At 59.2% G+C, this 57,671-nt stretch carries 53 protein-coding genes and 2 tRNA genes (1 of these 55 running past the window's edge); 21 read left to right on the top strand and 34 right to left on the bottom strand.

Annotation, left to right across the window (positions count from 1 at the left end; translation table 11 throughout):
• Nucleotides 1-313, top strand: partial view of a hypothetical protein gene (locus ACWNRM_RS04715; RefSeq protein WP_485169818.1) — the final stretch only. It extends 467 nt beyond the left edge of the window; only the last 313 of its 780 coding nucleotides appear in the window; the start codon falls outside the window, past its left edge; the stop codon is at nt 311-313.
• 120 nt (nt 314-433) lie between these two features.
• Here ACWNRM_RS04715 and ACWNRM_RS04710 read toward each other — a convergent pair whose 3' ends face one another.
• Genes ACWNRM_RS04710 through ACWNRM_RS04675 form a run of 8 tightly spaced genes read right to left on the bottom strand, consistent with a single transcriptional unit; the run spans nt 434 to nt 5,201 of the window.
• The gene (locus ACWNRM_RS04710; protein WP_485169869.1) at nt 434-829 is read right to left on the bottom strand and encodes a fosfomycin resistance glutathione transferase; all 396 of its coding nucleotides are present in this window, start codon (nt 827-829) and stop codon (nt 434-436) included.
• 37 nt (nt 830-866) lie between these two features.
• Complete coding sequence (locus ACWNRM_RS04705; RefSeq protein WP_485169819.1) at nt 867-1,796, bottom strand: bifunctional riboflavin kinase/FAD synthetase; 930 nt, start codon at nt 1,794-1,796, stop codon at nt 867-869.
• Nucleotides 1,793-2,485: an acireductone synthase gene (gene mtnC, locus ACWNRM_RS04700; protein ID WP_485169820.1), complete on the bottom strand. Its 693-nt coding sequence runs from the start codon at nt 2,483-2,485 to the stop codon at nt 1,793-1,795. The genes ACWNRM_RS04705 and mtnC overlap by 4 nt, the downstream gene beginning before the upstream one ends.
• A complete protein-coding gene (locus ACWNRM_RS04695) occupies nt 2,482-3,039 on the bottom strand; it encodes a 1,2-dihydroxy-3-keto-5-methylthiopentene dioxygenase (RefSeq protein WP_485169821.1) in 558 nt (185 codons plus the stop codon). Before ACWNRM_RS04695 ends, mtnC begins: the two co-directional genes overlap by 4 nt.
• The gene (locus ACWNRM_RS04690; protein ID WP_485169822.1) at nt 3,036-3,653 is read right to left on the bottom strand and encodes a methylthioribulose 1-phosphate dehydratase; all 618 of its coding nucleotides are present in this window, start codon (nt 3,651-3,653) and stop codon (nt 3,036-3,038) included. Before ACWNRM_RS04690 ends, ACWNRM_RS04695 begins: the two co-directional genes overlap by 4 nt.
• Before the next feature lie 7 nt (nt 3,654-3,660).
• Entirely contained in the window at nt 3,661-3,963 is a 303-nt protein-coding gene (locus ACWNRM_RS04685) for a twin-arginine translocase TatA/TatE family subunit (RefSeq protein ID WP_023979341.1), read from the bottom strand.
• Nucleotides 3,964-4,014: 51 nt separating this feature from the next.
• Nucleotides 4,015-4,521: a CHAP domain-containing protein gene (locus ACWNRM_RS04680; protein ID WP_309683310.1), complete on the bottom strand. Its 507-nt coding sequence runs from the start codon at nt 4,519-4,521 to the stop codon at nt 4,015-4,017.
• A gap of 47 nt (nt 4,522-4,568) precedes the next feature.
• Nucleotides 4,569-5,201 (bottom strand): regulatory protein RecX, encoded by a 633-nt coding sequence (locus ACWNRM_RS04675; RefSeq protein WP_485169823.1) that lies wholly within the window; start codon nt 5,199-5,201, stop codon nt 4,569-4,571.
• Between the two features lie 60 nt (nt 5,202-5,261).
• On the opposite strand from ACWNRM_RS04675, the gene ACWNRM_RS04670 reads away from it, so the two are divergent.
• The 9 genes from ACWNRM_RS04670 (at nt 5,262) to ACWNRM_RS04630 (ending at nt 16,034) form a co-directional block, all read left to right on the top strand.
• On the top strand, nt 5,262-6,848 hold the full coding sequence (locus ACWNRM_RS04670) for a D-aminopeptidase (RefSeq protein WP_485169824.1): 1,587 nt from the start codon (nt 5,262-5,264) through the stop codon (nt 6,846-6,848).
• A 129-nt stretch (nt 6,849-6,977) separates the two neighbouring features.
• Nucleotides 6,978-8,204: an acetylornithine transaminase gene (locus tag ACWNRM_RS04665; RefSeq protein WP_485169825.1), complete on the top strand. Its 1,227-nt coding sequence runs from the start codon at nt 6,978-6,980 to the stop codon at nt 8,202-8,204.
• Nucleotides 8,201-9,184: an ornithine carbamoyltransferase gene (gene argF, locus ACWNRM_RS04660; protein ID WP_485169826.1), complete on the top strand. Its 984-nt coding sequence runs from the start codon at nt 8,201-8,203 to the stop codon at nt 9,182-9,184. Before ACWNRM_RS04665 ends, argF begins: the two co-directional genes overlap by 4 nt.
• 52 nt (nt 9,185-9,236) lie before the next feature.
• Nucleotides 9,237-10,154 (top strand): Hsp33 family molecular chaperone HslO, encoded by a 918-nt coding sequence (hslO, locus tag ACWNRM_RS04655; RefSeq protein ID WP_485169827.1) that lies wholly within the window; start codon nt 9,237-9,239, stop codon nt 10,152-10,154.
• Complete coding sequence (locus ACWNRM_RS04650; RefSeq protein ID WP_485169828.1) at nt 10,151-11,161, top strand: hypothetical protein; 1,011 nt, start codon at nt 10,151-10,153, stop codon at nt 11,159-11,161. The genes hslO and ACWNRM_RS04650 overlap by 4 nt, the downstream gene beginning before the upstream one ends.
• Nucleotides 11,162-11,189: 28 nt before the next feature.
• Nucleotides 11,190-12,050 carry a hypothetical protein gene (locus ACWNRM_RS04645; protein ID WP_485169829.1) on the top strand — a complete coding sequence of 287 codons (861 nt, stop codon included), beginning with the start codon at nt 11,190-11,192 and terminating at the stop codon, nt 12,048-12,050.
• A gap of 151 nt (nt 12,051-12,201) precedes the next feature.
• Nucleotides 12,202-12,897 (top strand): gluconate 2-dehydrogenase subunit 3 family protein, encoded by a 696-nt coding sequence (locus ACWNRM_RS04640; RefSeq protein ID WP_485169830.1) that lies wholly within the window; start codon nt 12,202-12,204, stop codon nt 12,895-12,897.
• Between the two features lie 27 nt (nt 12,898-12,924).
• Nucleotides 12,925-14,703: a GMC family oxidoreductase gene (locus ACWNRM_RS04635; protein WP_485169831.1), complete on the top strand. Its 1,779-nt coding sequence runs from the start codon at nt 12,925-12,927 to the stop codon at nt 14,701-14,703.
• Nucleotides 14,700-16,034 (top strand): c-type cytochrome, encoded by a 1,335-nt coding sequence (locus ACWNRM_RS04630; protein WP_485169832.1) that lies wholly within the window; start codon nt 14,700-14,702, stop codon nt 16,032-16,034. The genes ACWNRM_RS04635 and ACWNRM_RS04630 overlap by 4 nt, the downstream gene beginning before the upstream one ends.
• Before the next feature lie 42 nt (nt 16,035-16,076).
• Here the strand turns inward: ACWNRM_RS04630 and ACWNRM_RS04625 are convergent, their stop codons facing one another.
• The 21 genes from ACWNRM_RS04625 to ACWNRM_RS04525 form a co-directional block, all read right to left on the bottom strand.
• Nucleotides 16,077-17,333 carry a glycine-rich domain-containing protein gene (locus ACWNRM_RS04625; protein ID WP_485169833.1) on the bottom strand — a complete coding sequence of 419 codons (1,257 nt, stop codon included), beginning with the start codon at nt 17,331-17,333 and terminating at the stop codon, nt 16,077-16,079.
• The gene (locus ACWNRM_RS04620) at nt 17,333-17,992 is read right to left on the bottom strand and encodes a hypothetical protein (RefSeq protein ID WP_485169834.1); all 660 of its coding nucleotides are present in this window, start codon (nt 17,990-17,992) and stop codon (nt 17,333-17,335) included. Before ACWNRM_RS04620 ends, ACWNRM_RS04625 begins: the two co-directional genes overlap by 1 nt.
• Nucleotides 17,992-19,227: a hypothetical protein gene (locus ACWNRM_RS04615; protein ID WP_485169835.1), complete on the bottom strand. Its 1,236-nt coding sequence runs from the start codon at nt 19,225-19,227 to the stop codon at nt 17,992-17,994. The genes ACWNRM_RS04620 and ACWNRM_RS04615 overlap by 1 nt, the downstream gene beginning before the upstream one ends.
• On the bottom strand, nt 19,227-20,369 hold the full coding sequence (locus ACWNRM_RS04610) for a baseplate J/gp47 family protein (RefSeq protein WP_485169836.1): 1,143 nt from the start codon (nt 20,367-20,369) through the stop codon (nt 19,227-19,229). The genes ACWNRM_RS04615 and ACWNRM_RS04610 overlap by 1 nt, the downstream gene beginning before the upstream one ends.
• A gap of 39 nt (nt 20,370-20,408) precedes the next feature.
• Complete coding sequence (locus tag ACWNRM_RS04605) at nt 20,409-20,783, bottom strand: phage tail protein (RefSeq protein WP_485169837.1); 375 nt, start codon at nt 20,781-20,783, stop codon at nt 20,409-20,411.
• Entirely contained in the window at nt 20,780-21,433 is a 654-nt protein-coding gene (locus ACWNRM_RS04600) for a baseplate assembly protein (protein ID WP_485169838.1), read from the bottom strand. The genes ACWNRM_RS04605 and ACWNRM_RS04600 overlap by 4 nt, the downstream gene beginning before the upstream one ends.
• 7 nt (nt 21,434-21,440) lie before the next feature.
• Nucleotides 21,441-22,508, bottom strand: coding sequence for a hypothetical protein (locus ACWNRM_RS04595; RefSeq protein WP_485169839.1), 1,068 nt, complete (start codon nt 22,506-22,508; stop codon nt 21,441-21,443).
• A complete protein-coding gene (locus tag ACWNRM_RS04590; protein WP_485169840.1) occupies nt 22,505-22,705 on the bottom strand; it encodes a hypothetical protein in 201 nt (66 codons plus the stop codon). The genes ACWNRM_RS04595 and ACWNRM_RS04590 overlap by 4 nt, the downstream gene beginning before the upstream one ends.
• A 52-nt stretch (nt 22,706-22,757) precedes the next feature.
• Nucleotides 22,758-23,627, bottom strand: a complete 870-nt coding sequence (locus tag ACWNRM_RS04585) for a hypothetical protein (RefSeq protein ID WP_485169841.1) — start codon at nt 23,625-23,627, stop codon at nt 22,758-22,760.
• Between the two features lie 1,201 nt (nt 23,628-24,828).
• On the bottom strand, nt 24,829-25,146 hold the full coding sequence (locus tag ACWNRM_RS04580; protein ID WP_485169870.1) for a hypothetical protein: 318 nt from the start codon (nt 25,144-25,146) through the stop codon (nt 24,829-24,831).
• A gap of 2 nt (nt 25,147-25,148) precedes the next feature.
• Complete coding sequence (locus tag ACWNRM_RS04575; protein ID WP_023979321.1) at nt 25,149-25,574, bottom strand: hypothetical protein; 426 nt, start codon at nt 25,572-25,574, stop codon at nt 25,149-25,151.
• 3 nt (nt 25,575-25,577) lie between these two features.
• Nucleotides 25,578-27,068 carry a phage tail protein gene (locus ACWNRM_RS04570; protein ID WP_485169842.1) on the bottom strand — a complete coding sequence of 497 codons (1,491 nt, stop codon included), beginning with the start codon at nt 27,066-27,068 and terminating at the stop codon, nt 25,578-25,580.
• Nucleotides 27,069-27,185: 117 nt separating this feature from the next.
• Nucleotides 27,186-28,172 carry a hypothetical protein gene (locus ACWNRM_RS04565; protein WP_485169843.1) on the bottom strand — a complete coding sequence of 329 codons (987 nt, stop codon included), beginning with the start codon at nt 28,170-28,172 and terminating at the stop codon, nt 27,186-27,188.
• A 2-nt stretch (nt 28,173-28,174) separates the two neighbouring features.
• Entirely contained in the window at nt 28,175-28,765 is a 591-nt protein-coding gene (locus tag ACWNRM_RS04560) for a hypothetical protein (RefSeq protein WP_485169844.1), read from the bottom strand.
• Between the two features lie 52 nt (nt 28,766-28,817).
• A complete protein-coding gene (locus ACWNRM_RS04555) occupies nt 28,818-29,282 on the bottom strand; it encodes a hypothetical protein (protein WP_485169845.1) in 465 nt (154 codons plus the stop codon).
• A 20-nt stretch (nt 29,283-29,302) separates the two neighbouring features.
• Nucleotides 29,303-30,658 carry a DUF4043 domain-containing protein gene (locus ACWNRM_RS04550; protein WP_485169846.1) on the bottom strand — a complete coding sequence of 452 codons (1,356 nt, stop codon included), beginning with the start codon at nt 30,656-30,658 and terminating at the stop codon, nt 29,303-29,305.
• 24 nt (nt 30,659-30,682) lie between these two features.
• Complete coding sequence (locus ACWNRM_RS04545; RefSeq protein WP_485169847.1) at nt 30,683-31,120, bottom strand: phage scaffolding protein; 438 nt, start codon at nt 31,118-31,120, stop codon at nt 30,683-30,685.
• Complete coding sequence (locus ACWNRM_RS04540) at nt 31,110-32,552, bottom strand: phage portal protein (protein WP_485169848.1); 1,443 nt, start codon at nt 32,550-32,552, stop codon at nt 31,110-31,112. The genes ACWNRM_RS04545 and ACWNRM_RS04540 overlap by 11 nt, the downstream gene beginning before the upstream one ends.
• A 10-nt stretch (nt 32,553-32,562) precedes the next feature.
• Nucleotides 32,563-33,888, bottom strand: coding sequence for a phage terminase large subunit (locus ACWNRM_RS04535; RefSeq protein WP_485169849.1), 1,326 nt, complete (start codon nt 33,886-33,888; stop codon nt 32,563-32,565).
• Nucleotides 33,875-34,312: a hypothetical protein gene (locus tag ACWNRM_RS04530; RefSeq protein WP_485169850.1), complete on the bottom strand. Its 438-nt coding sequence runs from the start codon at nt 34,310-34,312 to the stop codon at nt 33,875-33,877. Before ACWNRM_RS04530 ends, ACWNRM_RS04535 begins: the two co-directional genes overlap by 14 nt.
• A 573-nt stretch (nt 34,313-34,885) precedes the next feature.
• Nucleotides 34,886-35,428 (bottom strand): hypothetical protein, encoded by a 543-nt coding sequence (locus ACWNRM_RS04525; protein WP_485172156.1) that lies wholly within the window; start codon nt 35,426-35,428, stop codon nt 34,886-34,888.
• Between the two features lie 487 nt (nt 35,429-35,915).
• Here ACWNRM_RS04525 and ACWNRM_RS04520 point away from each other — a divergent pair, with 487 nt between their 5' ends.
• The 4 genes from ACWNRM_RS04520 (at nt 35,916) to ACWNRM_RS04505 (ending at nt 42,730) form a co-directional block, all read left to right on the top strand.
• Nucleotides 35,916-36,308, top strand: a complete 393-nt coding sequence (locus ACWNRM_RS04520; protein WP_485169852.1) for a helix-turn-helix domain-containing protein — start codon at nt 35,916-35,918, stop codon at nt 36,306-36,308.
• A 469-nt stretch (nt 36,309-36,777) separates the two neighbouring features.
• A complete protein-coding gene (locus ACWNRM_RS04515) occupies nt 36,778-39,942 on the top strand; it encodes an efflux RND transporter permease subunit (protein WP_485169853.1) in 3,165 nt (1,054 codons plus the stop codon).
• Entirely contained in the window at nt 39,942-41,123 is a 1,182-nt protein-coding gene (locus tag ACWNRM_RS04510) for an efflux RND transporter periplasmic adaptor subunit (protein ID WP_485169854.1), read from the top strand. The genes ACWNRM_RS04515 and ACWNRM_RS04510 overlap by 1 nt, the downstream gene beginning before the upstream one ends.
• Complete coding sequence (locus tag ACWNRM_RS04505) at nt 41,120-42,730, top strand: efflux transporter outer membrane subunit (protein WP_485169855.1); 1,611 nt, start codon at nt 41,120-41,122, stop codon at nt 42,728-42,730. The genes ACWNRM_RS04510 and ACWNRM_RS04505 overlap by 4 nt, the downstream gene beginning before the upstream one ends.
• Before the next feature lie 356 nt (nt 42,731-43,086).
• On the opposite strand, the gene ACWNRM_RS04500 is transcribed toward ACWNRM_RS04505, so the two are convergent.
• On the bottom strand, nt 43,087-44,031 hold the full coding sequence (locus tag ACWNRM_RS04500) for a 2-hydroxyacid dehydrogenase (RefSeq protein WP_485169856.1): 945 nt from the start codon (nt 44,029-44,031) through the stop codon (nt 43,087-43,089).
• Nucleotides 44,028-46,961: an excinuclease ABC subunit UvrA gene (gene uvrA, locus ACWNRM_RS04495; protein WP_485169857.1), complete on the bottom strand. Its 2,934-nt coding sequence runs from the start codon at nt 46,959-46,961 to the stop codon at nt 44,028-44,030. The genes ACWNRM_RS04500 and uvrA overlap by 4 nt, the downstream gene beginning before the upstream one ends.
• 167 nt (nt 46,962-47,128) lie before the next feature.
• Here uvrA and ssb point away from each other — a divergent pair, with 167 nt between their 5' ends.
• The 6 genes from ssb (at nt 47,129) to ACWNRM_RS04465 (ending at nt 52,310) form a co-directional block, all read left to right on the top strand.
• Nucleotides 47,129-47,674, top strand: a complete 546-nt coding sequence (gene ssb, locus ACWNRM_RS04490) for a single-stranded DNA-binding protein (RefSeq protein WP_485169858.1) — start codon at nt 47,129-47,131, stop codon at nt 47,672-47,674.
• 119 nt (nt 47,675-47,793) lie between these two features.
• Entirely contained in the window at nt 47,794-50,598 is a 2,805-nt protein-coding gene (gene gyrA / locus ACWNRM_RS04485; RefSeq protein ID WP_485169871.1) for a DNA gyrase subunit A, read from the top strand.
• The gene (gene coaD / locus ACWNRM_RS04480; protein ID WP_485172155.1) at nt 50,588-51,109 is read left to right on the top strand and encodes a pantetheine-phosphate adenylyltransferase; all 522 of its coding nucleotides are present in this window, start codon (nt 50,588-50,590) and stop codon (nt 51,107-51,109) included. Before gyrA ends, coaD begins: the two co-directional genes overlap by 11 nt.
• A gap of 45 nt (nt 51,110-51,154) precedes the next feature.
• Nucleotides 51,155-51,628: a peptidylprolyl isomerase gene (locus ACWNRM_RS04475; RefSeq protein ID WP_062165407.1), complete on the top strand. Its 474-nt coding sequence runs from the start codon at nt 51,155-51,157 to the stop codon at nt 51,626-51,628.
• 99 nt (nt 51,629-51,727) lie between these two features.
• Nucleotides 51,728-51,803, top strand: a tRNA-Lys gene (locus tag ACWNRM_RS04470).
• Nucleotides 51,804-52,154: 351 nt separating this feature from the next.
• Nucleotides 52,155-52,310: a hypothetical protein gene (locus ACWNRM_RS04465; RefSeq protein WP_485169859.1), complete on the top strand. Its 156-nt coding sequence runs from the start codon at nt 52,155-52,157 to the stop codon at nt 52,308-52,310.
• Nucleotides 52,311-52,320: 10 nt separating this feature from the next.
• Here ACWNRM_RS04465 and ACWNRM_RS04460 read toward each other — a convergent pair whose 3' ends face one another.
• Nucleotides 52,321-52,779, bottom strand: coding sequence for an Lrp/AsnC ligand binding domain-containing protein (locus ACWNRM_RS04460; RefSeq protein WP_485169860.1), 459 nt, complete (start codon nt 52,777-52,779; stop codon nt 52,321-52,323).
• Between the two features lie 134 nt (nt 52,780-52,913).
• On the opposite strand from ACWNRM_RS04460, the gene putA reads away from it, so the two are divergent.
• Nucleotides 52,914-56,480, top strand: coding sequence for a bifunctional proline dehydrogenase/L-glutamate gamma-semialdehyde dehydrogenase PutA (gene putA, locus ACWNRM_RS04455; protein WP_485169872.1), 3,567 nt, complete (start codon nt 52,914-52,916; stop codon nt 56,478-56,480).
• Between the two features lie 41 nt (nt 56,481-56,521).
• Here putA and ACWNRM_RS04450 read toward each other — a convergent pair whose 3' ends face one another.
• On the bottom strand, nt 56,522-57,262 hold the full coding sequence (locus ACWNRM_RS04450) for an alpha/beta fold hydrolase (protein WP_485169861.1): 741 nt from the start codon (nt 57,260-57,262) through the stop codon (nt 56,522-56,524).
• A gap of 288 nt (nt 57,263-57,550) precedes the next feature.
• Nucleotides 57,551-57,627 (bottom strand) — tRNA-Met (locus tag ACWNRM_RS04445).
• Between the last annotated feature and the right edge of the window lie 44 nt (nt 57,628-57,671).

Raw genomic sequence — 57,671 nt, 5'->3', positions numbered from 1 at the left:
AAGGAGTTCTATCGCGTTCTCCAGACCCCGTTTTCATGCACGATCGTCAACTGACCAGGCGCACCCCGATCACAACCGCAGCACGCTCTCTATCGGCCTTACAAGCGGCGAATTCTCGTCGTCGGAAGGCCGGGCCCGGAACAGACGGCATCGAGTGTCGTGTCGATCTGCTCACCAAGTGAAGCGAGGTCCTGCCGCAGGAAATCGCGCAGGCGTATCAAGCGTGAAACGCTCTCACGGCGGCGGTTCTCTTTCTGGGCAATATGCTGTTCCATTGCCTGCATCTGATACATTTGCATCGCACCGAACATGACAGCCTCCCACGCCTCATTAACCGTGGGTAATCTATAACATCATGTCATGTGAGATAAAACATAAAAAACTTCACAAAACAGGCAAGTCCTCCTCAGGCCCTTCCTGTCAGGGTCATTATTCAATGATCCTCGCCTGATGCGGCATGTAGCGATCGCAAACGGGTCGACAGTGATCCCACGTGGATTTCGAGCTTGTGACCATCAGGATCGAGAAAATAGAGCGAATCGCCTTCGCTTCTGTTCTGCTTCCACAGCGTCACCCTGCCGAGGAGTTTCTCACACATCGTGGCAAATCCTGCGGGCTCGACAGTGAAAGCCAGATGGGAGTCATCACGCCGGGTGATGGCTTGAGAGTCAGGCAGCAACTCAAGACAAAGCCAAAGGGAGCCGGCCTCGAGATACGCTCCCTTCTCCCATCTCTCACGAAGGGCGCAGCCAAGAAAATCGCGGTAAAACGGAATTGACCGATCAAGATCGCGAACACAGAGCGTGACGTGATTGATGCCCTTGATCAGACTTCTGTCAGACAAAACCAGGGTCTCGCGTGTTCAATCAAGGAAGAGCGGAAAGCACGAGACGTGCACTTGCAGCATCCTCGGCAATCTGTGCTTTCAGTTCGTCAAGGCCGTTGAACCGACGCTCATCACGCAGAAGCTTGTGCAGGCTGACCTCAAGCGTCTGACCGTAGAGATCCTCATTCAGGTCGAAAAGATGCGCTTCGAGCCGACTTTCCTGCCCGTCATTGATTGTCGGACGGCGGCCAATATTCGCGACACCCGGACTGATCCGTCCGTCAGGATGGTGCACTGTCACGGCATAAACACCACGTGCGGGCTCAACATGTCGTCCGAGGGGAATATTGGCCGTAGGAAAACCAAGAAGGCGCCCGCGTTTATCGCCATGGGCGACCTCGCCCCGGATGAACCATGACCGGCCCAGTTCCTCAGCGGCGCGCTCGGGGTAACCTTCCTGAAGCAGACGCCGGATTCGTGAGGACGAAAAAGGACCGCTGATATCGGTCAGGGGCGGCACCACAGTCAGCCCGATACCGAGCGTTTCGAGCTTGCGCGCGAGGTAGTCGATATTGCCCGCTCTGCGATGGCCGAAAGCGAAGTCAGGCCCGCACGCCACATGTTGCACGCCCAGCGCGTTGTGAAGCACATCCTCGACGAACTGGTCCGGGTTCAGATGACTGAAATCGGCATCGAACGGTAGCTGGAAGATGGAGCGTACGCCCTGCTCATGCAGAAAGAAGGCTCTTGTCTCGGGCAGCATGAGACGCAGGGGTGGGTCCTGAGGACGAAAATACTCGCGCGGATGCGGCTCGAAGGTGACTGCCCCAAGCGCCAGATCGGGCCGCGCACCATGGAGGGATCTGAGAAGATGGACATGCCCGAGATGCACACCATCGAAATTACCGAGAGCTACGGCGGCACCACGGGCTTTTGCGGGTATCGCCGTCCAGTTCTCGTACAGGGTCATGAAACCGGCAGCTCGAACTGTCGGCTGACACCTGCCAGGTCGATAGCCTGACGAACACCTGCATGAGGCTGGGTGCCATCCTCGGCACGAACAAGCTGGCAGACCTTGAGCCCGGCCTCAAGAGCGGCGTCGAGCTCGGCCCCTATATCGGAAAGGAACAGGATCTCTTCGGGGGCAACACCTGCACGGGTAGCAATCTCGCGATAGCTTTCGGCAATTTTCTTGCCGCCAATATCGAGGTCGTAAAATGCCTCAAACAGATCTGTCAGATCACCCGCATCAGAATAGCCATAGAGCAGGCGCTGTGCGCTGGCGGAGCCCGAAGAGTACACCGCAAGGCGTAACCCCGCCTTGTGCCACGCCTTCAGGGCGGGAGCTACGTCTGGATAAAGACGGGCCTTGAGTTCCCCGCTTTCGAAACCCGTTTTCCAGGCAAGGCCTTGCAGGGACTTCAGAGGGGCCACCTTCTCGTCGCGTACCGTCCAGTCATGGAGCTGCGCCACAGGATCACATCCTGGATTGGCCGCCTCGATATCGGCCAGCGCGACCTTGACCAGCGGATCGCTGGCCTTTTCGCGCAGCAGATCGGGCATGACCTTGTCCGAATACGGAAACAGCACATCCTTGACGAAGGAAATCGGCAGGGTTGTTCCCTCGATATCGAGCAGAACCAGACGAATAGCGCTCATGCGGCAATATCCGGAATCGTGACGGGAAAACGACGGGCAATCTCGTCACCGGTATAATCGGCAACCCAGCCTGTCGTATCTGTGAAAACGCGCAGCGCGACGACGTCGGGCGACAGACCTGCATCGAACCAGTGAGGCGTTCCCGCCGGGACGGAAATCAGATCACCCTGAATACAGAGCACAAAATAGACCTTGTCGCCCACATGGAGCACGAAGGCCCCCTGCCCATGCACGAAGAAACGAACCTCATCTTCACTATGGGTATGCTCAGACAGGTATTTTTCGCGCATGGCGGCAATCTGGGGTGTATGGCGATCAAACCGCACGACGTCGGCACTGCCTGCGCCGGTCTCACCCATCAGTCCGTCGAGATAGGGACGATAAGCCTCCAGAATTTCTTCCGGGGGCGCGTCCTTCGTCGGCGTCACGGGGGACTGCCAACGCTCGAAACGCACATTCAGGGGGCGCAGCGTCTCTGCGATTTCACGTCCATCCTGCGTATCGAGCAGAATGGTCTCAGGCGCGTCATCGCGATAGATCGTCAGTCGGCTCATGCTTTCCGCCTTTCGAGTTCGCAGGCCAGCAGGAATTCCAGCCCTTCGAGACGGGCCAGCGCCATCGCCATGTCCCGCCCCCAGACATAAACACCATGCCCCCGGATAATATAGCCCGCAGGCATTTTCCCGAGTGAGGGCGCGACGACGCCTGCCAGCCTTGCGATATCTTGGTCGTTATCAAAGACAGGCACGTCAATGGACGTTTCGTGGGTTGATTGACCCTCGAAAACCTTCAGCAATTCGTAACCTGCCAGAGTAAGGGACGCCCCCGGCATCACCATGGAAAGCACGGTTGCCGCAACAGAATGACCATGCAGCACCGCCCCGATTGAAGGATCGAAAGCGTAAAGCTGCGTGTGCAACAATGTCTCGGCACTGGCCTTTTGCGTCGCATCAAGCGGATACCCGTGCGGGTCGATCTCGATAACATCCAGCTCGGTCAGGAAGCCCTTGTGCCCACCAGAGCGCGTAATCGCGATGCGCCCGTCAGACAGACGTCGGCTCAGATTGCCGGCCGTGGCGGGAACCCAGCCGCGCTGGTCCATTCGCTGTCCGGCCCGGATCACATCCTGCACAGCACCCGACCAGAGCCGGTCAGAAACCTCGGTCATGAACAGCTCAGTGATTGGTGTTGTTCACACTGCCACCGGAAACCGGAGGCGTGTACTGGGGTGCCTGGAAATTCCCGTGGGGAACACCTTGAGGCGCGCCCTGGGCATTGCCATGCGGCGGGGGGGCAATCTGCCCGTTGGGCTGGGCCGGATGGGTGTCCATGGATTCGTCTTCGGCCATGTTCTTCTTGAAGGATTTGATGCCCTTCGCAAAGTCGCCCATCAGCCCGCTGATCTTGCTGCCACCACCGAACAGGATGAGCACAACGGCAAGCACTATCAGCCAGTGCAGGGGACTCATGCTACCCATAATCTCTCTCCTTGTGTGACGGGACCATCCAGCCGTCTTTTTTCTCGCTTCTCACATGGCGTGATCACGCGCCACTTGCAAGCGCGCAATATCGTCCAGATCACGCGGTACGATAAAGCCGTAAGTGGGATAGGCACGCGCACCGAGGCTCCTGATGGGGGCCCAGTAAACGCGCACGAGAGACCAGTCATTCCCCGGAGAGACATCAATGACCGGCACGGATCGATCGATCCGGCCCGGCTCCCAATTGGCATGTTCCACGAGGATCTTGCGCGACGAGACCGTACTGCGCACGACAGAAACATGACCTGAAGGCAGGCGCCCGGTCGACCGAAACACAAGGATCTCGCCCTGCGCCGGCGTCTGCGTTCGCCGGTATTTGCCTGAGGCACCACGCCACCATGATGATGCAGCCCCATAAAGTGCCACGCCCGTCTTGGCTCGTGCATAAGGTGCGCACTGGAGCGGGCCATTGAAACTGGCGCGACTGTATTCCCGCGGGCCACCCCCACAGGCAGCGAGCCCCAGACACAGGCCCAGCCCCAACCCACGCCCCAGAAACGGGCTCAATTTGCGCAAGGTCTTTCTTTCCAACCCAGTATCTCTCATGACGATTTAAGCGCCATGACGCGATCCTCCGCTTCTGTCAGATCCAGAGCCAGCGCCTGTTCGGCCACGTCTCGACCAAATCCGGCGCGGGCAAAAATCGCCAGAGCCCGCTGATGGGCTTCCCCTGCATCACTGCGGGCCATGTCACCCTCACCCCGGGCAAAGGGCCCAAGCCGACGCTTGCGGGCCAGGACAAGGGCTGCCGCCAGTTCACGCTCCTTTGCCTCGTCGTCGTGCCGATGGCCAAGAGCCTCTTCCATCGCCTCGCCCAACGTCTCGGCCCCGATCCCTTTCTGAGTGAGACTGGCCGCCACGGCACGGCGGGACCGCCCGGACCGGGTCAGGCTGAGCGAGCGGGAACGCGCGAAGGCGGCATCATCCAGTGCGCCGATGCGACGCATATCGCTGACGATCCCGGCAATAACCGCGCGGCTTTTCTCGCGCTCTGAGTCGATCTGGTCTGTCTCGCCTCCCTGGGTGGCGAATTTACGCGCCCAGCGCATCACGGCACGGTCAAGCACCTGCGCAAGCCCCTGTTCGGTCGCGGCAAAGCGCGCCAGATGACGCAGGGCCGCCTCACGCAGTGTTTCCGCTGTCGGCGGGGGAGTCTGATCCGGAATCGCTGACATGAGAGGAGTGTGCCATAATTTCATGGCAGCAACATGGTAAAAACCCGCCGGAGATTCTCCATGCCCCATTCTATGCTTGATCGTGTTCTGACGGCCCTGCCCTCTGCCTATCCAGGGCCCGGCGGGGCGGCAGCGGTGATCCACAAGGGCGAGATCATTGCGCGACATAGCTGGGGGTTTGCCAATGCCGAAACCCGTACGGCGTTCACGCCGCAGACACTTTTTCGCATGTGCTCGATCACGAAGCAGTTCACCTGCGCCCTGCTCGACGCCGTAGCGGACAAGGCCCGGCTGGATGCCGTCATCGCCTCTCGCCTGCCCTTGCTACAGGAGCCACCGCCGGACATTTTTCACCTCGCTCACAACCAGTCAGGTCTGCGTGATTACTGGGCGGTGGCCATGCTGCATGGCGCTCCCACGGAATCGGTTTTTGGTCTGGCAGAGGCACGACGGGTGATTGGCGGCACCAGATCCCTGCATTTCAGGCCCGGCACCAGCTACTCCTACGTCAACCAGAATTTTCATCTGATCTCCGAAGCGCTTGAGGCCTGCACAGGACAGAGCTTTGCTGAATTGCTGCGCGCACGGATTTTCGAACGCTATGGCATGAAAAGCGCCTTTCTTGCGGCAAACACGCAATCCATGCCGGACGGAACGCAAGGCTATGAGGGCAGTGAAGCCACCGGCTATCGTCAGGCGGTCAACAACATCTTCTGGACGGGCGATGCCGGGCTGGGGGCCAGCCTGGACGATATGATTGCCTGGGAATGTGCGATCGACGCCCAGCGCGATGATCCCCAAGGGTTCTATAACCGGCTCAGCGCGTCCGTAACCTTCAGCGATGGCACCCCTGCCCGCTACGGCTTCGGGTTGCAGCGCGGACGCCTGTTTGGCCATGCCATGACCGGACACGGCGGCGCCCTGCGCGGCTGGCGTAGCCACAGGTTGCACCTGGCAGAAGAACGGCTGTCGGTTGTGGTCATGTTCAACCACATGTCAGAGGCACATTCGGCGGCGGCAGAACTGGCGGGAGCCGCGCTTGGCATCCCCCCATCCCCGCCTGCCAAGGCGTCCGGCAACCCGGCCATAATCGGGCATTATCTTGACGCGCAGACCGGTCTTTCGGCCACGATCACATCGTCAGATCAGAATGGCGCGTCAGGCAGCGCTCTGGCACTTCGTTATGCCTATCCGCCCGAGCGCCTGGATAACTGGACCCAGAGCGGTGCCGGTCGCGACGGCACCACCCTGACATTTCAGGATGACAGGCACCCCGAGCACGGACTGATCATGGACCGTCCACAGGAAAATACCCGGCGTATCCTGTCGCGTCTGGCCATGACACAATCGCATCAGGATCTGGCAGGGAGGTATATGTGCGAAGAACTCGACAGCATCCTGACCCTGTCCGATGCAGGCGGCGCGCTCTATGGCGCCTTCTCGGGCATGCTGGGGCAAGGGCGCATGGAGAGGCTTCTGCCGCTTGGAGATGATGTCTGGCTTATCCCGTGTCTGCGTGCGCTCGATCATTCGCCGCCGGGGTACTGGACCCTCTCCTTCCAGCGGGATGCGGCTCAGGCCCTGCGCGGCATACGTGTCGGATGCTGGCTGGCGCGCGACCTGTTTTATCACATCATAACAGACTGAATTTGACGAACCGGGGGGATTAACCCCATCATGGTAAGGCAGCAGCCCGTGCCCTGCCCTGATTCCTCAGGTGCGGGGCTCTTGTTGTTGCATCTTTCCAATCCATTTCAACCGGGCTCTCATATCGCCATGATTTCCGCTCTGATGCCAACATTCAAACGAGTCGACCTTGCTTTCGAGCATGGTCAGGGCGCTTGCTTGTACACGGCTGACGGGCGACGATTTCTCGATTTCGGGGCGGGTATTGCCGTCTCGTCGCTCGGGCATGGTCATGAGGGGCTGGTCAAGGCGATCGCCGAACAGGCCGCACGCGTCATGCACGTGTCCAACCTGTATCGCATCCCGCAGGCCGAGAAACTGGCCGACAGGCTGGTGGCTCATTCCTTTGCCGACAGCGTCTTCTTCTGCAATTCCGGCGCAGAAGCCAATGAAGGCATGGTCAAGATGATCCGCAAGACCCAGGCAGGTCGCGGTCATCCCGAGCGCACGCGCATCATCTGCTGCAACGGCGCCTTTCACGGGCGCACGCTTGCCATGATCGCCGCCACGGGCAACCCGGCCTATCTCGAAGGTTTCGGTGCCCCTGTCGAGGGCTTCGATCACGTCCCCTTCAACAACATGAATGCGCTGCGTGCCGCCATCACACCCGAGACAGCCGGCATCATGATCGAGCCCATCCAGGGCGAGACAGGCATCAAGCAGGCTGATCCGCAGTTCATGACCGGGCTGCGCCAGGTTTGCGACGAGTTTGGCCTGATCCTTGCGCTGGACGAGGTTCAGACCGGCATGGGCCGAACCGGCAAACTCTTTGCCCATGAGTGGTATGGCGTCACACCCGATGTCATCTCGGTTGCCAAGGGCATTGCGGGCGGTTTCCCCATGGGGGCCATTCTTGCCAGTGAGGAAGTTGCCGCATCGATGGGTGCAGGTTCGCATGGCACGACTTTTGGCGGCAATCCGCTGGCCTGTGCTGCTGGCAACGCCGTGCTGGATGTGATTCTTGCCGATGGCTTCCTCGATGAGGTCGCGCAAAAGGGCACCATGCTCGGCAATGAACTGGCGGCTCTGGTGCATGATCATCCGCGCGTATTCGAGCTTGCCCGTGGCCGCGGTCTGATGTGGGGTCTGAAATGCAGGATGCCTGTTGCCCAGGTTCAGGCTCAGGTCATGGCTGAAGGCCTCCTCACCGTGACAGCAGGTGAGAATGTGCTGCGGCTCCTGCCGCCGCTGGTTGTGACCCAGGAGGACTGCCGCGAAGCCTGCGCCATTCTCTCCCAAGCGGCCCAAGCACTGGAAGCGCAGGAAGACGCGACATCAGACAACAAGACGAACAGCCGGACGGAGAGCCAGGCATGACCATTCAGACGAACGCCAGCGCTCATACACCGATCCGCCACTTCCTCGACCTGCGCGACCTCGACAGCGCCACGCTGCGCGACATCATCGATGTCGGTCGTGCGGTCAAGGCGATGCAGAATAAACGCCGCGCTCCGATGCATCCCGCTCACCCGCTAGCCGGGCGTACGCTGGGGCTGATGCTGTCCAAGCCTTCCACACGCACGCGCCTCTCTTTCGAGGTGGGCATGCGTCAGCTGGGCGGCGATGTCTCTGTGCTGTCGCCGTCAGACATGCAGATCGGCAGAGGCGAAAGCCTCGCCGATACGGCGCGTGTTCTCTCGCGCTTTCTGGACGTTCTCGTTGTCCGCACCGGCGAGACGGATATGCTGGGCGAACTGGTCCGCTGGAGCTCCATCCCCGTCGTCAACGGGCTTACACCGGACTCGCATCCCGTGCAGATCCTGGCGGATATCATGACCTATGAAGAGCATCGCGGTCCTGTCGCGGGCTCGCACTGGGCATGGATCGGTGATGGCAACAACGTGGCTGCATCCCTGATCGAAGGCGCCGTCCGCTTCGGGTTCTCTCTCACCCTTGCAACGCCCGAATCCATGAAGCCTCGTCAGGATGTTCTGGACTGGGCGCGCGCCGAAGGGGGGCAAATCCGCCTTGTTCATGACCCCATCGAGGCCGTCAGGGAGGCGGGCTGCATCGTAACCGATACATGGACCAGTATGTCCGATGAGGAATCGGCGGTGCGTCTGAACACCCTGCGCCCTTTCCAGGTCAATACGACCCTGATGCAGAAAGCGCCCGAAGGGGCCCTGTTCATGCACTGCCTGCCTGCCCATATCGGTGAGGAAGTGACCGAAGACGTGTTTGAAAGCCCGGCCTCCGTTGTGTTTGACGAGGCCGAAAATCGTCTCCATGCCCAGAAGGGTCTTCTGCTCTGGGTTCTTGGGGGCGAGAACTGGCGCGACTTCGGTAGCCCGGCCTGACCCGGTCGGGTGATGGTTTCACCCTGAGTATGAAGTAATTGTTGAAGCACAGATGATCGAGACACCTGCCTTTCTTGATACGCAACGCCCGGAGGAAGTGCCTGATCTCGTGATCTCGCATGGCATCACGCCATTTCATCTGGCGAAGCGACCGGTGCGTGGGCGACTGGTACGGCTTGGCAAGCTGGCTGACATCATGCTGACGCGTCACGATATTCCGGATGACGGCCGCATCCTTGCCGGTGAAGCGCTCTCGCTTGTTGCCGGCCTGAGTGCCGGTCTGAAGTTCAAGGGATCATTCTCGCTACAGATCAAGGGCGATGGTCCGGTCTCCATGCTGGTGACCGATTGCACCGACGCCGGTGAATTGCGGTTTTACCTGCGGGCGCCTGACACGCTCGAAACCGGATCGGCCCGCTCGCTTCTCGGCGAGGGATATTTCGCGTTCACGATCGACCAAGGGGCCCACACCGAGCGTCATCAAGGCATTGTAGCGCTCGAAGGCGAAACCCTCGCTGACATGGCTATGCATTATTTCACCACCAGTGAGCAGCATCAGTGCTGGATGCGCCTTTATTGCGAAAAGACCCCGGATGGCTGGCAGGCCGGAGCCCTGCTTCTGGAAAAGATAGCCGAAGAGGGCGGAATTTCATCAGGGGCCGACAGCGATGAGGACGCCTGGGAGACGGCGAGCGTTCTGGGCAATACCCTGACCTCCGCCGAGCTTTTCGACCCCAGGCTGAGTGCCACCACCCTTATCGAACGCCTGTTCGGTACACAGGATGTTATCGTGGATCGCCCGCGGGCGGTCAGTCTCGGCTGCCGGTGCAATCGTGCGCGTCTGGCAAGTGTGCTCTCCACTTTTCCGGAAGATGATCTCGACCATATGGCTGAAGAGGGTCAGATCACCATGAACTGCGAGTTTTGCAATGTCGGATTTCGCTTCGATCGGACCGAGATTGCGCGATGAACGACGCAGAGATCTTTCTGGAATCAGCCTGGGTCAATGGCGAGAAAATCAACTCGCTCTATGATCAATGGCTTCCCCAGAAAGTCATTGCGCTTGCCGATGACGTCACCTGCGTGACATTCAGCGATGCGTTGAGCGACCGAAAGGCTGTCTGGTATTTCAACGCGAACCGGGAATATTGCGGATCACATATTGAAGTCGTGCAACGGTTGCAGCCTGCCGATATCCTGTCCTCCGTTTCACCATCGTTCGACACGTTATCACGTACGTCCCTGAGTTCCACGCCTTCGGTCATTGGCGATGTGCCTCCGCCGCCACTTTTTCTGGCGACCCAACTCGCGGCCGCATGGGCGGTACGCATGATGGCCGACCTGCAACAAATCCAGTCCGCTTTGATCGAACAGGAACGGGACATTGCGCGAATTGACGACAGACCTCTGTCCAATCGCGGCGTAAGACGCCTGCTCGGCACACGTATCGGCCTTGAAACCCTGGTCGTTTTGTCCCCTTTCTCGGGGACGCCACTGCGCTCACAAATTTCATTCGTTGTTGAGCATCGGCTGATCCATCGTTTTCATGACGCTGAGCTCGATTGCGCCTTCTACCTCGCGTGGTGGGAAAAACAGATCGACGCACCGCCGACCTTCTATTGCCCGAAGGCGAATATCATCGTCAGCGACGAGAGCATGGCTGCCATGCTGCCATCCCATATTCTCGGCTGGTATCTGAGCACCCCCGATCACGCGAGCATAATTGCCGGAGCGCAGGCTTTTGAAGCCCGCGATTACGGTCTGGGCAAGGCATCGAACCTCATGGCCGAACCTCACGAACCTGCCACGACATTGCCTGCAACACCGCAGGCAGCTTCGGCGGACATGATCTCTGAATCCTGGGCGTATCTCCACCAGCATCAGCCCTCAGGCGAGGCAATACCTGGGACGCGGCAGGACTCCGGACAATCAGCCGGGCTCATGAATCGGCTGCGTTCCCTCATCAAGAAAAAATAACGATCGTCAGCATTTTCAGGAGCAGATCATGTCGCGAAACCCGTCCCGCATTCAGTCTTTCCTTCGTTTTGGTTCGGTCTGTCTCCTGCTGGGCAGCGTGTCGCCCCTGCTGACGGCCTGCGGTGACAGCGAGCCGCAAAGCTTTGCTCCGCTGGATTACAGTTATCTCAGCAAGATGCACCTCAACGTGGCGCATATCGAAGTCGTGGATTCCGCCCCTCCCGGCAGCACACCTGGAGATATTTCCGCCAAGGCCCCTACGCCTCCCCAGCAGGCGCTGGAACAAATGGCACGTGACCGCCTGATTGCCAGTGGTTCAGAGGGTAACGGCACGTTCACCATTACAAAAGCCAGCATCCTGCATGCACCCGGCGGTACTCTGCTCGGCGAACTCGAAGCTCACGTCGATCTGTCTGCCCCTTCCGGCGGCCGGGCTGGATATGCCCTCGCTCATATCACCCGCAGTCTCAACCCGGGTGACAAGGATCCGGAATCACGCGCGGTCTTGTACGATCTGACGACACAGATGATGCAGGACATGAATGTGGAGCTGGAGTTCCAGATCAGGAAATCACTGCATGACTGGCTGGTCGATGCCAGCGGCGCCCCGCTTCCGGGTGCCATTACACAACAGGATATCGGCCCGAGCTCCTCCTTGCCTGCGCCAGCGGCCCCGGGTGCCGTCTCGCCTGCCAACACACCTGCTGCCACTCCCGCTCAGAATGAGACAGGTACGCCCACAGTCACTTCGTCCAAGCCCGCAACCCCGCAGGAGCCCGATGCCATTTTCCCCTTGGGAGACGATGCCTCAACGGCCGCACCTGCTACAGCGCCCGGGGTCAAATCACCCAAGCCCGGTGTCCTGTCACTCCCGTCTCAACACTCCTGAGCCAGCGCTCTCGGGCCAACCGGTATACGCCTGACCCGTCTCACCGGTTGGTTCTTCAGAAAGCGGCTTGCATTTCCCCCGGCAATCGCGAAGAAGGAAGCTGCGCCCATAATGTGGGAATCACGCAGCATTGTTCTGTCAGGAGAACAGATTGAGCGCCCATTCATCCTCACGCCGACGCTTTGTCAGAAACGCAGCCGGCACGACGGCCTTCTTTCTGCTCGCCGGACAGGAATTTCAGGTACCAGCCTTTGCGGCCTCCGCCAGCGAGAATGAAGGCAAGCGCTTCTTCTCCCCTGCTGAACATCGCTTTCTCAGTGCCGCCTGCGATTGCATCTACCCCGATGACGCCTTCGGCCCTGGCGCGACCGCATTGGGCGTGCCGACATTCATCGACAGGCAGATGCAAACCCCCTACGGCCGCGGCGAACTCTGGTACATGCAGGGTCCATTTCAGGATGGCCCCGCCAATCTTGGGTATCAGCTTCCTCTGGCGCCGTGCGATCTCTACCGACAAGGAATCGAGGCAGCCAATCACTACGCTAATGTGGAACGTGGCAAGGATTTTGCCAACCTGCCGCAGAATATCCAGATTGAGCTTCTGACCGCGTTCGAAGGTGGCGCGGTCCATTTCCCCGCCTTCAATGCCCGTCTGTTTTTCGAGCAGCTGCGCCGCAACACGCTCGAAGGCGCTTTTGCCGACCCGATCCATGGTGGCAATCGTCATATGCGGGGCTGGATGTTGCTCGGCTTTCCCGGCTCACGCGCCGATTTCATGGACTGGATCAATCAGGAAGGGGCACCCTACCCCTTCGGCCCCGTATCGATCGACGGCCAGAAGGCCTGACCCCGCTTATTACCGAGTAGCAGACGCATGACTTTAAAACGGACCGACGTTGTCATTATTGGGGCTGGCTGGGCAGGCGCCATCCTTGCCAAGGAAATGCGCGAGGCCGGGCGAAACGTCGTCATGCTTGAGCGCGGGCCCGAGCGTAAAACAGCCGATGAGGGAACATATCCCGGCTCCATCGACGAATTGCGCGGGGCCATTCGTCATCGCCTTTTCCAGAACCCGGCCAAAACGACCGTCACCATCCGCAACACCATCAACCAGACAGCCCTGCCGTACAGGCAGCTGGCCGCGTTCCTTCCGGGAGAAGGCGTTGGAGGTGCCGGTCTGCACTGGTCCGGCGTACATTTTCGCGCTGCCCCGGATGACCTTCGACTCAAAAGCCACGTCATCGAACGCTATGGCGCAAAATTCATTCCTGAAACAATGAATCTGCAGGATTACGGCGTCACCTACGAGGAACTGGAACCATTCTTCGACAAGGCGGAAAAGGTTTTCGGCACTTCTGGTGAAGCTTACAAAATCAACGGGCAGATTGTCGGAAAGGGGAACGTTTTCGCCCCGTCACGCAGCGACAACTTCCCACTGCCTGCAATGCAGGATGTCTACACCGCCAGTCTGTTCAGAAAGGCAAGTGCCGAGGCGGGCTATCATCCTTATGCCCTGCCAGCCGCAAATGCCTCGAAACAATATACGAATACCTATGGCCTTCAGATGGGGCCATGCAATTTCTGCGGTTACTGTAGCGGTTATGACTGCTACATGTATTCCAAGGCATCACCCAACATCAATATTCTGCCTGCCCTGCGTAACGACCCGGAATTCACCCTGATTACCGATGCTCACGTGCTAAGGGTCAATCTGGACAGCGATCGCCGCAAGGCCACAGGCGTGACCTATCTCGACCAACGTGAAAACCGCGAAAAGACCATTGAGGCAGAACTGGTCATTCTTGCTGCCTTCCAGTTCCACAATGTCCATCTCATGCTTCTTTCCGGTATCGGCAGACCCTATGACCCGGTCAGTAATACCGGCGTTGTGGGACGTAATTTCGTCTATCAGACCATCACAACGTCCCGCGCATGGCTCTCTGAAAACCAGTACACCAACCAGTTTGTCGGGGCAGGCGGCGCAGGCGTCGCCATAGACGATTTCAACAGCGATAATTTCGATCACGGCCCGCTGGGCTTCATCGGCGGGTCACCGATCTGGGTCAACCAGGCCGGTGTCAAACCGATCGCCGCCGCCATGACAGGCGGCGGGAAGTCAGCCCCGCGCTGGGGAGCTGGCTACAAGGCGGGCCTTGTCGACACCTACAAGCATTCGATGGCCATGGACGCGCATGGCAGCAACATGGCCTATCGCGACGTCTATCTTGATCTGGATCCGACCTGGAAAGACAGCTACGGCCAGCCACTTCTGCGCATGACCTTCACGTGGAAGGAAAACGACATTCGCATGAACCAGTACGTCGTAGGCAAGATCGAACCGATCATGAAAGCCCTCGGGGCCAGACGCTACGAGTTGGGCAGGCTCGAACATGGCGAGGCCTTCGATACACGACGCTATCAGACTACCCATCTGGGCGGAGGAGCGGTTATGGGTACAAGCCCACAGGATAGCGCTCTGAACCGCTATCTGCAGAGCTGGGACGTCTCGAACGTTTTTGTCATCGGCTCCAACGCTTTTCCCCAGGGCATGGGTTACAACCCGACAGGCACCGTCGCGGCCCTGGCTTACTGGGCGGCGTATCATATCCGTACCCAGTATCTGTCACAGCCCGGCCCACTGGTCTCACTATGATGAAGCGACTGTCTCTCCTGCTCGCCACGGGCTTTACCGTCATCGGCGCGCTCGCGGTCACCCCGATGGGTTACGCCCAGACGGCCGATCATCGGAGCCTGATCGATCAGGGACGTTACGTGGCTGAGACAGCCGATTGTTCGGCCTGCCACACCCACGACCCTTCCGCCCCCTATGCGGGTGGCAATCCTTTCGTTCTGCCCATCGGCACGATCTATGCACCCAACATCACCCCTGACGTGCAGCATGGCATCGGCACCTATACGGAAGCCGACTTTACCAGAGCTCTCCGTCAGGGCATCGGCAGAAACGGTAAGCCCCTTTATCCGGCCATGCCGTTCCCGTCCTACGCACGCATGACCGATGCCGATATCCATGCGCTCTGGATCTATTTCCGCGAGGGCGTCGCCCCACTTGCCAAAGCCCCGCCAGCAAACACCATACCTTGGCCCCTCTCGATGCGCTGGCCCATGACGCTATGGCGCTGGGCCTTTGCGCCCACACCCAAGGCTGCCATGGCCAATGCCGAACGCCCCTTCGCCTCCGCTGAGATCGCACGCGGGGCCTATCTGGTGGAGGGTCCCGGCCATTGCGGGGCATGCCACACGCCCCGTGCCCTGACCATGCAGGAAAAATCACTCTCAAGTGACCAGGGTGCCACGTATCTGGCAGGTGGCAGCGCTGTCGATGGCTGGACACCGGTCAATCTCCGGCAGGACAACAGAACAGGTCTGGGGCGATGGAGCGAGGATGACATTGTCGCCTTTCTTGCCACCGGTCGCAACCAGCATGGATCGTCTTTCGGCGGCATGAGCGAGGCCATCGTACACGGCACACAATATCTGAGCGATGCCGATCTCCACGCCATTGCGCGCTATCTCAAGACTGAGCTCCCGGCGCGCAAGAAAGAAACACCATGGCAAGCCAACATGACCGTTGCCAATGCGTTGCATCAGGGGCGTCTCCCAGATCATGGGGCACAGGTCTATGTCGACCGGTGCGCCGCCTGCCATCGGACTGACGGTCATGGCTACGCACCAGCCTTTCCGCCCCTGGCAGGCAACCCCACTCTCATGGACAAGGATCCCGGATCACTCATTCTGATCGTGCTGCGTGGCGCAAGCGTACCCGCAACAACCAAGGCACAATCATCGCTGACCATGCCGGGTTTTGGTCACGTTCTGACCGATCAGGATATTGCCGATGTTGTAACATTCATACGCCACAGCTGGGGCAACACGGGTAGCGCTGTCTCGACAGACGACGTCCGGTCTTTCCAAGCGCACAACGCGGAGTGGATCAGGAACACGGCGTCCAATCCACTGAACTGATATTCCGGCACTGAAGATACGCGCCAAACATCTTCAGCGGCGTCAATAAAGAAAACGATAGATCAGGCACCCCTGAAAGCCCCGCCCGCCAGCCGTCACCTCTCCTGCCTGGCGGGCCATATAGGCGCCTCCACCACCTGCCCCGTATTTGGTGGCAGTCAGCCCGAGCAACGCCCCCGCCTTGCCGCCGCCGCCCCAAGGGCCATCGGCGCCATTCCCGGCGAAAACCAGATTGCCGAACTGCCCGTCACTGCCAGCGCCTCCATACTGATTCCATAGAATGCCTCCTGCGGCACCCCCGCCGCTGCCGCCGCAGGAATTCCGTGCGGCCGAAAAATATCCAGCTTCTCCCCCATCGGCAGAAATAAGAGGCTGGCCGCCATAGGTTACGTAACTCGGCCCACCTTTCTGATCCGGACCGCCACCCAGACCGATCGTGACCGACAATGTGCGATCGCGCGCCGGATCGAGTGCATAGATCCCCCATGCATCGCCCCCGGCACCACCACCCGCTCCCGAGAAAGCCCCAGCATCAGGAGAGATAACATTGCAAGATGCACCGCCGCCGCCCGCGCCAATAAGCCGCAGCTCGACCTGTTTCGCCCAGCCCGGAATGGTCAAAAGACCGCTCGTCGCGCAAACAGCGTGAGGCTGACTCACCTGCTGGGCAAAATCCATCGTCGCGAACTGGGTCAAATGCGGCATGAACGCTGCCCCCGGCTGTGCCACAATCCCCGACAGGGTTTGTACGCCAGCAGGAATTGTCACCTCATAAAGGGGCACAACCACAGCACCGGCGACGGCTGGCGGATCGGAAGCCATGACAAACGCGATGCGTCCCGTCCTGCGCGTAGGCAGAGCCTTCCCGCGATTATCCGGTCCTGCCATGGTCTGGTCCGGCTGATCGGCATTGTAGAAAGGCAGAACATCCGGGCTGTCATCCTGCTCGCTACAGAGTGCAAAAAGCGTTAATGTCGCACCAGTCTGAGGCGCAGGAATCTGCTGGACTTCGTCGTTATAAAACAGGCTCGGAACAATCGCGGGCGCCGCTGCGAGCCCCGCAGACACACTGCCGATATGAGAACTATCCAGCGCGTAGGGCGCAATGATCGTTCCCGGCCCGACAGAGACCGACAGATCTGATGACGAGACCACACAAGCAAGACCCGATGCCATAACCGTCTGGCTACCTAGAAGGATTTCCGCAAGTCGTCCCACGCCTTCCTTCGCGTAGCGGCCAAGGCGCAGGAGGTCCGTATCGAAGGGCACGGCGCCTGAATAGATGATTGGACGATCCATTAAGCTTCCATCCTTACCCATGCGATTACGCCGCACGCCTTCACCGCCTTGATGGCGGCGTATAGTTCGAATTGCTGGACCGGCAGTTTCGGAAAAACCTCAATGGCAAACTGCCCGCCATGTCGCGCCCCATACCGGCTGCGCGCAGCGCCATAACCACCCAGATGACACCAGGCGCCACAATCGCGCACTGTCCCCGTTTCAATAATCCGAGGGGCGGCACCAGAGATTTGACGCACAGCGTCTGACACAGCCTGTCGCGTATTGCGCGGCGCTACCAGATCTGCAGCAATGCGCCGACGCAGATGGCTGTCTTTTTCCAGGGGCAGGCGCGCCGTTTTTCCGGATCCGAAATAATCAATAAGTGCCATATCCAGAAAGGCACCACTCGTCGTCCCAAGGCGCGTCTGAGCGCGCACAACCCCCATCAGCCGCCATATATAGGCCAGTACCGCCCCGAACCCGGTCAAGAGCGCCTGCAACACTGGCGCGTCTTCCAACTCATCGCCCCGATAGGCTGGAAACCATCCCTGTGGTAGCAGAAGGCGCATACGGCGAGCGAAATCGCGCGCCGTACCAGGCGCTATGCCCGTGTCATACAAAAGCTTCCGGTCAGTTGCCTGAAGCCCATCCATATCCCGGTCTCGCAGAAGTGCCATCAGCCACCCACCTGCTCAACAGTGAATAGCGGGACGCGATAATCCGTGCCGTTCACGTTCAGATGCAGAAAACCACCTTCTGCCTTCGCAGGTACCGCAGCGCCCGGGCCGGCAACGGGCGATGACATCTGTATTTCTCCGCCCGCAGCAGGATAGAGGCCGAGATTAGGCGACCCGCCATCCCCCTTCTGCACATAGAGTCCCGCAGCAGCGAGACCACTGCCGGCCTGTATATTGAGCGTATTGGTGGGCGACGGATTGGGTGACACAGAAAAGAGCAGCTGCCCCGCCATATTGGTCACAAGCACACCATCATCGGAAAACTGCACACGCTGGCCGTTTGCGGTGCGCGTTACAGTCGAAAAGAGCATGGCCCCGGCATCCAGCCCCTGCACATGTTCCCGCGTTTCTGGTGTGCGCCACTCAATGCCCTGGTTACACGCCATCGAAACCGCGTTTCCATAGCCCCCGTCGTTACCATTCGTTCCGGCAAGCGACGTATTGCTGAACAGAATACCGGTTTTCCAGGAATCAGGATTGTTGACGAAAACAATCCCGGCTTCACAGTCAGACGTGCCTTCGGTCTGCCCTCCACCAGCACCAATCTGTATGGCGTAAGTGCCGCCACCACAATTCGGATGATAGGGGGTCGATACACCATAAGCTGGTCCGCCCAGATTGACGGCCTCAAGCTCCATGACAAAGCTCGGCTGGTAATTGACGCCCGGCATACGCCAGGCCTCACCGTAATAAGCATAGGCTGTAGTCTGGGTCGGGCTCGTCGTATCATCAGCGATCCCCCAGGCTGCCATCCCGATCGAACTGGGAACATGACCCAGCTTGTCGCGTGACTTGAGCGCATCGGACGTACGCGATCCTGCAACAAAGGCACTGTTTCCAAACCGGGCGAGGCATGCCGCCTGGGCATTTTCCAGCGCCCAGGGCCCGATGGACGTCGTCGCCATCAACGCTGAAAGCCAGTCCTGTCGGTCTACGTCCCGCGTATTGAGCGCCGGATAATCGGCGGCAGCGCCAATAAAGAACCGGTCGCCATAGCGACTGACCTTGGCACCTTCCTCGGCGAAGAATTCACCGCTGGCCGGTGAGTCGGCTGGTGCGCCGGCAATCTGGCTTGCTGTGGCATTGAGCGTCTCGACACCATCTGATGTCGCAACGACAAGAACTTCCGCGCCCCCTATCGAGGGGATCGGAAAATAATTATTGAATTTCGGCATTACCCCTCCTGAACGATCTGTACGGAGATCGTGCCTGGGAAAAGCGATTGACTGGCTTCCCCCACAATATCTTCCTGCGCGTTATTCAGACGTATCTGCGCAATCGACAGCACCGCATCACCTGCTGCGGCATAAGCCACGTAGCCAAGCCGACTATAGGCGTAGCCGCCCCCGATACGTGACGCCCGGATATCGGCACTGATGGCCTCGACCAGATTACGCTGCACCGTATCGGCGTCAGCGCCGAGAGTAATTCTCACGACCATTGAAACCGAGACAGGAAATATGACGGGTCGCTGGACGGCAAAGCCGACACCAAGGGCCTTGCAGGCATCAACCTGAGCATACACACGGCGCAGCACCTGATCAGGCACTGCATCGCTCCCATCGTCGACAACAACCGTGAAATACCCCTGACGCGTCGTTCCGTCCGGCGCCGCACCATCAAAGATTGCGTAATCCAGATTATTCTGAGTCTCGGCGATGGCGCTCTCCACCGCAGCACGTGAGGCGCTCGCCTTGGCGGCAAGCCAGAGCGGGAAACGCTGTCGCAGCTGGGCGTCACTCTCCTGATCTGCCCCATTGGCAAAAGCGGCGTCATTGGTGACGATATCAATTCCGGCAACCGACGTGCCCATAAGCGATATAGCACCTGTCGCAACGTTACCCTGAACACCCTCCAGAAGGGCCTCCACAGGCAAGGTAAGCGAGGCCACGCCAGTCGGGCGGACATATCCCCGCGTAACACTCGACCAACGTTCATGGGTCGTATCGGCAATAACCTGAAACGTTACAGCCGCCGCTGTCCTTACCGTGACACCCGGCCGTACCACAGCCGAGATATCCTGATAGGAAAAACAGGTCATTGTGACGGATCCCAGCGCCTTCACGCCGGGCAGTCGTGTCATGCCGAAATCCCCGACAAAACTGTCGCAATCAGCGCCACTCGATGTCGCAAGCCGCGTCCGACACAGCACCTGCATCAGCAGGTATTGAAGCCAGAGCCCAAGCCCCGAAACGCTCTCGACAAGCGCACGCCCTGGCGTTCCGATATCGAGTGTCAGTTTTCCTGCACAGCTCGCCTGCGCCGTAACAATCGCCGTCTGCACAAGGGATGAGAAAGAACGCAGAGAAAACGCCATGAGCTTTCCGATTCTGTACCGGCGCGAGCCGAGCCAGGCTCAGATCGTGCCATCCTGATTGAGTGTGAATGTCTGCCGGTCTGATCCATCGAGCCCGCTATAGGTGATCGTGCACAGATAAGTACCCGGCGCTTTCGCCTGCAATTCGACTGTCACGGGCTGGCTCTGATCGATACCGGCCTCAAGGCCGAGCTGGCTGGTAATCAGCCCATGGGTTTCAACCGCGGCAATAGGCATACCGATACGGGCAGGCAGACCAGCCCCATAATCGACGTGCCAGAGATAAGCACCGGGGTTTGTACACAGTCGGCGCAAGATGGATTGTCGTGTCAGCAGATCTCCCGACGCCTCGCGCAGGCTGCCAGCAGGATCACAAAACAGATCCTCGCCAAACACGTGATAAAAATCGCTCATCCAACAGGCTTTCCCGTCATCCCGTTGGCATAGGGGTGCACATGGGCGTCGAGACTATGCAGATCCGTACGCACATCACCGCCTGAGACAGAGAGATTACCCCCCGAAACCCGTACACCCGCACCGGATATCTCCAGTCCACCTTCCCCCAGACTCATCTGCACTGTCCCGGCACGCAACACGATGGATGATTGCCCGACGACACAGCGCAAGTTCCCTGCCCCGAAAGAGACACCCTCGCGCTGAATATGAAACCAGCCACCCTCCCCGGACTGTCCCTGCCCCTCTTCAGAAGGGGCCCCGCACCCTGTACGCACAAGCAATTCCCCGGGCTGCGCCACCTTGCCCGTCTGGGGTGAAATCGCGGGACCAGCCACCACATCGAAGAGTACCGACGTGATAACAAAATTTTCGCCATCCCCCTCAATCGGCATCAGCAGAACATGAGTGCCGATCGCGCAGGGACATGACAAACGCAGGTCGCCAACCTGCGTCAGCGCCGCATCGGGCAACCAGCCTGTTTCAGTATCATCGGGCTGCAGATGCACCTTCACCGCATGATTGGAGGGGTCTACCGCGCAAACAATCCCATGCACTGCATGAGCAACACGCATCTGGTGGGCTGCTGCCCATACCGGATTATCCATCATACCCCCCTCAGAAAATGCGGTTCCGAAGCGTGACTTCCTGCCGATATCCCTGGGAGAGATCGAAAAAATGATCGACCGCATCCACCGCCAGTATTCTTGGTCGATCTATCACCTCTCCTCCCAGCTTCATGAAATGACGCGGCTCAAGCCCCGCAATTGCTGGCAATGAGAGCCTGGCTTCGCAGGCATGAGAGACGATCCGACGGTGCTTCCCCTGCGCCAATCGCTTGATATCGTCCATGCGCAGGCCAGGCCCCCGAAACGTATAAAGCGCTGCACCCGATGCAGGGGGCTCTGTGGAAAATTCCTGCCCATCGTAAAAGATTTCGCTTCTCGCCCGCTGACGCGAATCCCATGAGCGCACACCAACCGATACGGCCCCACTCAGGCCGAAATCATACCGAAAATGCTGCATCGTCATGCCCTCCGGTTCAAAAACCTGACCACTATCGGCATTAAATGGACGGTTGATGATAATTGCTCGTCCACGGGCCTGACATTCATAGCCGTGATCACGCGCCAACGAAAAAGCCAGATCGAAAGCCGTTTGATAGCGATGCTGCGCACTGGCCGACAAAAGTCTGTGCTCCAGCTGCCAGAACTGCCCGCAATAATAGTCGCCAGCGATATCATTTCCGTTCAGGTCGCTCTGAAACTCCAGCCCGGCAGCCTGTGCAGCCTGCTGCACAATCTCGATAGCTGTCTGATTGCTCCATGAGCGTGTGAGACGCGTATCCAGCAGAAAACAGAGATAGTTCCGACACTCCAGACGAAACGATACCGGATCATTCTCTCGTGTTATGGCATCCAGTGCCCCGTGAAATACGCTGCGCCATTCAGGCTCGCCCGCAAGGCGATCAATTACCTGTAATTCAATATCCGGCCTGTCAAAGCCACTTCGCCCAGTAAGGAGGGAAAACAGGGTAGATCCATCCTGCGCGGCGATAACGATATGCGCCGTGTCGCACCGTTCATATCGCGTGCATTGCAGTCGAAAGCCGCAAACATGCACGCCCTCAGGGCTCGTTCCATCGACAAGAAGCCGAACCTGCCAACTTCGGATCCTGCTCGTCATACCTCTGGTAACCCTCCCGTCTGCCCGACTGACGCCTCATCCGGCAGCAGGATCTGCACCGGCACCTCAATGCCGGACAGATCCGGGTCACTCATCCCGTTGCATGCGGCAATCCGCCACCATTGCAAGGCATCACCAAAATAGCGGACCGCCAGATGGAAAAGCGACACATCGTCACACGTCACCTGTATCTTCATCGCAATTCTCCCGATTCATATTCATGACAGGCCGAAACCCAACGCCATGATTTCAACCGGCCAGAGTGCGCAGTGCCCGGTTCGCATAACTGCCGGCCTCGACACCCAAAACAGACGCCCCGGCATTTTGTGAAAGCAGGGACAGAGCGCCTGCGCCATTCACCGCGCCGGCTTCCATTGCCGCTCCAGCGTCCTGCGTGACTTGTCCTAGTTCACGAGCGGCAACGGAAAGAGGCGCCGTCACCGAAATTGCCGCCGTTGGCACCCGCGATACAGACATGGCCGTCTGCCAAAGCGCGCTTGTCTTACCCAGAGCAGCCTGCGCACGCGCTACCCCACCACCTGCGCTCAGAACCTGCGCAACCGGCATGATTTGACCCGTCAGTGAGGTCAGCATGGTCGTACCAACCCATCCCGCCTCCGACATCTCCCCCAGCAGGCCCGCTATCGTGCTCAAACCGCTACCCAGATCAGCCCCCGCTATTCCCCCCATGCTCAGGGAAATGGCGGGGGGCAAAGCCTCGCGCTCCAGCACAAGCCTGTAGGGACAAATCGTGCCCCGCGCCTGATACGACCAGGTAAATTCGGCAATCCAGACCCTGGCCGATAAATCCGCAACCGAGAAGGAAAGCGCTCGCGAAGCCTCACGCATGGCCTCGACCCGTCTCGCCCGCAGCGTCGCAAGCGGACCGATGAAGCGACCGGTCAAAACCAGTCGCGCGGGATCATTCCCGACAGCATCGATAACACGGCCGCCACCGAGAAGCCGATGGATCACCAGCAGTTGCCGGCCGCCCATCACAAGCTCGTCCGGGACTTCCGCCCCACTGAGGATCAGATCACCCAGCACGACCGGTGCTGACCTGTCGATCAGGCCTATCGCCCCAAGGGCATTTTCCATCTCGAGAAGCGACACACCCATGCGTAACCCTCCTACATCAGCCCGATGCTCATATTCGGATATTGAGGCGTGGCGATCTCATCAATCATTGCGCCGTAACTCCGCATGGATAGCGCGCGGGACATACTGGTCAGTATCGGCAGATATTGCCCATCACTCTGAGACGATCGCTCGGCGGCGCCCCCCCCCTCCTCATGCTGCAAATTCCCGGTTCGTCCAGCCCCATTGCCAACCGAACTCCCCTTCTCACCCGGCAAGGAAAAAGGCGGCAACACTGCCAGATCCCTGTCTCTAGCAACCGGTAGTCGCATTGCGGAAATACCGCGCTCCCGCGGCCCTGAAGCCACGCGAATGACAGAATGGGTCGGTTGCCGTGCCACAGCATCTAGGACCGGGCCTTTCGGCCCAGTCCCTGATGCCGGAGATAACGACATAACGCCGACAAATCTCTTGGCATGTGCCCGCAGGTCTACCCCGGCATGTCCTGTCGAACCGCCCTTGTCTGTCGGCACAGAGAGCGTTTGCCGCGCACCCATACGCTGCAAATGCCCATACGATATCGAGCCAGATCGGCGTCGCAACGTAGTATCAGAAAACGCGACAGGCTTCGTCGCCGCATCTGAATACCTGACGGAGAAAATATCAGAACGGACCGGCATAACAGATGAAAGAACAATACCCCTTCCAGCTTCCGACGTGGCCGGGCGACCAATCAAGGGTTTGAAAGGACCCAACAAATGAGCCCCTGCAATGGCGGAAACGCCTAGCCCTCGCGATCTTCGCGCATCCGATACCTGCGATACCTGCGATACCACCGTGTTTCTCGCTCTGGTGGATAAGGACAGCACAGAACGCGACACTGTTCCCGCAGGAAAAAAAGCCGGAGCGCGGCTATCGCGTAATTGGCTCGCCCGGGCCGAGAGGGCCCTGCGCCGCAGCGGCACAAACGAGAGGCTTCCCCCCGAACGTCTCAGCACCGAGAGCCATACATCCCCGACCTTGCTCCTGAATCCAGGCATATGAAACTGCATGATTTTCCCTCAGCGTGATCAGGCTTGGTCTTGCCGGTAACAGCACGCCTCCCAGTCAAACTGGAATCCGTCCATTTCTGCCATGACAATGCAGGCGGCCACACGTCTGGCCCGTGTCCACCCCATGACGACCGACCACGGCACCCCGTTTTTCACGAGATAAAGCGCCTCACGAAAAACAGGGTGCCGCGTCAGTTTTTTGCTGGCACCATAACGGCGTCATTTTCTTGCACCGCCCCGTCATAAACAGACTGCAATGCTGCAAGCCCGTCATTGCCAATCCTGCGCGCCAGATCCTTGATCTCGTCCTTGGTCTGGGGCATCTGCACCGGCACACCATCAATGGCGCGAACCGAGCAGATCATCTGTGCATAGGCCAACCAGGGTGATGCCGAAGGTCCGGACACAGCGCTCCCCGCCGCCTCGATCAGATCCAGCATGTCTCCCGGATCGAGTTCGCACAGGCTGATCTTGCGCCCCGAACCAAATTCCAGCGTCTCAGGCAACATACTCAAGATATCTTGCTCCTCAGCGAGGCATAGAATTGCACATGCTGGTGAATCATTCCTTCCGCCTGCCAGCGATCCGTCTTCAAGGACAGTGATACACCGCTATATTCCCAGGTGCTGGTCGTGCCATCTGGCTCACGGATATACTGGTAAAGCGTTCCGCTCCCGATACTGCCAGCATTCCAGAAGGCGGCCTCGATCGCTGCGACCAGACTGTCGAGATTGGCATTGGCTCTGGCAATCGTGAAAATCCCGCGCCAGCCGCTGGGGGTATTGAATTCAACAGGCAGTCCATTCAGCGGCGTGGCTCGCTGAATGATCGTATGTTGCTCCGACTGGAACCCGGTCACATCACGCAAATCAATACGTGAACCGTTCCAAAGCAGCGTGATCCTGCAATCCCGCCCGATACTATAGGGGTTCGCCATCAATCACACACTCCCGCTGGCAGTGCTGACGCTCACCGAAGCGCCTCCCTGCAGGTTGATGATGAATTTCTCATTGATGCCCTGGTACTGTACCTGCACATCAGCCTGCACATATCCCGTCGCAATGCGCTCAGTAGGATTATTCGTCGCATCGCAGATCACCGCGTAAGGCAATCTGCCCCCTGTGACACCGAGGATGTTCTGCGACAGCAGGCTCGAGAGAAAACCGAGAAGCGAGGCACGGATATTACCAAACAGTGTATCGTTGATCACACTGCCAACATACTGCCCCATCGTCCCCTGAAGCGCGCGCGCCAGGTAGTTTGTCAGACGGGTATAGGCATCGCTCTGGATCGCCACATTCTGCGACGTGTTATGGCCTGCCCGTATCGACCAGTATTGCCCACCCGGTGACGGATTGCAGATGACGTCAATGCCGTTCTCGATCAGCAGCCCAAGCTCGGCCAGCGTATAACCAAAGCGTGTCGCCTCAAGACCGTTTTTCTGGCTTCCCACAATCCCTGTCAGGGGCTTGTTCAGTCCCGACTGCTCCGGCGAGAGCGCCGCCAGCTTTGCCGCTGCAAAAAGCGCAGGGCTGACAAGCTGCAACCCAAGCGTGTCGTCATTCCACCACAGCCAGTCGCCATGCATGTATTTCAGTGCGTGAGACGATAGCCCCAGTGCCATTCTCGTCTGGACGGCCTGCGCTAACGTCTCGCTTTTCGGGCCCGATACAACAGCGTAAAGCCCTTGATCCTGGCCAAAGCCCAACATCGGCACCATGATCGTGGTGTCCCCGACACCCGCACAGGTGACAACCGAACATCCCTGACTGGTCAGGGCATAAAGCCCGGTTCGGGTATCCGACGCGCCAACAAAACGTCCCGGACCCGGCTCTGCACCGTCACCGCCACCACCAAGCTGCACAACGCCCGGATCGCCAATCGCCGTCTCGGCCGACAGGTCGATCTGCACGAGCGCACGGGTATCGGCAGCAAGCGCCGTCTGCAGAGCCGTCCAGTCCGCGCCTGTATAGGATGAAACCCCCAGTTCCTCATGAGCCACCGTCAGGACAAACATCCCGTCACGATAGCTCTGCTTTGTCAGGGTAACTGAAATCCCGTTGCCCGCCGACCCCGTATAACATGCCGTGATACGCGCATTGCCAAGGGTGCCGCGGGCCGGCGTATCTGTTCCATCAGTTACACGCACCAGGCAAAACTGGTTCGCACCCTGATGCACGGCAATATCTACCGCGACATTGAGGTTGGACGCCCAACCCCGTTTACCCGCGAAGATCTCGCGACATTGCGCAACACTTCCGACAATCGTCGGTACGTCTTTCGGCCCCCATGACGCGCTCCCCACGAGGCCAAGCAACCCGGATGAGATTCCCGCGATAACAAGCGTCTCGGGCTGGGCTATCTGGATATAGAGATCAGGCACAGAGAGCGCAGCCGTATTGAGCGTGCCACTCTGTATGAGTTGTGGCATGAACATTCCTTCCTGTTTTTTTTGAATACCGTCTTGCGGGAGGCGAACGATCCGACGCAGTCCTGGCCGCAAGGCAGAAACTGCAAAGCCGAAAGTCCGGGAAAAATTATCCTCGGGTCAGCCACATCCATCAAAAGACGACGTCTCGCTCACTGTCCCATCCGGCCTCAACTGCCAGCCACGATAGGCAATCGGCATCTCTTCCAACGCGGCCAGCGCCTCAAGGCTGCCCACAGGCGTTTCACCACGCAGAAGATCGGGCGGCACATCGAAGGGGAATTTTGTCCTCCCTGCCTGCATCCATCCCCCGCCTGCAAGCATCCGGGGTGACCAGACAGACACATGATCATCCCAGATGGCTCTCAGCAGCACATCCCGACGAAACAGGTTCTGGGTCTGCATCGCATCCCGGTCTTCTTCACCCTCGAAAACCAGCTGCGCAGCCGTCCCATCAGGCAAAGTCACCCAGTCATCAGGCAGGAGACGTTCTGTAAGAAGCCTGCCCAATACCTCACATGTGCACTCGTTGTCCGTCCAGATCGACACCCGGAAAAGCTGGCTCTGCCGCCGCGTCAAACGCGTGGAACGGGCATACCCGCTCACCCCACCTTCAAGAACCCCCGAAGAGATACGCAGTGTGCCTGCCTCGACGTCACATCCAGTCATTAATGCGGCGAGCGCCTGCACAATATCCTGCGCTGAATCCCGATCCTGAACGACATATCGGGCAGAAATATCCGAGCCGTCATCCCTGGACCACCGCAGCGATACCACCCCCGGTGCGGCACGCCCGGCAATACGTGCAATCGTCGCGACACGGCCTTGCACGTTCAGGTTCACGTCAGGTGGTAGATAGAAACTTTCGGCCCAGACGTCACCCAGAGGACCTGGCAGGCGTTCATAGCGCCCCGAAACCAGGGTTACTGTAACGTAGCTGACCGCCTCCCTGAGTGAAGGTGACGCAAACAGATCCGAGGGCATCAAAGCCCCGGCCCTGAATATCACCCGCCCCTGAGCCAGGCCGGTCGAAGGCTCTGCCACAAGCGCGAAACGCGCGGCACAGCATAGCGCAAGCCCCCGCGCGACAAGAAAAGCACCTGCCATGATCAGACCTGCTGCATGGATAAAAGCGCGCGGGTTCCGTTCTGCGACAGCTCGACGGTATCGACCAGATAACGCGCGCCTTTCTCGTCCATGACCTGCATATAGGGCTTCAGACAAAAACCCGGCATGACCGGCAAATGCAGCATATAGCTCCCTGACCGCAAGGCACCCGGCATACCGCTACGCCGATCCTCGCCCTTGCCAGTCATCCACAGACTGGCCGGACAATGATCGGCCAGCAGACCCTCTGCTCCACGCATCCCCATGACCGATATTTCGCGGTTGCACGCGACAAATAGCGCTGGCCTGAACGGTTCCATTTCAGAAACAAAATAAAACCGCTCGCCCAGCGCGATATAATCACCAATAGCCAGATCCCGCGCATCGCTCAGCCCGTAAGTCATGACCTGACCCCATCCTTTAGGCTTGCGCATACGAAATCCTGCATCGACATCAAGGCACAGATAAGGGGCTCCGACCGCATGACCCAACGGCGTAAGCGGGTCAGTAACCCGATATTGGCGTCCCATGCGCCCGATGCGGCGTGCAACCTGCGCAAACCCGGACGCCACACGCTCCTGAAGCATCTGCATGGCTCATCTCCCGAATTTCTCTAGGTATTCTGCTGCGGTGACGCACGCTCTATCATAAGGAGATCAAGGCACTACCCTGCATGTCGGGGCCCGGTACCACACCCAGAAAGCCGCACACCCTGCGCCGCCACCAGTCAAGCAATCTGACGCGCTCGGATAATTCACGCGTATTACGCGTCCATACCGAGGCTGCCTGCGTATCCAGCGTGTCAGAAGCACGAGAAATTGCCCGTTCCATCTGCAATAGTGTCGCCAGGAAGTAGCGCAGGCGTCGGCGCTCGGAGGACGCAAGCGTATTCAGTCGGAATTCCAGCGTTCCTGCGCTTTGAAAAAACCGCCAGGAACTCTCTCCCGACCCGACATCCCCGAGGGCTGCATACCCGCAGAAGCGCCGTATTTCGGTTTTCTCTTCATCAGAGAGTTGATCACCGGATGGCGGTACGCCGTCACAGGACATATCATCCTCCATCACACCGATCCCGTCTGAAAGTCTGGCCGGAGGCTGACCGATCGACATGGCAAGACCTCCCGGGTTCATCACAGAGCGTCCGTCCCGAGACTCTCGATCACCACGCCACGCTTGAGATAGGCATTGGTCGCTGTCGGGATAATGGAGGCATCGGCCGTCACATCTGTCGGCAGGGCAAAACCACCAATCCAGTACCATGACTGCGCGATAATCTGTTTGAGACGGTCCAGCGGCTCACGGGTGACCATCGCCACACCGTCCACAATGTCGACAAGCGCCCGCTCGGCGTCAGGGATATCCGAATGACCTACACAGGCGCAGTCTCCCTCGACCAGAGCTCCCTGCCCCAGAAGCAACGCACGATGAATCGGCCCACCACCCAGTGAGGCCTGCTGCGGCGCTTCGGTCGTCGGCACAAAACGCACACCCAGCAGTTCAATGACCTGCCCGGACCGGTATTCCTCAGACCCGTAAGCGCCGCGATAGAGATACTTGAAATCGGCATCCCTGAAGAGCGAGAGCAACTGCAGATCGTCAAGATAACAATTATACGCGCCATCGATCATGGGCACGTTGTTACGTCGCAACGAAGCGACACCAGCTAGCACGTTCTGGATCCCCAGCGTATCGCCATCGGCCCTTTTGAGATCTGCCGTTGTCGCCTTGCCGTTGGGCCGCAGCACCAGCGGGGCAGTCGATGCAACAACCGCCATACCCGCCGTGGCATCCGCAACAGTTGCCGAGGCAGCAAGCTGCAACTGCCCGGAGATACCACCAGGCGCCGTCGAGACATTCACCGCGTCCGGGACGGCACCGTTTACCGTGTAGACCTCGCTGCCTATGGTCACAGTCATGCCTGCACTTGCGCCGACAGGCCGCACAAGACCGGACACGATGACAAACTGGAAGCCGCGAATATCGTCGACCGAAACCGTCGTGGTTTTCGCCGTCGCCGTTGACGTCACACGCGTATTACCGCCCAGATAACCACCGACACCGCCAGAAACGCCGCCAAAAAGTGCGTTACGAGCCAACCGGTCCAGCGACTGCATGGCCTGCATGCCATTTGTCTGTGCGTTGGCCAGAAACTGTGAGGCAATGCCAACCCCGGTCGTGACTATGTTCAGATCAATCGTATCGCCATACTGATTGATACTGAGAGTGTATTGCTCGACCGACCAACCACTGGGTGAGAGCCCGTTGTCAAAATTCGTATTACCCGAAGGCAGGAGTGGCGTCGTTACCGGTGATTTGAGGCTCTTGCGCGTTTTCGTCAGCGTCTCACCAATCGCATTGGGAAAAACCTCACGATCCGCAATCGCTCGAAATCCAGGGCGGGAATGAAGCCCCGTCTCGAACTCGCGTGCCAGAAAACCCTGCTGAATGGCAGCACGAAGCTGCTCGGGAAAATTCTCGATACCCATCTCTAGTCACCCCAGACCCGTATTTCAGATAATTCCGGCAAGAAACTGCCGCTTGCGCAGGGCATAATCATGCGCAGGCAATTGACGCGCATCCTGCCCCTGGGCTGGTGCCGGCTTCGGCACGTTCCCGGCACTTTCCTGCGCCTCGCCCGACAAACGCTGTCCCGTTTCCCGAAAAAGAAAGCGTCGCGCCTCGCGTGCATCACGCAACACCTTCTCAACGCCCTGCGGCGCCCCTTCTTCAGACCAGGTAATGGCAGCGCGATCGACATGAGCCGCCACCAGATCAGGGTCATAGGCCCCAAGCCGCGCAGCTTCAGCGCGCAGCGCCCCCGCAAGCACAGTATCGCGCGCGGCCGCCTTTACTCTGGCCAGTTCCTCCTCATGCGCCTGAACAAGGGAATCCCGTTCAGCAGCAAGTTCAGCAAGAGAGAGACGAAGCGCATCGACATCATCCACCATGACCATTTCCCCCTACAGGGTTTATTCGGGCCGCCTCTGCAGCCCTGATTTTCGTCCACTCGGCAGCCGGGTCAGCAATGCCGGCAGCACTGGCATAAAGCCGGGCCGCTGTTTCACGGCTCAACAATCCCCCCGACTGCGCTGCACAAAGCCCTTGCGCGAGCGGCAGCAATTCCGATTCATCAGCAGTGAACCAGGCTGGCCAATGCAGGGCGATTCCTCCCGCATCGAGATTCCGATAGGTTTTCGTCCCGATCTGTATCCCTTCGGGCATAACCGACGAGAGATGACAGAGCAGGCGATACAGTGGCAGCACACCACCCTCGCCATAAGCACCACGCAAACGATCAGCCATCCAGATCAGGGGCTGACACATCAACTCCATGGCACGGCCGGATTGTGGAGCTCCCAGACGGTCGCCATGCATGCGGTTACCGTGCAACTGCTCCAGCACCAGCTGACGCAATTCACGGTAATGCGCCAAAACTGCACCTGCAGCAGCACCATTGATTTCCAGCAGCTTGGCATCGCCTTCGGGCGGCAGGGTCAGGGCGGAGGCTGCCCCTCCCTGTCGCGCCATGCCTTCGGGAATGTCCGGCGTCTTGAGCACGAGCGTCGGGTCGGAGCCGTATTTCAGCCCCCGCCCGGCTTGTGAAAGCAGATAATCGGCTTCAATGACCGTATCGATCGCTTTCTCGAAGCTACATTCCCCCTCAGCCTCGCCACCAGTCCCGCCGAAATTCCTGATCCATATAATCGGCACCAAGCCAAAACCGTGATGATGCGACCGCTCTTCATCAGGTGGTGCATCCCCCTCCTGATCGACGGGATAGGGCACAAAAACCCGCACGCAATCACGATCCCAGCATCGGTGCCACCAGAAGCGCATGGCCGCACGCTCAGGCGCGATAGCATAACCACTCAGCCGCAATGCCTGCCCGGTCACGACATAGCGTTCGGTCACACGCAGCAAGGCACCCACACGATCCCATTCAGGCGTCAGATAAGCTGTTTCAAGCACGCGAGGCATCGGTCTGGAGCCCACAAGCTCGATCCAGAGCGCTACCGACCCAACCGATCCACGTATTGCCGCCTGCGTCATGAGTGACGCCAGACCCGCCTCACAGGCAAAACGGTTCAGGACATCCGCCGTCTCCTTTTCGCTGGAGACAGCAAGCGGCCAATGCGTATGGCCGAATAAAAGCGAGACCGCTTCATCAACAACAGTCCTGCACAGATTGGTCCGTACAGAGGGTCTCCGCTGGGAGAGGGGGATATATTCCCCCGCCGCATTACGCTCCGTCGCAAAAGGATAGGGCAGAACATCATACTGCGTTCCATCCAGAACCCTTTGCAGGGCCAAAAGCCGCAGCGTCCTTGGAGAAAAACCCGGAGGAGAGGCATATCGTCCCTGAAGCGCCACCCAATCCATGTAACCTCCCTTATCGTGAAAGACTGAACCACCCCCGGTCCTGCCAACGGCCCGACACTGCCTGAGGCTCGATCATCAGATCGCTCAGCGCCCAGATCAGCGCATCCGCGCGATCGGGCGAGGCTGCCCCGCCAAAACCTCGGTTCGAGAAGAGACAGAGCTGCGATTCAAGGGCCGAAAAGCGCCCATGATGGATCACACGTCCCTGCTCATAGAGCGCCGCAACAGGCTCGGCGCGCGCCGCCTTGCCACGCGATGCCGTCACCATTCTGAGCGCAGCCTTGGGATCAACACTTCTGAGCGTCGCCTCCACCAGAGCCCCACCAAAATTGCGTTCCGCCACAATCCTGTCTGCCTGCCAGAGCGCTGCCGCCTGTATGGCCCGACGTGCCCACCCCATGGGCGTGTCGCGTGTCGAGCAATCCTCCAGCACATGCCCGATCCCGTTGTGATCAATGGCGGCCACAACAATACCGATTTCATCCGCACCCAGATCCGAGGGCCCGGAAGCCCCTGAGGGATCGATCGCCACGACGACACGCTTCATCTGCCCAAGAAGGGCATCGCGCCGCTGATCAGAAACAGGTTCAGCGCGCTGAAACATATCGACCCGCCAAAGCGCACCCTCGATAACGGTCTGATACTCCCCCAGCAGAAAACGCCTCCGATCGCGTTCGGGCAGTGCATCCAGCTGGCCGAGATAGGCCTCGCTGAGATTGGCCCTGTTCTGCTCAGGATTCATGACCATTGATGCATAGAGCGAGGGGTCCGCATGGCGCATACCCGACCGTGGCTCGATGCCGCTCTCGAAAACGGCGTATAACCAGTGATCGGTAGCAGGCGGATTGGCGTCGATATATTCCCGCGGCATCAAGGCACAACGCTGTGCCAGACGCGTCAGCAACATGTTCCGCGCGCCATAGCTTATCTGACTGGCTTCATTGAGATAGATCGTCGCAAATTCCAGCCCGAGAATTTTTTCTGTACGCGCTGAATCATCCAGCCCCCCAAAGAGGATAGACGATCCGTTGGGAAACAGGATCCTGTTGCTCTGCCCGTCCCATTTATACCGATGCCGCGGAAAACAGCATTGCATGACCTTTGGGAACGTATCCTGGATGATGCTGGCTCGCAGTGCATTCTGGCGGTGCCTGAAGACCCCATGCCGCGAATGCGGCTCCCGCAAGGCCCTGACAACCAGCGCCCGGATCAATACAAATGTCTTGCCCGAGCGCGATCCTCCGCGAAGAAATATATGGCGGGCCCCACTTCCAAGCAGGCGATTGGCCTCTTCCTGAACAGGTGTCAGTGCAAAACGCGGCTCAGAGCGTGTCATCACCCTCGCCCAGGGTCAGTTCCGGCTCGGGCTCGTCGCCTTTTGTCGGCACATCCCTGAAGCTCGCCGGGCGATGCGCCCGCAGCAGCATACGCAGCAGCCCGTCGCTGTAGCGTTTACGCGTCACCGGATTACCCTCGGCATCACAAACAAGCCGCCCCCCATAAAGCAGCGGCTCTTCGTAGCCGTGTATGGCTCTTCGTCTCGCCTCAGCTTCCAGAAGGTCTGTCGCCTCCTCCAGTGCCTGCTTCCATTTCTCGCAAAACAGTTCGTCGCCCCGGCGCCAGTTATAGGCCGTCTTGCGATCAATTCCCGCAGCCCGTGCCGCCTCCGACACATTGGCGCTCTTTCTCAGATGATCGAGAAAGACGCTCTGCAAGCCCTTGCCTCTGGGGCGCCCCCGGATGGCGCATCTGCTGTCCATTTCAACTCCGTTGCCTGAGCCTGGGGAGTAGTGCGTTGAAAAACCCTGTCCGTGCCAACACCGAACCCGTCTCATAACGATACCAGATCATATGATCAGACCTGCCATGAGCCTTATAATGGCGTCGTATCCGCATCGTGGTCCGCAGCATCGGGTATGAGGCTATCTCGACCTATACCGTCGCAATCGCAGATGACATCAACGGCGCGATCCCGAAGATCCGATCCCTTCACGGTCTGTCGCTGCCATCTCACGCCTTAGGCGTTGTCTGATCTGCGCAACACAGGCTGGACGTACCGAGCCCAGTCGTACGAGGCCAAACTTTCTTCGGAGGCAAGGCACCGCTCTCACCCTCATATCACCCGAGGGCAGGTTCGCTTCTGCGATATCGCCCCACCCCAAGACCAGATCCGCACGATGGCGCAATTCCGATGCTGCGATCACCGGGCTCAGAACTGCATTCTTCAAACCGGAATGCACGACGACAAACAGGAGATTTCTGCACACAACCACATCCCCGACATTGATATCGGGATTTTTCATATGTAAGTATTTCAGTATTATTTGTTTATACTATATTTTGTTTATTTTTTCAATGTTTTTATTATTATAATATTCACAGAGCCATTCCAGTGCGAGAGCGCATTGCGCTGCGGTCTTGGTTCTCGCCTGAGCACGCGCCCCTGCAGGGAAAATCAACCGTGCCATATCAGGAAAACTCATCTCCCTGATCAACATCATCTCGATCCGGCTATGCAGACCATCTCCCATAAGCGCGTGGAGTTGTCGCAGTCGCGCTGCGCACTTGCCCCGTCCGAGCATCCAGGTGTGGATATCGCCTTTTTCCGCGACCGTCCGCGCCCCTTGCACTTCGACCACCCCCCTCTCGGCGTAGTCATATTCTGCGCGCCAGCGCTGCGCCGCCGCCACCTCGTCGTCCCCGATATCGCCGGCCTTGTACAGCCAGGCCACTGTTGACCATAGCCGAAGCGCCTCACCCTCTCGTCTGAAATGATGACGACGCATCCTTTCAGGCGTGGGCGTGTTCTCGTCCGGAAGCTGATCCGCCTCGCTCTTCGTCATCCCAGTCCTGCTCCACATGTCCAGACGCCGCATAATTCAGCCTGACAATCGCAACGTCTCAAATCACCGGACGCGCCGACCCATACCCACAGACCTCGTGATAGGCAGGCGCTCTACCCTCGGGCCACAAAGCGCCCCAACTCACCCTGTGACCTGCCGGCAGCGCTCCAGACTCATCGCGCTCACATTCCAGGGCCACCACCCTGCATCGCGTGATTTCCGATGCACACACGACCGTCTGAGACATGGGTTTACTCGCGTGACAGCCGGATGATGCGCCTTTTGAAGAACACCCCCTTTTACGTTTCGGCCTGAGCGCCCCCCTCGCATCACGATCCATACTCATGAGCATTCTCGCCAGCTCGGCACCGGTCGCGGCCCGACTGGGCTTTTCCGCGGACATTTTCATGATACCCACCTGATTCATTCCAAAATATGGCTAAGTGCCACAAAATCAGTCCTGCCTAGGACTGATAATTCCCCTCTGGATTTGGCAATGAGCCATTGCTATGAATGCCTCATGGCCAAAAACAAACGTCCCGACTCGCTTGCGATTGTTCAACGCGCCATCGGGCGTCGTATTACCTGGGCGAGAGAACTTGTCTTTCCCAATCAGAGCGAATGCGCGCGCCTACTGGGCGTGGATGCCTCGACCCTGAACAAGATCGAAAAAGGCGATCGCGCACCTAGCGTGTTCCTCATCATGTCTCTCTCCAATCGCTTGCGGGTCTCGACCGATTTCCTCCTGAAAGGGGCTCTGAACGGTCGCACGGATGAGGAAATGGCTCTCCGCCTGGCGGCTCTGCACCCAGAGTTGGTGCTCCAGCAGCAGGACATGGCGTCTCACACGGACAAAAGCACGCCTTGCGGCATGCAAGAGGCGCCCAGGAAACAAGATCAGGACCATTCGTAGCGTCCTTGTTTTTATCGCACATCCAGAAAACAGCCTTCTTCGTACGCAGATAAAGCGCCTGAAGCGGGACGCAGCAAGAACAAAACGAGAACATACGCGTTCTCAACCATTCCTTGCGCCTCGCGCCCTTGCGTTTTGATCAGCAACAACCGACCAGCTGCGCCTTGAAGCCGAACTGACTTCTGGACGATTAACGTCTTATTAATGGCATTGTGCCATAAAGTCAAGAATAGATTATGGCGACAAGCCACAAGACCGGTGCAGATGCGTTCTGCAACCATTCTCTAAAACAACATTTATGCGACATTTTATGTCAGCGCCTATACGATCCGAAGATGAGTAATCTGAATAAGTAATGATTGGCGTCAACGCTATGCTATCATTTTCTTAATGTTAATTCGGATTAATGCAACAACATAAACTGCCGTAAGGCATCTTTCCTTCGTACGAGAAGAGAGCGCATGAATTCATGAACGCCATCGTCGTAACTGCCTTAAGGCGGCCCCTGACCTTTGTCGTCTTTTCGATCCTGATTCTGATGTTTGGAATCATGTCGATCTTCAAGACGCCAACCGACGTGTTCCCCGAGATCAAAGTGCCCGTTGTCTCGGTCATCTGGACCTATCCTGGTCTTCTACCAGCGCAGTTCGCGGGCCGAATCACCTATAATTTCGAACTGGCAGTTACGACGACTGTGCAGAATATCGAGCACATGGAGTCGAACTCCTATTATGGACGCTCGATCGTCAACATCTACTTCCAGCCCGGCACCCCTGTCGGCACGGCAGAAGCAGAAGTGACAGCCATTTCGCAGACGATTCTTCTGGGCCTGCCTCCTAAAGTTCCGGCCCCCATGGTCGTGGCGCTCAACCCGTCTCAGGTGCCCGTCATCGCGCTTCAGATCACTTCCGAGAAGCAGACACCATCCGATCTGTTCAAACTTGGCGTCATCCGTGTTCGTCCGCTCCTTGCCACCGTTCCTGGTGCCGTCGTCGCCCATCCCTATGGCGGCATGGACAGCTTCGTGATGGTGTCTCTCAATCAGGAGCAGCTGCGCGCCCATCACCTTTCGGCTGCCGATGTGCAGGCAGCCCTTACTGCGCAGAACATCGTCCTTCCCGCAGGTGATCAGAAGATCGACGCCACGGACTGGATGGTCCAGACGAATGCCGCCCCGGAATCGATGGAAGATATTGCTGCCATCCCGGTCAAGCGCGTTGGAAACGCCGTCATCTATATCCGCGATGTGGCCGATGTGTACCGCGGCGGCCATCCCCAGACCAACCTCGTGCTCGTCAAGGGGCGTCAGGGCGTCGAGATCATCACACAAAAGGGCGGCACTGCTTCTACGCTCGACGTGGTGTCGGCCACGAAGGCACTGCTCCCCCGTCTGCGCGCCATCTTGCCGCCAGACGTCCATGTTTCCGTGCTTGCCGATGCCTCGATCATGGTCAAGGATCAGATCAAGGACGTGGTCCGAGAGATGGTTACGGCGTCGTTTTTGACCGGCATCGTGGTGTTGCTCTTCCTCGGCTCGTGGCGTTCCACCGTCATCATCGCCACCTCGATCCCACTGGCTATTCTCAGTTCGATCATCGGGCTCGGTTGGGCAGGTCAGTCCATCAACATCATGACACTGGGCGGTCTTGCCCTCGCCGTCGGCATCCTCGTCGACGACGCGACAGTGATGATCGAGAACATCGATACCCATCTCGAAATGGGCAAGGATCTCGAACTCGCCATCATTGACGCCGCCAATCAGATCGTCATCCCGACCTTCGTTTCGACCACCTGCATCTGTATCGTGTGGCTACCGCTCTTCGAGCTGTCCGGGGTCGCGGGCTATCTCTTCATGCCCATGGCGCTCGCCATCATGTTCGCCATGATCGCGTCCTTCATCCTGTCGCGCACCCTGGTGCCTACCATGGCGAAATTCCTCCTTGCCGGTCAGACTCATCATGCTCACGGGCATGATGACCATGCTCCAGCACCCAAGGGTTTCTTCGGTCGGTTCCAGCGCGGTTTTGAACAGCGCTTCAACAATTTCCGCGAAGGCTACAACACGCTTCTCACGCGCTGCGTCACACACCGCGGCATGTTCGTCGGCGTATTCCTTCTGATCTCCATCGCCTCCATGGGGCTCTACAGTGTTGCAGGCCGTGACTTCTTTCCCGAGGTCAAATCCGGCGCACTGCAGATGCACATGCGTGCCCCGCTCGGCACCCGTATCGAGGTTGCTGGCCGCATCGCCGCCCTGGTCGATGATCGCATCAATCAGCTTCTTCCCGGCAAGATCGAGAACATCATCTCCAATTGCGGCCTGCCTGAAGGACCGCATAATCAGGCCTTTATCCCGACGCCAACCGTCGGAACGCAGGACTGCGATCTGACCATTGCGCTCAAGGATGAGGAATCACCCGTCTGGGATTATCGCGCCCTGCTCCGCAAGGATCTCTCGGCACGCTTCCCCGGCACAGTTTTCACCTTCCAGCCCGCCGACCTGACCGACAAGATCCTGAATTTCGGTTCGGCCGCACCGATCGACATCCAGCTCTCCGGCCCCAGCGTCTCGGATAACTACAATTACGCCAGGCACCTGATCGGCAAGATCCGCCAGATCCCGGGCACGGCTGATGTGGTCATTCAGCAGACGATGTCCACCCCCACTCTCATGGTGAATGGCAACCGTACCTTCTCACAGGCAACCGGCCTGAGCGAAAACGATCTTGCCACCAATGAACTCCTGACCCTCTCCGGCTCGGTCGTCGTCGATCCACAATTCTGGCTCGATCCGGTCGACAACGTGACCTTCCCACTCAACGTTTACACGTCTCAGGATCAGCTCACGCATCTCACCGATCTGCTGACTGTCCCTGTCGACAAGGGTGACGGCAACCCCAATGACCAGACGCAGCTTCTGGGCGCTATTGCCGATGTCGTGCCCACCGGCACACCGGGCGAGGTCTCGCACTACAACTCGATGTCCGAAATCGACATCTATGTGAATGTCGAAGGCACCGATCTGGGCAATGTGCTCGACGCCGTAAATGACACCATCGCCAAGGATGCCCCTAACCTGCCACGCACAACTGCGGTCGATGTCCACGGTCAGGCCACCACGATGCACAGCGCCTATGCGCAGCTCGTGATCGGTCTGTGCGTCTCCATTGTGCTGATCTATCTGTTGATTGTCGTGAATTTCCAGTCCTGGATGGACCCATTCATCATCATCACGGCGCTCCCCGGCGCATTGGGCGGCATTGCCTGGGCCCTGTTCCTGACCGGCACCCGCCTGTCGGTTCCTGCCCTGACCGGTGCCATCATGTGCATGGGCACGGCCACGGCCAACTCGATCCTCGTCGTGTCCTTTGCCCGTGAGCGCCTCGAGATCCATGGCGACGCGCTACGGGCCGCCATCGAGGCTGGTTACGGTCGTATCCGGCCGGTTATCATGACCGCGCTCGCGATGATCGTTGGTATGATTCCGATGGCCACTTCAAATTCCACCAATGCGCCGCTCGGTCGCGCCGTTATCGGCGGACTGATTGTGGCTACCATCTCCACCCTGCTCTTCGTGCCCTGCGTCTACGCGATTCTGCACAACCGCTCTGCCCGCCAGAAGGAAACCGTCTAATGGCCACCTCCCCCAAGATCATCGCTGTTGCGGGAGGATGCGTCCTCGCGCTCTGGGTCGGCGCACTCGTTGTCGGTCGCGTCCACCACAATCACGCCCTCGCCGCTGAAACGGCGCAGAACGCCATTCCAAACGTCGCGGTGCTGAACCCCGTCCAGTCACCTGACAGGGTAGCCCTTACCCTCCCCGGCAATATCGATGCCTGGTATCAGGCCCCGATTTACCCGCAGGTCTCGGGCTATGTGAAAATGTGGTTCAAGGATTACGGTGCCCATGTGAAGGCGGGCGATGCGCTGGCCGAAATCAACGCACCCGCACTGGATGCACAATACGCCCAGGCCCAGGCCGATCTGAATGCGGTGCTTGCCAAGTACCACCTTGCTGCCGTCACAGCCGAACGCTGGCGCGCGATGGGCAAGTCGCAATCTGTTTCAGGCCAGTCGGTCTCGGTCTCGAATGCCAATGAGCAATCAGCCAGAGCCGAAGTCGATGCCGCACAGCGCAACGTCGACCACTTCGCCGCACTGGAAAAATTCAAGACAATCGTGGCTCCCTTCGATGGCATCGTGACGTCGCGTAGCATCAATGTAGGCGATTACGTTCATGATGGCGGCGGCAATCTCAACAGCACGGGTGCAGCATCCGAACTGTTTACCGTGGCCGACGTGCACAAGCTGCGCCTTTTCGTGTCCGTGCCGGAGGTGTTCTCCTATATTCTTCAGCCCGACATCACCGCCGATGTCAGCGTGCCGCAGTTCAAGGACAAGAAGTTCCACGCGAGCTTCCTGACCACAGCACGCGGCTATGACCCGAACACCCGTACCGTGACCTCTGAATTCACCATGGAAAACCCCGGTGAGGTTCTCTGGCCCGGCACCTTCGCCTCGGTCCAGCTCAAGGCCCACAACGAAACGGCCCACCTGTTCGAGGTCCCGACCTCCGCCCTCGTCTTCGAGGAAAAGGGCATGCAGGTCGTCGTCGTGAATGACGACAATACGGTCCATTACAAGAACGTCGTCGTAGGCCGCATGGCGGATACCTCAACCGAAATCCAGGCAGGCATCTCGCCCAAGGATCGCATCATCGCCAACCCGCCAGCCGACCTGCTGGAAGGTGACAAGGTCAACGTCACCACACCCCAGCGCGGCTACAACCAGTCCGGATTCGGGGCCTCGGAATGACCACAAGAAAGATCAAGAAGCTGGCTCTGGCCTGCGGCACGGTTCTGACAGCCTTCGGTCTGTCAGCCTGTGACCTCGCGCCAACCTACAAGCCGCCCACCTTCGTCGTGCCAGCAAGCTGGCACGGCCAGGGCCCCTTCGCCACAGCCACCCCGGCCGATGCCACACTGCCTACCAATTGGTGGACATTGCTGAACGACCCGCTTCTCAACCAGATGGAAGCGACGCTCACAACCTCCAATGCTGACCTGCAGGCCGCAGCCGAACGCTTCATTCAGGCACGCGCCCTCGTCGTTCAGGCCCGTTCTGAGCTGCTCCCTCACCTTGCACTCGGTGCCGGTGCCTTTGACAACAAGCAGTCCGAAGACCGCCTGTTCCGATACAAGGGCAACATCACCGAGACGGATGAGGAATATCACGGCCTGGCCTCCTGGGAGCCCGATTTCTGGTCGTCCATCCGTAACCATGTGCGCGCCCAGAAGCAGTACGCGCAGGAAAAAGCCGCCGACTTCGCCATGTCACGGCTGAGCCTTCAGGCTGAGCTTGCTTCCGACTACGTGCAGTTGCGCGGCTATGATGCGCAGATCGCCATCTACAACCAGTCGATCGGCTATTATCAGAAGGCTCTGCAAATCACGCAGAACCAGTTGCTGAACCAGGCTGCCCCACGCCTCGACGTGGCCCGTGCCCAGGCGCAGCTCTACTCGACACAGGCCGCCGAGCTTGATGTGCAGGCCGCCCGTGAAGTCACGGAGCACGCCATTGCCATCCTGACCAATGCCTCACCCTCGTCATTTCATATCGCGCCGACGCAGGTCATGGGCTTCCATCAGCCCAACCTCCCCGCCGGCGTCCCGTCCGAGCTGCTTCAGCGCCGCCCGGACATCGCGAGCGCCGAGCGCGAGATGGCTCAGGCCAATCGCGAGATCGGCATTGCCCGTGCTGCGTTCTACCCGCACATCTCGCTTCAGGCTGGTGGCGGCTTCGCCCAGAACGGCTTCGATCTCGCCAATCTGGCCAACTCGCTCTGGTCCTACGGCGCCTCGTTCGAGCTCCCCATTTTTGAGGGCGGCATGAGACGCGCCGAACTCCAGCATGCCTGGTCGGCCTATCGCGAGACACGCGACAACTACCGCAGCAAGGTGCTGGACTCCTTCCGCGAAGTGGAAGACGGCCTGTCACGCACCAGCCGCCTCGATCAGGAAAATCGTACGCTTGAAAAAGCCGTCGACGCGACCCTGGCGACCCAGAACATGACCATGACGCTCTATCAGGGCGGTGTGGGCACGTATCTCGAAGCCATCTTCGCCCAGGTCCAGACGCTGGAAACCCGCATCCATCAGATCGAGGTGGCAACACGTCTCTACCAGGCTGATATCGGTCTGGTCCGCGCCCTTGGCGGCGGCTGGAACGTGAAGCTCCTGCCCACGATGGATCAGACGCTCTCCATCACACCGCTGCAATATGACGATCTGCACCACCCGCAGCCCGTTGGCGGCGTCAATATCTCACAGCACCCCGAGCAGTTCGAAAATCTCAGCAGTGCCGCCCCTCAGGCACCTGCTGCCGCAACGGGCAAAACCCTTCGCCCGATGTACGACCAGTAAACCCCGACCACCTTCGGCGTTGTCCGCCTCAAGACAACGCCGGGGCACCTTTTCTGGATGGCAGGTTCACTCTGACGCCTCGCCCGACCAGCGCGATCCACAAAATCAGGCGCAAGACCCACCATCCCCGTCGCGGCCCATGTCTCGCCGAGCCGTTCAATCCGCCTCTATATCCGTCCGGTCCTGGTTAGAAAGACGGACATCATGCTGCTCTGATGGGAAAGTCCCGGAGATGCGTGGATAGTGCCACCCGTCTGATCCACAAGGATCAAATGACCCTCAGTCCCCGGCATCGGCCAGCGAGCCCACCAGCAGCGACGGCACCACAAGATTTTTTTGACGTTCAGGCCCACCTGTCAGTACCCGACATCGCGCTGGACACAGGCAGGGATAATACCCTGATCGTAGAACGCTTGCAGGTTACGCGCCACAAGCTGCGATGCCGTGCCCGTCTGGGTCGGGGCAGAAATATGAGGCAGTACCGTCACCTTGGGATGACTCCACAACCACTCATCCTTCGGCAGGGGCTCACGCTCGAAAACATCCAGCACAGCATGCGACAGATGCCCACGGTCAAGCGCCCTACCCAGCGCCGCCTGATCGATAATCGGACCCCGGGCAAAATTGATGAGTGATGCCCCCTCGCGTATCTGCCCGAAACGCCAGTCATCAAGCAGTCCACGGGTTTGCGGCGTCAGTGGCAGAAGGACCACAACAATCGCACTTTGCCTCAACAGGGCTTCGAGCCCGGATGGACCGTATGTCATGGGGATATCCGCCGTTGCCCACGGCGTGCGGCTCCAGCCCGTCACGGGAAAGCCGTTTTCCTTCAATCTCTGCGCAGCCGCTCGCCCCAGATTCCCCATGCCCAGAATACCGACAGGGCGGTCCTGCGGTAAGACGAGCGGATGCTGACACCAGCGCGCCTTTGTCTGCTGCTCGCGATAAAGCGGCATGTCGCGATGCAGATAAAGCGTCCAGGCCAGCACCGCCTCTGACATCGTAAGCGCCAGCTGCGGATCAGTCATCCTGACAATGCGTATCGCCGGGTTCGGCATTTCCTCGACCAGCCGCTCGACCCCGGCCCACAGACTTTGCACCCATTCAAGCATGGGTAGGTCGGACAGATCAGCCGGATCCGGGTTGGCGACCACAGCCATACGCGCCGTACGTCGCTCTCCGTCTGTCAGGTCCTCAAACGGCATGACCCTTATATTGTTCAGGCAGGCATTGATCGACTCAAGGCTCTCTTGCCTCTCGCGCGGCGTGATCCGCCCGCAAAAGGGCACTATGATGGTCATGACGCACGCACCTTTCTCCGAGCCGCTGGCGCAGCTTTCTTCTTCTTGACGGGTGCTTGCACCTCGACGGCCCGAGGCGGCAGGAGCGGCCCGAGGAAACGCCCGGTGTGGCTCCCCTCGGTCGCTGCAATGACCTCTGGTGGCCCCTCGGCAACGATCCGTCCGCCACCATCACCGCCTTCCGGGCCAATATCAATCAGCCAGTCCGCCGTTTTGATCACGTCCAGATTATGTTCGATCACGAGAACGGTATTCCCCTGATCCACCAGCGCATGAAGCACATCCAGCAATTTGCGCACGTCCTCGGTGTGCAAACCTGTCGTGGGCTCATCCAGAATATAAAGTGTCCGTCCCGTCGCCCGACGTGCCAGTTCCTTTGACAGCTTGACGCGCTGGGCCTCGCCACCCGAGAGCGTCGTCGCCTGCTGGCCCAGCGTGACATAGCCAAGCCCCACCTGCTGAAGGATCGCCAGCCTGTCACGAATACGCGGCACCGCATGGAAGAAGGGCAGAGCCTCATCCACCGTCATGGCCAGCACATCGGCAATCGATTTACCGCGGAACTTCACATCCAGCGTCTCACGATTATAGCGCTGTCCCTTGCAGGTATCGCAGGTCACGAACACGTCGGGCAGAAAATGCATCTCGATCTTGAGCACACCATCACCCTGGCATGCCTCGCAACGCCCACCCTTGACGTTGAATGAAAAACGCCCCGGCTTGTACCCGCGCGCCTTGGCTTCAGGCAGTTCGGCAAACCAGTCGCGTATCGGCGTAAACAGATCCGTATAGGTCGCCGGGTTGGAGCGCGGCGTCCGTCCGATAGGGGACTGATCGATGTCGATAATCTTGTCGAGATGCTCCAGCCCCTCAAGCGCCCTGTACGGCAACGGCGACTGGTTGGCCCCCATCAGCTCACGCGATAGCGCCTTGTAAAGCGTGTCGACCACGAGGGTCGATTTACCACCACCCGACACCCCGGTAACGGCCACAAAGCAACCCAGTGGGAAACGCGCCGTCACGTCATGCAGGTTGTTGCCGGACGCCCCCACAAGGGTCAGCATGCGGTCCCCATCGCAGACGCGACGCTTTTCCGGCACCGGGATCACACGCCGGCCAGAGAGATAATCTCCTGTGATGCTGTTCTCGTTCTTCGCCACGTCCTCAGGACGACCACAGGCCACGACTGTGCCACCCAGCGCACCCGCCCCCGGCCCCATATCGATCAGCCAGTCGGCAGCCCGGATCGCATCCTCGTCATGCTCGACCACAATAACCGTATTACCGAGCTTCTTCAGCCGGTCGAGCGTCCCGAGCAGACGCTCATTGTCTCGCTGATGCAATCCGATAGAGGGTTCGTCGAGCACATAAAGTACCCCGGTCAGCCCCGATCCGATCTGGCTCGCAAGCCGGATACGCTGGCTTTCTCCACCCGAGAGCGTGGCCGAACCTCGTGAAAGAGTCAGATAATCGAGTCCCACATCATCCAGAAACCTCAACCGGTCGAGGATCTCACGCAGGATACGCCGCGCAATCTCGGCACGCTGCGGCGTCAGCGACGCCTCGACGCCCCCGAACCAGTCGAGTGCCCGCCGGATGGTCAGATCGGAGGCCTGCGCGATATTCAGGTGGTTCACACGCACGCAAAGCGCTTCAGGCTTCAGACGCGCACCATGGCAGGCATGACAGGGAACGTCGGACTGATAGCGTGACATTTCTTCACGCACCCACATGCTGTCCGTCTCGGCCAGACGACGCTGCAGGTTACGCATCACCCCTTCAAAAGGCTTGGTGAGTTCGTAAGCCCGCTTGCCATCCTTGTAGGTGAAAAGAACCGAGTCTTCGCTTCCCTCAAGCAATGCCTGGCGGAAATGCTCACCGAGCTTTTTCCAGGGGGTTGTCATCTTCTCCCTGAAATGACGCGCCATCGCTTCCAGCGTCTGGTCGTACCAGGGCGTCTTGGCATCGCGCCAGGGGGCGATCGCTCCCTCGGCAAGAGACAGATTCTCGTCAGGGACGATCAGCCGCGCATCGAAATGCGTCTCTGTACCTATCCCGTCGCATACCGGACAGGCACCCATCGGCGCATTGAACGAGAACAGACGCGGCTCGATCTCCTCAAGCGTAAAGCCACTCACCGGGCAGGCAAACTTGGCTGAAAACACGATATGCTCGCTCGCGCCTTCCTCTCCAGCGCGACGCACCTGCTCGGCATAGGCTACGCCATCGGCAAGGCTCAGCGCTGTTTCAAAACTGTCAGCCAGACGCGACTCGATACCCGGCTTCACCACCACGCGGTCAACCACGACCTCAACCGTATGACGCAGCTTGCGGTTCAGATGGGGGGCTTCAGCAATCTCATAGGTCTCGCCATCGACCTTCACACGCGTGAAGCCCTTGCGCTGAAGCTCGGCCAGCTCCTTGCGATACTCCCCCTTGCGATCGCGAATTACAGGGGCCAGCAGCATCAGCCGTGTACCCTCTTCCATCGCCATCACACGATCGACCATTTGGCTCACCGTCTGTGCCTCGATGGGCAGCCCTGTGGCCGGCGAATAGGGCATACCGGCACGTGCCCAGAGCAGGCGCATGTAGTCATGAATCTCGGTAATCGTCCCGACGGTCGAACGCGGGTTTTTCGATGTGGTCTTCTGCTCGATCGAGATGGCAGGCGACAGCCCCTCAATTGAGTCCACATCCGGTTTGCCCATCAGTTCCAGAAACTGGCGCGCATAGGCCGACAGACTCTCGACATAACGCCGCTGCCCCTCAGCATAGATCGTATCAAAAGCGAGCGACGACTTGCCGGAACCTGACAGCCCCGTGATCACCGTCAGCTGGTCCCTGGGAATATCGGCGTCGATATTCTTCAGATTATGCACGCGGGCACCGCGCACACGAATGGACTGGTTGTACGGCAGATCAGACATCAGCACCACGCAAGGCAGATTGGGGGACGGAAAGACGAGAACGTTTCGAGACCTATGTAGGATTGCCCCCCACAGGATTAAAGTCGGCAGCCATGCCGCCCGAGGCGTGACGCCAGCGTCGGGCTGGGCTAAGATGGCTCGATTTTCAGTATTTAGGGTCGGTCGCCATGGCAGGAAGTGTAAACAAAGTCATTCTGGTGGGAAATCTGGGCCGCGACCCGGAAACACGCAATGCCCAGTCCGGTGCCAAGATCGTCAACCTGACCGTTGCCACCTCCGAAAGCTGGAATGACCGCGCCTCGGGCGAGCGCAAGGAGCGCACCGAATGGCACCGCGTCGTGATCTTCAACGAGCGTCTGGCCGATGTCGCCGAGCGTTTTCTGCGCAAGGGCCGCAAGGTCTATGTGGAAGGCCAGCTTCAGACGCGCAAATGGACCGACCAGGGCGGACAGGAGCGCTACACGACCGAAATCGTGCTCGACCGGTTCCGTGGTGAGCTCACCCTCCTTGACAATAACCGCGATGGTGAGTCCGGTGGTGGCATGGGGGGCGGCTATGACAGCGGCCCATCACGTTCCTATGGCGGCGGCAATACCCCGGCTCGCAGCGGTGGCAATGGCATGAGCCAGTCTCCCTCGCGCAATCAGGGTGGCAATAACGGCGGTGGCTGGGACGCACCGGGTGGCGATCTGGACGACGAGATCCCGTTCTGATCGGCCCCTTTCCACGCCTCTCTCCCTGATCGACACATCAACAAGACGGACCTGCCTTGACCGACCTGACGCCGCCAGCCGCACCCTTTGACCAGATCCCGGTGACCATTGAGGAGGAAATGCGCTCCTCCTACCTCGCCTATGCCATGTCGGTCATTGTCTCGCGCGCGTTGCCGGATGTCCGTGACGGCCTCAAGCCGGTCCATCGCCGCATCCTTTACGCCATGCGTGAAAGCGGCTTCACCTCTGACAAGCCCTATCGCAAATCGGCCCGTGCGGTCGGTGATGTCATGGGTAAATACCACCCCCATGGCGACAGCTCGATCTATGACGCCATGGTGCGCATGGCCCAGTCCTGGTCGATGCGCGTCCGTCTCATCGATGGTCAGGGCAATTTCGGTTCGGTCGACGGCGACAGCCCGGCCGCCATGCGTTACACCGAAGCGCGTCTGGCCAAATCGGCGTCCTTCCTGCTCGACGATATCGACCGCGACACGGTCGATTTCCAGCCGAACTACGACGAAAGCGAAAGCGAACCCAAGGTTCTGCCCGCCGCCTTCCCCAATCTTCTGGTCAATGGTGCCTCCGGCATCGCCGTCGGCATGGCGACCAACATTCCGACGCATAACCCCGGCGAAGTCATCGACGCGACACTTGCCCTGATCGAAAACCCCGAAGCCACCCTTGATGATCTGATGAAGATCATCCCCGGCCCGGATTTCCCGACCGGCGGCATCATCATGGGCCGCCGTGGCATCCGTCAGGCCTTCGAGACGGGCCGTGGTTCCGTACCCATGCGCGCCCGCGCCGAAATCGAGGATATCCGCAAGGACCGTCAGGCGATCATCGTCACCGAAATTCCCTATCAGGTGAACAAGGCAACGCTGCAGGAAAAGATCGCCGATCTCGTCCGCGCCAAGGAAATCGAGGGTATCTCCGATATCCGCGATGAGAGCGATCGCTCCGGCATGCGTATCGTGATCGAGCTCAAGCGCGACGCGACACCCGAAGTGGTGCTTAACCAGCTCTATCGCTTCACCCAGCTTCAGACCTCGTTCAGCGTCAACTGCCTTGCCCTCGATGACGGCAAGCCCCGCACGATGGGGCTCAAGGACGTTCTGGAAGCCTTTATCCGCTTCCGTGAAGACGTCATCCTGCGCCGTGCACGCTACGACCTGAACAAGGTGCGCGATCGCGGCCATCTGCTCGTCGGCCTCGTCATCGCGGTCGCCAATATCGATGAGGTGATCGCTCTCATCCGCAGCGCCCCCGATGCCGCCACCGCACGCGAATCCCTGATGGCCCGCGCCTGGAACGCCGCCGATGTGCAGCCGCTCATCGAGCTGATCCATGACGAAGGCAATGTCATCGTCGATGGCAAGGTCCATCTGACTGAAGTGCAGGCCCGCGGTATTCTCGAACTGCGTCTGCAGCGCCTGACCGGTCTGGAGCGTGACAAGATCCAGGGCGAGCTGAGCGAGGTCGCCACCAAGATCAACGAACTGCTCGAAATCATCGGCAGCCATGTCCGTCGCATGGAAGTCATGCGTCACGAGCTGCTTCTGGCCCGCGCCGAAATCGCCACCCCGCGCATGACCGAAATTTCGGATGCGCTGGGCGACCAGTCGGATGAAAGCCTGATCGAACCCGGCCAGATGGTCGTCACCATCACGCGTGACGGCTTCATCAAACGCACACCGCTCGAAATCTTCCGCGCCCAGAACCGTGGCGGCCGTGGCCGTACGGCAGCGGGGCGTCGCGGTGACGATGTCATCGTCAACAGCTTCAACGCCCACACCCATCAATGGGTCATGTTCTTCTCATCGGGCGGCAAGGCCTATCGTGAGAAGGTATGGCGCCTGCCAGAGGCCTCCCCCACTGCCAAGGGTCGCGCCCTAGTCAATCTCCTGCCCGACCTCGGCGCAGATTCGATCACGGCCATCCTCGCTTTGCCGCAGGAAGAAGAGCAGTGGGAAGATCTGCACCTCGTCTTTGCCACAGCCAGCGGCAATGTCCGACGCAACCGCCTGAGCGATTTCAAGAACATCCGCGCCTCCGGCCTGATCGCCATGAAGCTCGATGAGGGCGACAGCCTGGTGGGTGTTGCCACCTGCCGAGAGGGTCAGGATGTGTTCCTTGCCACACGCAAGGCCCGTTCGATCCGCTTCCAGATCACCGACGACACGCTGCGTGTTTTTGCTGGTCGTGACAGTTCCGGCGTACGCGGCATCCGCCTCGCCACCGGCGACGAGGTCAACTCGCTTTGCATCCTCAACCATGTCGATGCCAGCGTCGAGGAACGCTCTGCCTATCTGCGTGCGGCCAATGCCAAGCGTCGCGCTGAAGCGGCCGCCAATGCAGCCAGCAACGAGGAAGAGATCGAGGAAATCGCCTCTGACGATGCCGATGAAGCCATCGATGCCGGTGATCTGACGCAGGAGCGCTTTGACGAGCTCGCCGCTCAGGAAGAAATCCTGCTCACCGTCACCGATGCCGGCTTCGGTCGTCGCTCTTCCGCTTACGAATATCGTGTCAGCGGCCGTGGCGGTCAGGGTATCGCCAATATGACACTCACTAACCCCAAACGCGGTCGCGAGGTTGTTGCGACCCTGCCTACGCTTGACGGCACCGACGTCATGATGGTGACCGATGTCGGACGCCTCATCCGGGTGCCGGTCTCTCAGGTGCGTGTCATGGCCCGCCAGGCCAGCGGCGTCACCCTGTTCCGCGTCGGTGCAGAAGAGCGCGTCACCAGCATCTTCCCGGTTGCAGAATCCGAGGGCACGGATGCCGATGACGCCGAAACCTCACTTGAGGAATCGGATGCCGCGGCCTCCGGCGTGCCGGACACAGCCCCCTCAGAGGCTCCCTCATCCGAGGCCACTTCCTCTGGCGATACAACACCGGATGACAGTGCAAACTGACGCCTCTTCGAACGGTCAACGTGTCGGGTTTTATCCCGGCACGTTCGACCCGTTCACCCTGGGCCATCTCGATATCGCCCACCGTGCCCTGAATCTCGTCGATCACCTCGTCATCGGCGTGGCACTCAACCCCGGCAAGGCGCCACGTCTTTCGATTGACGAACGCTGCGCCTGTATCACCGAGACCTTTGCCCTTGAGGGCATCACGCAGGTCAGCGTGGTTGCCTTCAGCACCCTCATGGTCGATGCCGCCCGTGCTCAAAAGGCGCGCTTCATTATTCGCGGGCTACGCTCCGAATCCGATCTGACCAGCGAAATGCCCATGGCGGCCATCAACCGGAATCTGGCCCCTGAACTCGAAACCATCTTTCTCACCGCACGTGAGGAGCATCGTCTGATCGCCTCCAGCCTCGTGCGCGAGCTTCTGGCCTATGGGGGCGATATACGCCCCTATGTGCCAGAGAATATTGCCCGGCATCTCTTGCCCAATGCGGCAGAGAAGCCGACATAGGCCGCGTGGCCTTTCAAGGCTCCGCAAACACAAGGATAGACATCAATGTCCGAGACCAATAACCGCCTCGTCATGAAGCTCAAGACCGGCGATGTCGTGATCGAACTCCGCCCCGACCTCGCTCCCCTGGCTGCCGAGCGCCTGCGCACCCTCTCCGAGCAGGGCTTTTATGACGGCGTGAAGTTCCATCGCGTCATCGAAGGCTTCATGGCTCAGGGTGGCGACCCGACCGGCACCGGCTCGGGCGGCAGCGACCTGCCTGACCTCAAGGCCGAATTCACGCGTGAAGCCAAGTTCGAGCGCGGCACGCTGGGCATGGCCCGCACCATGAACCCGAACTCGGCCAACAGCCAGTTCTTCATCATGTTCCAGCCCACCCCGTCGCTTGATGGCCAGTACACCATCGCCGGTCAGGTCGTGTCGGGCATGGAGCATATCGACCAGGTCAAGCGCGGCGCTGGCGCCTCGGGCATGGTCAAGGACCCCGATGCCATCATCTCCATGCGTCCTGAAGCCTGATCAAGCACGTGACGGCTGTAAAAGCCGCATGAAAACCGACTGAGCCCGATTCAGTCGGTTGACGGCCTCTGGCTCATATTGTAGCCAGACGCCTCATGTGAACCGGTAGCTCAGCCGGTAGAGCATTCGACTTTTAATCGAATGGTCGTGGGTTCGAGTCCCACCCGGTTCACCACTTCCCAAAAAAATCGTAGAAACAGCCATCCCGGCGAAAGTTTGACAATTGTCCTTCTGTCCATCGGGCGTGTTTCCCCCTGTCCGGATTGCCGTACAGAGCTAGACGTACGGTCGCGGTCACCAATGACAGCCTGCTTTCACGTCAAACGCGCAAGACCGCTCTCAGCAACTGATAACTCATGCCTTCCTGCCTATTACCGCCACAGCAGGACCCAACAAGCGGCTATCGCAACAGGTAACAATACATCCGAGCCTTTCTCTTTCCCGTGAGCGATCCATCCTGACGCCAAGGCACCCCAACCCGAGAGAATTTCGAGACAGGACAAAGCATGATCAGCAAAATGCCGTCATGCGCCATGCCGTGATCCTTATCACCGTCATCATCAGCGCCAACATGTGCGACCGCAGGGGTGATACGCTCCAGCCGCACGTTCTCACCATGTCTGCTCCGGAAAACGCCAGCCTCTCGTTCGATCTGCATGAAGGGGTCGCCTGCCCTGACTGAAGCCTCAAAATCAGACTGGTAATTCCAGATCCGCTTTCACTTCTTCCATTACGGTATAAGTATGCGTCTGTCGCACTCCCGGCAGGCGTGTGAGCGTCTTGCCCAGAAAGGCACGATACGCATTCATGTCCCGCACCCGTGCCTTCACCAGATAATCGAACCCACCCGCCACCATGTAGCATTCGCTTACCTGCGGTATGGCCAGCACGGCTTTCGCAAATGAATCGAAAATATCGGCACTCGTGCGATCCAGCGTCACCTGCACAAAGACCAGCAATCCCAGGTTAACGGTCTCGGGGTCCAGACGCGCCATGTAATTCCTGATCACCCCGGAATATTCGAGCTTACGGACACGCTCAAGCGTCGCAGCAGGGCTGAGGTTCACCAGCCTTGCGAGCTCTACATTGGTCATACGACCGTCCTTCTGGAGGATTCTCAGAATCCTGCGATCAATCTCATCCAGTGCCATTGCCGCCTTCGAATTATATTCGGTAAAATTATCATAAAGCGATTATTATACGGCGTTGTCGACCTTCTTCCATAACTCATTTGGTACAAATCACCATAAGGGATCATAAACAACCAGCAACGATATGGCCTGTGATGAACGCACCCTTTGCCGCCTTCCGTACGATCGCTCCCGAACGTTCCGCCTTGCGTCAGGCAATCACCGACCATACGCGTGCTCCAGAGCCCGAACGCGTGGCAGCACTGTCCATCGAGGCAACACTTACGCCTGCACAGGAAGCTGCTTCGCGTGCCACGGCCCGCACACTGGTCGAGGCGCTGCGCCGCAATGGCACACCTGGGCTCGTGCAGGGACTCATCAGGGAATATGACCTGTCCTCTCAGGAAGGTGTCGCCCTGATGTGCCTCGCCGAGGCCCTGCTGCGTATCCCCGATACCGCAACACGCGACGCCCTGATTCGCGACAAGATCGCCAAGGGCCACTGGCAGGGCCATATCCGCAAGGGAACGCCACTTTTCGTCAACGCCGCCACTTGGGGGCTGATCGTCTCGGGTAGTTTTCTTTCAACCAAACAAGCCAGACGCCTGCCGCAGACACTCGACACCCTGCTCAAGCGCTGCGGCGAGCCTGTCATCCGTCGCGGTGTCGATATGGCCATGCGTCTGATGGGTGAGCAGTTCGTCACCGGACAGACCATCACCGAGGCCCTCAAAAACGGGCGCAAGCTTGAGGAAAAAGGCTACCGCTACTCCTACGACATGCTTGGCGAAGCCGCGATGACGGCAGAGGATGCCGCGCGATATTACCGCGACTATGAAACCGCCATTCATGCAATCGGCAAGGCTTCCAATGGTCTGGGCGTCTATCGTGGCCCAGGCATCTCCATCAAACTTTCCGCCCTGCACCCACGCTATACCCGGCTCCAGCGCGATCGCGTCATGGCGGAGCTTCTGCCAAGCGTCACAAAACTGGCCCATCTCGCCTGCGCCTACGACATTGGCTTCAATATCGACGCCGAGGAGGCCGATCGCCTCGAACTCTCGCTCGATCTGCTCGAAGCCCTCTGTGCAGATGAAGCCCTGAAAGACTGGAAAGGCATCGGCTTCGTCGTTCAGGCTTACCAGAAGCGCGCGCCCTTCGTGCTGGACTGGGTGATCGACCTCGCCCGCCGCAGCGGCCACCGACTCATGGTCCGACTGGTCAAGGGTGCGTACTGGGACAGCGAGATCAAGCGTGCCCAGACCGATGGGCAAAGCGATTTCCCGGTCTACACGCGCAAGGTTCACACCGATATTGCTTACCTCGCCTGCGCCAGAAAACTGCTGGATGCACCCGATGCCATCTTCCCACAATTTGCCACGCACAACGCCCAGACGCTCGCCAGCATACACGCCTATGCCGGGCCGGAATTTTCCATCGAGAAATACGAGTTCCAGTGCCTGCATGGCATGGGCGAAGGGCTTTATAATGAAGTCGTCGGCCCTCATAAGCTCGATCGCCCGGTACGCATCTACGCGCCGGTTGGCACGCATGAGACACTCCTGGCCTATCTTGTCCGGCGCCTCCTCGAAAACGGGGCCAACTCTTCCTTCATCAACCGCATCCAGGATCCGGCGATTCCTGTCGAGGCACTGATCACAAGCCCTGTTACCCTGGCAGAACAGGAAACATCCCGCTTCACCGTAGCCCTGCCTCCCGCGTTGTATGGCGCTGAGCGGCAGAATTCACGCGGCCTCGACCTGTCTGATGAGAACACTTTACGCGACCTTGCCGCGGTCTTCACGGCCACACCGGTTCCGGTCCCTTCCGAAGGCGAAGCCATCATCAATCCCGCCAGCACCACGGAGATCGTCGGCCATATTGCCTTTCTCTCCCCGCAAGCCATTGACGAGGCCCTGACACGCGCGGCAAGCGCCTTCCCCAGCTGGCGCGACACAGGTCCTGCGCAGCGCGCAGCCCTTCTGGAAAAGACAGCCGAGGCGCTGGAAACCGAAACACCGCGCCTCATGGCCCTCATCATACGTGAAGCCGGCAAGACACTGGCCAATGCTGTGGCCGAGATACGCGAAGCCGTCGATTTCCTGCGTTATTACGCTGCCCAGACACGCCATCTTGGCTCTGCTGCCCAGCCCTTGGGGCCCGTAGCCTGCATCAGCCCATGGAATTTCCCGCTGGCCATTTTTGTCGGGCAGGTTGCCGCCGCTCTGGCTGTTGGCAATACAGTGCTGGCCAAACCTGCCGAAGAGACTCCTCTCATCGCACAGGAAGCTGTCCGTCTGATGCATGCATCCGGCATACCGCAGGATGTCATCCAGCTCATCCCGGGCGATGGTCGCGCGGGCGCACAACTCGTCGCCGCTCCGGGCATACGCGCCGTGCTCTTTACCGGCTCGACCGATGTCGCCCGCCTGATCCAGAAGCAGCTCGCAGATCGCCTCAACCCGGATGGGACATCCATTCCCTTCATCGCCGAGACTGGCGGACAAAACGCGCTTATCGTCGACAGCTCAGCCCTGACAGAACAGGTCGTGACCGATGTGCTGGCCTCGGCTTTTGACAGCGCTGGCCAGCGATGCAGCGCCCTGCGTCTGCTCTGCGTCCAGGAAGAAAGTGCAGACCGCCTGCTGACCATGCTCAAGGGCGCCATGAAGGAGCTGCGGACTGGTACGCCAGAAAAGCCGGAGACCGATATCGGACCGGTGATCAGCGCAGAGGCTCACGCAATGATCTCAGCGCATATCGACGCGTTCCGGGCAAAAGGACATGATGTCTTTCAGACAACCGCTACCCCCGAAGCACAGAGCGGCACCTTTGTCCCCCCCACCCTTATCGAGATCGGCGCTGTCTCCGATCTGGAGAGGGAGGTCTTTGGTCCCGTTCTGCATGTCCTGCGCTATCGGCGCGAAGCGCTGCCCGACGTCATGGCCGCCATCAACAGCACAGGATACGCTCTGACCTTCGGTGTTCATTCGCGCATTGATGATACGATAGAAACCCTGAAAACCCAGAGCCATGCGGGGAATATCTATATCAACCGCAATCTGGTCGGGGCGGTCGTGGGTGTGCAGCCCTTCGGTGGCCACGGACTTTCAGGCACAGGTCCCAAAGCAGGTGGCCCTCTCTATCTGCGCCGACTGCTCGCAGAGCGTCCGGCACTCTCGCCGGCCTTCCTGCACAACCTTCCCGCCGAAGCCAGGCTCTTCGCTGACTGGGTCGCCACGACGCTTCCCACGATAACACTCCCTGCCTGCGACAACACCCCTCTCGGCACATCCCTTTCACTCAGTGGCCCCGTGGGTGAAACCAACACATACTCCCTCGCCCCCCGAGGCACAGTGCTTTGTGCAGGCCCTACAACGGCAGATTTATGTGCTCAGATTCTGGCGGCACTGGCTGCGGGCAATCGCTGCGCCATTCCTGCGACGCTACTGCGCGCGCTGCCAGAACGTCCTCCCGGTCTGGAAGCCGCAGTGTTCCCCATGCAAGACAATACGCTCATCGATGTCGCGCTGGGCAATGGCAATTCATCGTTCACAACGGACCTGCTCCAGAATCTTGCCTCCCGCAAAGGCCAGATCGTCTCCCTTCATGGGCCCGACGCATCAGGCAGCTATCCTCTCGAATGGCTGGTGCTCGAATATGCCTGCAGCACCAACACCACCGCCGCAGGTGGCAACGCTGCGCTCATGGCGCAGGTCTGACAATGAGTCCGTCGCAGGGATAAACCAGTCCCTGCGACGGTTCAGAGTGCGTCCATGATCAGAGAGGCAACCTTCTCTGGAAAAACGATTTCGGCATCATGCGGCACGGCTTCGCCGTGATAGTGCCAACCCGGCTGCGCTCTCGCAAAGGCGCGGCTGGGCTCGATCGACCCTAAAGCCGGATTTTCGTAGGCAATATAGGTAACAGACAGCCCCGCTCCGGCTGGCCGCTCCAGGCGTGCAGGCGTCTCATAAGTGCCTACGGGATGAGGGCGCAGATGCCGCATGAACCATGCTTTTCGATCAGCATCAGGCAGAAACACAGCATTCTCAGGGGGCACTGGAAAGGCCACATCCGCCCCACCGACACGGGCGCGCTCGCGCCGTATCGCTGCCATTCCCTTCGGTAGAATATCAAAGGCAGAGAGTCCCGGTTGTGCGATCAGGGCATCCAGATAGATGAGCTTCGCAATACGATCCCTCATCCGGTCAGCCACGCAGCTGACTACCATTCCGCCATAAGAGTGCCCCACGAGCGCGAAACGCGGCAGATCGAGCATGTCGATAACACTCAGTATATCCTCGATATGCGTCTCAAGTGTAATCTCGCGTGAGAGAAGATGCGCCCGATCGCCTGTCCCGGTCAGAGTTGGTGTGATGACCTGATGCCCCGCATGCTGCAGAAAAGGCGCTACATAACGCCAGATCCAGCCACCACAATGCAGACCGTGCACCAGAACGATCGGCACTTTGGGTTCGGCCGCCGCAGCATCAGAAACCATACTAAACCCTGTCACAAACGGAATGACTGCAAGAACATCTCGACGCTGCATGAACGTGAGCCCTCTCTATGGCCCCATCCGGGTTTAATACTTTGTCATGAGATATTTCGCGGAAACAAGACCGGAGGCCATCTGTACCGAGGATTTGATTATCCTGTACCTGGGTCGCGCTGATGGCGGTATTCGTGCCTGTTATGGGGCGGTGAGCGTCTGCCCCGCAGGAATCGAGGAACGCCAAAAATGCCTCGTGCTGTTAAGCTGAGGCGTCGTGTCTGTATTGGGGGATTTTGGTTGCGGGGGCAGGATTTGAACCTGCGGCCTTCAGGTTATGAGCCTGACGAGCTACCGGGCTGCTCCACCCCGCGAGGGTGTTGGGGTGTATTTTGTGGGGTGGATCAGGGGACCTGGC

The sequence above is a fragment of the Asaia sp. A2 genome (genome assembly GCF_057319415.1).
This window is presented reverse-complemented; position numbering and strand designations above follow the sequence as displayed.

What these genes read in the sequence shown, in the direction of transcription:
- ACWNRM_RS04595 (WP_485169839.1), bottom strand. Translation starts at nt 22,508, where the DNA reads ATGACGAGCAGGATCCGAAGTTGGCAGGTTCGGCTTCTTGTCGATGGA.
- ACWNRM_RS04635 (WP_485169831.1), top strand. Translation starts at nt 12,925, where the DNA reads ATGACTTTAAAACGGACCGACGTTGTCATTATTGGGGCTGGCTGGGCA.
- ACWNRM_RS04645 (WP_485169829.1), top strand. Translation starts at nt 11,190, where the DNA reads ATGTCGCGAAACCCGTCCCGCATTCAGTCTTTCCTTCGTTTTGGTTCG.
- ACWNRM_RS04515 (WP_485169853.1), top strand. Translation starts at nt 36,778, where the DNA reads ATGAACGCCATCGTCGTAACTGCCTTAAGGCGGCCCCTGACCTTTGTC.
- ACWNRM_RS04465 (WP_485169859.1), top strand. Translation starts at nt 52,155, where the DNA reads ATGCGCCATGCCGTGATCCTTATCACCGTCATCATCAGCGCCAACATG.
- ACWNRM_RS04650 (WP_485169828.1), top strand. Translation starts at nt 10,151, where the DNA reads ATGAACGACGCAGAGATCTTTCTGGAATCAGCCTGGGTCAATGGCGAG.
- ACWNRM_RS04555 (WP_485169845.1), bottom strand. Translation starts at nt 29,282, where the DNA reads ATGTCGATCGGTCAGCCTCCGGCCAGACTTTCAGACGGGATCGGTGTG.
- putA (WP_485169872.1), top strand. Translation starts at nt 52,914, where the DNA reads ATGAACGCACCCTTTGCCGCCTTCCGTACGATCGCTCCCGAACGTTCC.
- ACWNRM_RS04670 (WP_485169824.1), top strand. Translation starts at nt 5,262, where the DNA reads ATGCCCCATTCTATGCTTGATCGTGTTCTGACGGCCCTGCCCTCTGCC.
- ACWNRM_RS04615 (WP_485169835.1), bottom strand. Translation starts at nt 19,227, where the DNA reads ATGCCGAAATTCAATAATTATTTTCCGATCCCCTCGATAGGGGGCGCG.
- uvrA (WP_485169857.1), bottom strand. Translation starts at nt 46,961, where the DNA reads ATGTCTGATCTGCCGTACAACCAGTCCATTCGTGTGCGCGGTGCCCGC.
- mtnC (WP_485169820.1), bottom strand. Translation starts at nt 2,485, where the DNA reads ATGAGCGCTATTCGTCTGGTTCTGCTCGATATCGAGGGAACAACCCTG.
- ACWNRM_RS04475 (WP_062165407.1), top strand. Translation starts at nt 51,155, where the DNA reads ATGTCCGAGACCAATAACCGCCTCGTCATGAAGCTCAAGACCGGCGAT.
- ACWNRM_RS04625 (WP_485169833.1), bottom strand. Translation starts at nt 17,333, where the DNA reads ATGGATCGTCCAATCATCTATTCAGGCGCCGTGCCCTTCGATACGGAC.
- ACWNRM_RS04570 (WP_485169842.1), bottom strand. Translation starts at nt 27,068, where the DNA reads ATGCCACAACTCATACAGAGTGGCACGCTCAATACGGCTGCGCTCTCT.
- hslO (WP_485169827.1), top strand. Translation starts at nt 9,237, where the DNA reads ATGATCGAGACACCTGCCTTTCTTGATACGCAACGCCCGGAGGAAGTG.
- ACWNRM_RS04580 (WP_485169870.1), bottom strand. Translation starts at nt 25,146, where the DNA reads ATGTTGCCTGAGACGCTGGAATTTGGTTCGGGGCGCAAGATCAGCCTG.
- argF (WP_485169826.1), top strand. Translation starts at nt 8,201, where the DNA reads ATGACCATTCAGACGAACGCCAGCGCTCATACACCGATCCGCCACTTC.
- ACWNRM_RS04460 (WP_485169860.1), bottom strand. Translation starts at nt 52,779, where the DNA reads ATGGCACTGGATGAGATTGATCGCAGGATTCTGAGAATCCTCCAGAAG.
- ACWNRM_RS04450 (WP_485169861.1), bottom strand. Translation starts at nt 57,262, where the DNA reads ATGGTTTCTGATGCTGCGGCGGCCGAACCCAAAGTGCCGATCGTTCTG.
- ACWNRM_RS04630 (WP_485169832.1), top strand. Translation starts at nt 14,700, where the DNA reads ATGATGAAGCGACTGTCTCTCCTGCTCGCCACGGGCTTTACCGTCATC.
- ACWNRM_RS04505 (WP_485169855.1), top strand. Translation starts at nt 41,120, where the DNA reads ATGACCACAAGAAAGATCAAGAAGCTGGCTCTGGCCTGCGGCACGGTT.
- gyrA (WP_485169871.1), top strand. Translation starts at nt 47,794, where the DNA reads ATGCGCTCCTCCTACCTCGCCTATGCCATGTCGGTCATTGTCTCGCGC.
- ACWNRM_RS04610 (WP_485169836.1), bottom strand. Translation starts at nt 20,369, where the DNA reads ATGGCGTTTTCTCTGCGTTCTTTCTCATCCCTTGTGCAGACGGCGATT.
- ACWNRM_RS04530 (WP_485169850.1), bottom strand. Translation starts at nt 34,312, where the DNA reads ATGGACAGCAGATGCGCCATCCGGGGGCGCCCCAGAGGCAAGGGCTTG.
- ACWNRM_RS04590 (WP_485169840.1), bottom strand. Translation starts at nt 22,705, where the DNA reads ATGAAGATACAGGTGACGTGTGACGATGTGTCGCTTTTCCATCTGGCG.
- ssb (WP_485169858.1), top strand. Translation starts at nt 47,129, where the DNA reads ATGGCAGGAAGTGTAAACAAAGTCATTCTGGTGGGAAATCTGGGCCGC.
- ACWNRM_RS04525 (WP_485172156.1), bottom strand. Translation starts at nt 35,428, where the DNA reads ATGCGGCGTCTGGACATGTGGAGCAGGACTGGGATGACGAAGAGCGAG.
- ACWNRM_RS04620 (WP_485169834.1), bottom strand. Translation starts at nt 17,992, where the DNA reads ATGGCACTTCTGCGAGACCGGGATATGGATGGGCTTCAGGCAACTGAC.
- ACWNRM_RS04585 (WP_485169841.1), bottom strand. Translation starts at nt 23,627, where the DNA reads ATGGGTGTGTCGCTTCTCGAGATGGAAAATGCCCTTGGGGCGATAGGC.
- ACWNRM_RS04560 (WP_485169844.1), bottom strand. Translation starts at nt 28,765, where the DNA reads ATGCAGATGCTTCAGGAGCGTGTGGCGTCCGGGTTTGCGCAGGTTGCA.
- ACWNRM_RS04535 (WP_485169849.1), bottom strand. Translation starts at nt 33,888, where the DNA reads ATGACACGCTCTGAGCCGCGTTTTGCACTGACACCTGTTCAGGAAGAG.
- ACWNRM_RS04520 (WP_485169852.1), top strand. Translation starts at nt 35,916, where the DNA reads ATGGCCAAAAACAAACGTCCCGACTCGCTTGCGATTGTTCAACGCGCC.
- ACWNRM_RS04575 (WP_023979321.1), bottom strand. Translation starts at nt 25,574, where the DNA reads ATGGCGAACCCCTATAGTATCGGGCGGGATTGCAGGATCACGCTGCTT.
- ACWNRM_RS04705 (WP_485169819.1), bottom strand. Translation starts at nt 1,796, where the DNA reads ATGACCCTGTACGAGAACTGGACGGCGATACCCGCAAAAGCCCGTGGT.
- ACWNRM_RS04500 (WP_485169856.1), bottom strand. Translation starts at nt 44,031, where the DNA reads ATGACCATCATAGTGCCCTTTTGCGGGCGGATCACGCCGCGCGAGAGG.
- ACWNRM_RS04565 (WP_485169843.1), bottom strand. Translation starts at nt 28,172, where the DNA reads ATGGCAGGTGCTTTTCTTGTCGCGCGGGGGCTTGCGCTATGCTGTGCC.
- ACWNRM_RS04540 (WP_485169848.1), bottom strand. Translation starts at nt 32,552, where the DNA reads ATGGATTGGGTGGCGCTTCAGGGACGATATGCCTCTCCTCCGGGTTTT.
- ACWNRM_RS04510 (WP_485169854.1), top strand. Translation starts at nt 39,942, where the DNA reads ATGGCCACCTCCCCCAAGATCATCGCTGTTGCGGGAGGATGCGTCCTC.
- ACWNRM_RS04685 (WP_023979341.1), bottom strand. Translation starts at nt 3,963, where the DNA reads ATGGGTAGCATGAGTCCCCTGCACTGGCTGATAGTGCTTGCCGTTGTG.
- ACWNRM_RS04690 (WP_485169822.1), bottom strand. Translation starts at nt 3,653, where the DNA reads ATGACCGAGGTTTCTGACCGGCTCTGGTCGGGTGCTGTGCAGGATGTG.
- ACWNRM_RS04675 (WP_485169823.1), bottom strand. Translation starts at nt 5,201, where the DNA reads ATGTCAGCGATTCCGGATCAGACTCCCCCGCCGACAGCGGAAACACTG.
- ACWNRM_RS04600 (WP_485169838.1), bottom strand. Translation starts at nt 21,433, where the DNA reads ATGATGGATAATCCGGTATGGGCAGCAGCCCACCAGATGCGTGTTGCT.
- ACWNRM_RS04545 (WP_485169847.1), bottom strand. Translation starts at nt 31,120, where the DNA reads ATGGTGGATGATGTCGATGCGCTTCGTCTCTCTCTTGCTGAACTTGCT.
- ACWNRM_RS04695 (WP_485169821.1), bottom strand. Translation starts at nt 3,039, where the DNA reads ATGAGCCGACTGACGATCTATCGCGATGACGCGCCTGAGACCATTCTG.
- ACWNRM_RS04605 (WP_485169837.1), bottom strand. Translation starts at nt 20,783, where the DNA reads ATGAGCGATTTTTATCACGTGTTTGGCGAGGATCTGTTTTGTGATCCT.
- ACWNRM_RS04550 (WP_485169846.1), bottom strand. Translation starts at nt 30,658, where the DNA reads ATGGGTATCGAGAATTTTCCCGAGCAGCTTCGTGCTGCCATTCAGCAG.
- ACWNRM_RS04665 (WP_485169825.1), top strand. Translation starts at nt 6,978, where the DNA reads ATGATTTCCGCTCTGATGCCAACATTCAAACGAGTCGACCTTGCTTTC.